Origin of the sequence: Sphingomonas trueperi (genome assembly GCF_040545665.1) — a bacterium.
Taxonomy (GTDB): Bacteria; Pseudomonadota; Alphaproteobacteria; order Sphingomonadales; family Sphingomonadaceae; genus Sphingomonas; species Sphingomonas trueperi_B.
The window spans coordinates 564398-620449 of sequence record NZ_JBEPMH010000001.1; the positions used below are offsets into that span (position 1 = coordinate 564398).

Below are 56052 nucleotides of genomic sequence, written 5' to 3' on the forward strand. Positions count from 1 at the left end.
TTGGCGACCCAGTCGCGCAGGCCCTCGTTCATCGCGTCCTTGAGCGTCGCCGCGCCGCTGGTGACCGGCACCACTTCGGCGCCGAGCAGCTTCATGCGGAACACGTTGGGCTGCTGCCGGGCAACATCGGTCGCGCCCATATAGATCACGCAGGGCAGGCCGAAGCGCGCGCAGACGGTGGCGGTCGCCACGCCGTGCTGGCCGGCGCCGGTCTCGGCGATGATCCGCGTCTTGCCCATGCGGCGGGCCAGCAGGATCTGGCCGATGCAATTGTTGATCTTGTGCGCGCCGGTATGGTTGAGTTCGTCGCGCTTGAACCAGATCTCGGCGCCCATGCCCTCGGGCGCGTTCTCGCGCAGCGCCTCGGTCAGCCGCTCGGCATAATAAAGCGGGCTGGGGCGGCCGACATAATGTTCGAGCAGGTCGTCGAACTCGGCCTGGAAGGCGGGATCGGCCTTGGCGGCGGTGTATTCGCGCTCCAGGTCGAGAACCAGCGGCATCAGCGTCTCGGCGACGAAGCGTCCGCCGAACTGGCCGAAATGCCCGCGGTCGTCGGGCTGGGCGCGGAAGGAGTTTGGTGCGGTCATGATCGGGCCACGGCTTTAAGGAAAGCGGCGATCTTGTCCACATCCTTGATGCCCGGCGCGGCCTCGATGCCCGAAGAGACATCCACCAGCCCCGCGCCGGTGACGCGGATCGCCTCGGCCACATTGCCCGCGTCCAGCCCGCCGGAGAGAATCCAGGGCAGGGGATGGGCGAAGCCGTCGAGCAGGGTCCAGTCGAAGCGCAGTCCGGTGCCGCCGGGGACCTTCGCGCCTTCGGCGGCCTTTGCGTCGTAGAGCAGCCGATCGGCGGCACCGCGGAAGCCGGCGGCGGGGACGAGATCGGCGCGGGTCTTCACCGCCAGCGCCGCCCAGGTCTCGAGGCGCGTGCGCGCCTTCACGGCGGCGGTGCGCTCCGGCGTGACCTTGTGGAGCTGGATCACATCCAGCCGGCCGGCGGCGATGGCGGCATCGAGCAGCGCGTCGTCGGGATCGACGAACACGCCGACGCGCCGGACCTGGTCCGGCACGCGCGCGGCGAGTCCCTGTGCCTTGTCGAAACTGAGATGGCGCGGGCTCGGCGGGAAGAAGACGAAGCCGATATGGCTCGCCCCACCGGACACGGCGGCGTCGAGCGTCTTGGGCGTGGACAGGCCACAGATTTTCGCGGTTGCGGGCATGGTCCGCCTGTAGGCGCTAGACCAGCGGCTTGGCCAGCACCGTCATGAACAGCGGCGGATCGAGCGGAATGGGAAAGTCGCGGCGCTCGCCGGTTTCGGCATAGCCGCGGCGCACATAATACTCGATCAGCTTGCGGCGTTCCTCGATCACCGTCATCTCCATCCGCGTGCAGACGAAGCCGTCGCGGGCATGGCCCTCGGCGGCGGCGATCAGCTGGCGACCGAGCCCTGCGGCTTGGCGTAGCGGATCGATGCAGAGCAGCCCGAGATAGGCGGTGCCACCGCCGCGGTTCGCGACGTTGACGCAGCCGATCGGGGCGTCGTCTTCCCAGGCGCTGAGCAACACCTGCGCCGGATCCTCGACGATGGCGGTGAGCGTACGGAGATCGGTGCGCGGCCCATCGATAAGGTCGGCCTCGTGCGTCCAGCCCTGGCGCGCGGTTTCGCCGCGATAGGCGCGCTCGATGACCGGGTGGATCGCCGGGAGGTCGGCAGGAGTGGCAGGGCGGATGGTGAGGGGCATGGCCGTTCCCGAGATTCGCCTCCTTTGTAGAAGGAGAGAACCTTCAGCGATCAGAGCGTCGCCGCGATCGCCCGCGCGGCCGCGTCCGGATCCTCGGCCTGGGTGATCGGCCGGCCGATCACCAGGATCGAGGCGCCGGCATCCACCGCGCTACGCGGCGTCACCACGCGCTTCTGGTCGCCGACATGCGCATCGGCGGGGCGCACGCCGGGAACGACGAAGAAGCCGTCCTTCCACGCCGCATGCGCCGCCTTCACCTCTTCGCCCGAGCAGACGATGCCGTCGACGCCCGCCGACTTTGCCAGTTCGGCCAGCCGCATCACCTGCTCGTGCGGATCGGGCTTGAGGCCGATTGCGGTCATGTCGTTGCCGTCGAGGCTGGTCAGCATCGTCACCGCGACGACCTTGGTTCCCTCGGGCGCGGCGGCCTTGGCGTCTTCCAGCATCGCCCGCCCGCCAGCGGCGTGGACGGTGAGGATCGCCGGATTGAGCGGCCGCAGCGCCTGGATTGCCTTGGCGACGGTGTTGGGGATGTCGTGGAACTTGAGGTCGAGGAAGATCGGCACGCCGATCTCGGCCATCTCGTGCACGCCGTGGCGACCGTTCGCCATGAAGAATTCGAGGCCCAGCTTGATCCCGCCGACATGGTGGCGGACCTTCGTGGCGAGCGCCTTGGCCTTCTCCAGCTCGGGCGTGTCGAGCGCGACATAGATGCGGCTGCTCATGCGCGCGGCTCCTCGATCGCTGGCGTCTCGACCACCGGATCGAAGCGCGGCGCAGGCGTGGCGGGGATCGAACGGAGGTCGGCGAGCGCGCGCTCCAGGCCGGCGAAGCGCTGCCGCATCCGCCAGCGCAGCGTCTGATAGGCGACCAGCATCGGCAGGAACCCGGCGAGGAACACGACGATCAGCAAGAGCGGCAGGCTGATATCGGCGACGAGACCGCCCCAGAGCTGGATGCTCACGCGCTGCTCGCCATTGTAGATCACGAACCCGGCGATCACGCCGCCGAGCAGGAGCCACAACAGCACCTTCAGAAACCGCATTCCGCTCCCTTCCTGGCAAATCCTGCGCGCCTTCTAGGCCCGAGCGGCCCCGCTTGCCAAGGCTCAGCCGATTTCGGCGCGCAGTTCGGCGATCAGCCCGGGGATGGCGGTGAGGGCAGGCGCCTCCTCGTCGAGGATGGCGTGGAAGGCGCGGCGCTTGAGCGCGGCGATATGCTCGGCGTCGGGGCGCGCTTCCTTGTCGAGCGTGGAGAGCACAATGTCGATCAGCCGGTCGGCGCCGTTGAGGCGGCCCCAGAGATAGTCGTTCTCGCGGTAGGCTCGACTGAAAAAGGCGCCGAAATTGTTGAACTGGTTGCCCTTGAGCATTGCCGCCACACCGCCGGTACGGATCGCCTTGGCATCCTCGGGGGAGATGCGGTCGACGCGGATGGGATCGAACTCGTCCATGCCTTCGCCCTGGAGGAGCGGCAGCGTCGCGATGTCGAAGAAGGGGAAGCCGAGATAGGCGAGCAGCATCGGTCGTCGCAGCTCCTTCGACAGTGCGCTGAACCCGGCGGAGAGGGCTTCGTCGGTCTGGCGGTCGAGTGCGCGGAGCTGCATCCGCTCGGCCAGCGTGTCGAGCACCGCGGCGGGTTCGCTCGCCAGCCGATCCTCGAGATCGGCGAAGGTGTCCGAGCGCTTGAGCTCGAGATAGGCCGCCAGCGCGCCATAGATCGCATCGCGCATCGGCCGCATCGCGCCGCGCGGGGCGGACTGTTCCAGCTCGGCGAGTCGCCGGGCGAGCAGGCGCAGGCGGCGGATGCGAAAGCCGAGGTCGTGGCCGCGCAGGAAATCGAGCGCTTCGGGCGACGCCCCGCCGGGCAACGACGCGCCGAACCGATCCGCGCCGCGCGTCCGCACCGCCTCGCGCAGCCGCCGTCCGAGCGAGCGGAGGCGCTGCCCATCCTGCTGGCCGGCGAGTGCCTGCAGCAGCCGCGCCGTCCGGTCGATCGCGCCGTCGACCTTGAGCAGCGCATAGGCGGTATGGCCGTACCCCGCCTTGGCAGCAGCGGCGACCTGCGCGCGCTTGCGCCACGCGGCGAGCCGCTTGGGCGTCGGGTAGTCGAGCCACAGCGTGTAGCCGAACAGCGACTCGACCTGCGCCTCCACCTCGGCCCGGATCTCGGAGACGATGGCGAGCATGCGCTCGATCCGGTCCGAGCGGGCGGCGATCATGTCGAGATTGTCGCGAATCGGCTGTTTGCGGGGCAGTTCGGACAGTGCCCCGATCAGCGTCGAGAAGAAGCCGGGGCGCTCCTGCCGGGGGCCGTAGAAGTCGAACCGCATGTCGGGCGTCGGGTCGAGGAAGACGAAGCGGCGGTCTACCTGGCGGCGGGCAGGGCGCTCGCGCAACGCGTCCATCGCCGGACCGAACGGCGCGTTGGCGAGCACCGATCCGTCGATCAGCACCGCTTTTTCGGCACGGCTTTCCGCCCATTGCTCGGGGAGCGCGCGCTGGAGGAAGGCGTCGCGGCCGGCCCAGGTCTCGCCGCGATCGGCAAGGACCTTGTCGAGCTCTTCCACCATCAGCGGCGGGAAGGCGCCGGGGAAGCTGGAGGTCGCGCGAGCAGCGAAGCCCAGGGCAGCGGGATGAGCGATGCCGGTGCCGCGGCCGTGGTCGGTGAAGCTGAAGACGAGCCGATGCTCGGTCTCGATCACTTCCGGGGGCGTGTTGAGACGCAGCGTCTCGGCATGGCCGCGAAAATCGGTGGCGGTGACGAACAGGTCGAGCGGCTGGCCCTCGGGGAGAAGCCGGCGTTCGGCCGGGCCCTTGGCCATCTTGTCGAAGGCATTCAGCAGCGTCTTGAGCAGTTGCTCGCCTCCGAAAGGCGGCTCGAACCAGCGCGAGCGGACGAAGCGTTCCAGCTTCTCGCGAACCTCCGCACGGGATCCTGCCTCAACCGTCTCCTCGACGCCGTGTTCTCGGCTGGATAGCATCCAGGCGATCGGCTTGGCCCAGATCTTGGCGAAGCGGTGCGACGGCCCCTGGCTGGGGGCGAGCAGCGCGTCGACATCGGCATGGTCAAGCCACATCGCGGTCAGCGGATCAAGCGACTGGCCGGTGGCGATCGCCTGCGCCAGGAACACCGCGTTGATCCCGCCGGCGCTGGCACCCGAAAGGATATCGACCAGCACGCGCAGGTTGAGCCCGCTGCGGTCGCGGATGTCCTCGATCAGCTCGCGATAGACGCTCTGGAGCGGCGTGCCCTCGCGCTCGGCACAGCTGGCGCGGGCGAGATGCCACACCTCCTTGGTGATGCCGTGCATGTACACCGCAAGGCTGATCCCGCCATAGCAGACCAGCGCCAGCCGCAGCTCCTTTTCCTGCGCCTCGTGCATCAGCGGTGCCGCACCTCCGCCCAGACGGGAAGGTGATCCGAGGCAGTGCGCGCTGCCAGGCTGTGGTGCACCCCGGCCTCGCCGAACTGAAGGTCGGGCGAGGCCATGATCCGGTCGAGTCGCGCCATCGGGCGGCGGGCGTGGAAGCTCTTGCCGGTCGCCGCGAAGGCGAAATGCTGGGCGAAATCGCGCAGGCAGCCGCGCTCGGCGCTCCATTCGTTGAGGTCGCCCATCATCACCGTCGGCATCGGCGGAAGATCGGCGAGCTGGGTAAGGATCGCGTGCGCCTGCCGCCGCCGCCACAGGCCGGACAGATCGAGGTGCATGCCCAGAACGCGGAGCGGCTGACCCTGAATGCGAAGATCCGCCATCACCGCGCCGCGCGGCTCCAGCGTCGGCAGATGGAGCGCCGCGCAGCCGAGGATCTCGGCCTCCTTGCGGACCAGCAGCGCATTGCCGTGCCAGCCCATCGATCGCGCGCGCATGCCGAAATGGACCGGCTTCCACGGGCTATGTTCGGCGAGCAGGCTCTGGGTGAGCACGGCCTCGCGCGCGCCAAAGCGGCGATCGGCCTCCTGCAAGGCGATCACGTCGGCGTCGACCTCGAGCAGTACCTCGAGCGTCCTCTCCGGTCGGCGTCGTCGGTCGGTGCCGATCGACTTCCGCATGTTATAGCTGGCGACCTTGATCATCCGCGCCCCTTATCGGCGCGGGCACTATGGCTGCACAAGTCTCAATAACCCGTTTCGCCCCGTTCGCGCTGGCCCGCCGCCGCTTCTGCCGCGGCGAGCAGACTGCGGCCGGTTGCCTCGGCCGCCTCGGGAGTCATCGCGACGGCGACGCCATTGGGGCCGTCGAGCAGCACCAGCCCGAGTTCGGCAGTGGCGATCCCGCCTTCTTCCTCCGGCGTGAGCGCCGAGTCCTTGGCCATGTGCGTGACTTCCCCATGTGCGGTATTGACGGGGATGAACGCGGGATCACGGCCAAATATCCGCGGATTTTCAGCCGCGAAGCCACTCGGCGAGCGTTTTGGCGTAGAGCTTGTGCTCCTCCGCCAGCACGCGAGCGGCGAGGCCGTCGGCGGTGTCCCCGGGAAGGATCGGTACCCGCGCCTGTCCCAGCACCTCGCCGCCATCGAGTTCCTCGGTAACGATATGGACCGAAGCGCCCGCCTCCGCGTCGCCGGCGTCGATCGCGCGGGCATGGGTGTCGAGCCCCTTGTACTTGGGCAGCAGCGAGGGGTGGATGTTGACGATACGGCCGCGCCAGCGCGCGACGAAATCGTCGGAGAGCAGCCGCATATAGCCGGCAAGCGCGATCGCCTCGACGCCGGCATCGCGCAGCGCGGCGTCGATCTTCGCTTCGTACTCGGCCTTGGGCATGCCCTTGGGGCTCTGCGCGAAGGTCGGCACGCCGCGCTCGGCGGCCCAGGCGAGCCCGGCCGCTTCCGGCTTGTCGCTGGCGACGAGGGCAACGGTGTAGGGGCAGTCCGGCGCCGCGGCGGCCTCGACCAGCGAGGCCATGTTCGATCCGCGGCCCGAGATCAGGATGCCAAGTCGCTTCTTCACTTCATTCCCCTCCCGCAGGCGGGAGGGGGGAATGCACGCAATCACCCATGGTGCGTGGCGCTCCACGGCGCGCGTGCGCTCCAGGTCTCGCCGCCGCCGACCACGGTGCAGCCGCGCTCGCCCGCTTCGATCGAGCCGATGGTGAACACCGTCTCGCCCGCTGCGGTCAGTGCTGCCGACACCGCCTCGGCCTGATCGGCGGCGACCGCCGCGACCATGCCGATGCCGCAGTTGAAGGTGCGCGCCATTTCCTCCGGTTCGATCTGGCCCTGCGCCTGCAGGAACGCCATCAGCCGCGGCAGCGGCCAGGCATCGGCGTCGATCCGGGCATGGGTGCCCTCGGGCAGCACGCGGGGGACATTCTCCAGCAGCCCGCCGCCGGTGATGTGGGCGAGGCCGTGGATATTGCCCTTGCGCAGCTCTGGCAGCAGGCTGGCGACGTAGATCCGAGTCGGCGCCATCAGCGCGTCGATCAGCAGCCGCTCCTGATCGAACAGCGCCGGGCGGTCGAGCTTCCAGCCCTTGTCCGCTGCGAGTCGCCGCACCAGCGAGAAGCCGTTCGAGTGCACGCCGTTCGAGGCGAGACCGAGCAGCACGTCGCCGGGCGCGATCTTCTTGCCGTCGAGCAGCCGGTCGCGCTCGACCGCGCCGACGCAGAAGCCGGCCAGGTCATAGTCGCCGTCCGCATACATGCCCGGCATCTCGGCGGTCTCGCCGCCGATCAGCGCGCAGCCGGCCTGTCGGCAGCCTTCGGCGATGGAGGCGATCACCCGCTCGGCGACGGCGTTGTCGAGCTTGCCGCTCGCATAATAATCGAGGAAAAACAGCGGCTCGGCACCCTGGACGATCAGATCGTTGGCGCACATCGCGACGAGGTCGATGCCGACGCCGTCGTGGTGGTTGTGCTCGATCGCCAGCTTCAGCTTGGTGCCGACGCCGTCGTTCGCCGCGACCAGCAGCGGATCGGTGAAGCCCGCCGCCTTCAGGTCGAAGATGCCGCCGAAGCCGCCCAGATCGGCGTCCGCGCCGGCGCGCCGGGTGGAACGGGCAAGCGGGCCGATGGCGCGCACCAGCGCATTGCCCGCCGCAATCGAAACGCCCGCCTGGGCATAGGTGTAAGGGCCATGGCCCGCCTTGGTCTCGCTCATGGGCGACGCCCTAGCCACAACGCGCTTGGATTTCCACGCCCGGTTCGCCAAAAGGGCGCCCGCATGCAGTTTCGCCGTCCCAAAACCGTCCTTGGCGCCCTTTCGGCGCTCGCGCTCGCCGGTGCGGGCATCATGGCGGCACGCGGGCAGGGCGGCGCGCCCGCCGTCCCCGTGGGTGCGGCCGGAAGCTTCGAGATCAGCGGCGTCAAGGTCGACGTGTCGGGCAAGACGGCCGAGATCGCGCGGCAGGGCGGCTGGCGGATCGCGCAGCGCAAGGGCTGGTCGATGCTGTCGCAGCAGCTCACCGGCAAGCCGGGCGCGCTCTCCGATTCGGCCTTGGACGCGATCGTCAACGGCATCGTCGTCGAGCGCGAGCAGATCGGGCCCAACCGCTATATCGCCAGCCTCGGTGTGCAGTTCGATCGCGCGAAGGCCGGCTCCATCCTCGGCGTGTCGATCGCCGTCACCCATTCGCCGCCGATGCTGCTGGTGCCGCTGCAATATTCGGGCGGCGTCGGCCAAGTGTTCGAGCGCGACACCGCCTGGGCGCGCGCCTGGAACCGGCTGCGCGCGGCGGGCAGCACGATCGACTATGTCCGCCTGCGCGGCACCGGCGCGGACAAGCTGCTGGTCAATACCGGCCAGACGCTGCGGCATGGCCGCAACTGGTGGCGGACGATCCTAGACCAATATGGTGCGGTCGACACGCTCGTTGCCGAGGTGCAGCTGCGCCGCGACTATCCGGGTGGGCCGATCGTCGGCATCTTCTCGGCCACGCACGGCCCGGACAAGGATCCGATTACCAGTTTCGCACTGCGGATCGACAATGGCGATGCGATCGACGCGCTGTTCGACACCGCCGTGTCGCGCATCGACAAGGCCTATCAGGCGGCGCTGGCAGACGGCCGGCTCCATACCGATGCGGTGCTGGCCGCGCGGCCGCCGGTCGCCCAGCCAGCCGCGCCGGCGCCCGAGGAGACCCCGCTGCCGACGCCGCTGCCGAGCGTCGAATCCAGCGCTTCCCCAACCGCCGCTACCACGTCGCTATCGGTGCAGGTCGACACCCCCAATGCAGCCGCGGTCAATGCGTCGGAAAGCGCGGTGCGCGGCGTGCCCGGCGTGCGCAGCGCCGCCACCACCAGCCTCGCGCTCGGCGGTATTTCGGTGATGCGCGTCTCGTTCGACGGATCGCAGGCCGCGCTGCGCGCCGCGCTCGAGTCGCGCGGCTGGAGCGTGCAGGAAGGGCCGGGCGTCCTCCGCATCCGTCGCGGCGCCGCGCCGCAAGCATCGCCGACCCCCAAGGCGCAATGAGCCAGCTCCGCCTGCCGCTGGGCCTGCCCGAGGCGAGCGAGATGGACTTCCTGGTCAGCGACTCGAACGCCCGCGCCGTCCAACAGCTCGAACATTGGGCGACCTGGCCGGTGATGGCCGCGCTGCTGGTGGGCCCGCGCAAGTCCGGCCGCAGCCTGCTCGCGCGGATCTTCGCGGCCAAGAACGGCGCGACGATCATCGACGATGCCGAGCGCGCCGACGAGGCCGACATCTTCCACGCCTGGAACGACGCCCAGGGCGCGCGCCGCCCGCTGCTGATCGTTGCCGATGCCGCGCCGCCGCTGTGGGACATCGCACTGCCCGATCTACGCTCGCGCCTTGCCGCTTCGCCGCTGCTCGAGATCGGTCCGCCCGACGATGCGCTGCTCCCGCTGCTGCTCGAACGCGCCTTCACCCGCCACCTGCTCCACGCCACGCCCGCCGTGATCGCCTGGATCGCCAAGCGGATCGAGCGCAGCCATGTCGCCATCCTGCGCGTTGCCGATGTGCTGGAAATGGAGACTGACGGCCGTTTGTCGATCCCGGTGGTGAAGTCTACACTCCAGGCTGCAAGCCTTTTGACGCATTCCGACGATAGCGAGAGCGAATGACCGAATCCGCCGCACCTGCGACCATCGCCCCCGCCGATCCCACCGAAGCGCGCTATTTCAACCGCGAGCTCTCCTGGCTGGCCTTCAACCGCCGCGTGATGGAGGAGGCGTGCAACCCCGCCCATCCGCTGCTCGAGCGGCTGCGCTTCCTCTCGATCTCGGGCAGCAATTTCGACGAATTCTTCATGGTCCGCGTGGCAGGCCTGATGGGCCAGCAGCTCCAGAATATCGATACGCGCTCGGCCGACGGGCTCACCCCGGCGCAGCAGCTGGAGGCGATCTCCGCCGAAGCCGCCACGCTCGCGGACGAGCAGCAGGCGGTGTGGGTGGATATCCGCGCGCAGCTCGCGGTCGCCAATATCTTCGTGCTCGAGGCCGATGCGATCGAAGGCGAGACCGAGCAATGGCTCGCCAACCATTTCCGCGAGCAGATCTTTCCGATCCTGACCCCGCAGGCGCTCGACCCCGCGCACCCGTTTCCGTTCATCCCCAACCAGGGATCGAGCGTGATCTTCAACCTGCTGCGCAAGTCCGATCGCGAGCCGATCCAGGAACTGGTGATGCTGCCGACGACGCTCAAGCGCTTCGTCCGCCTGCCGGGCGCACCGGCGCGCTATGTCGCGATCGAGACGCTGATCAAGCATTTCTGGGAGCTGCTCTTCCACGGCTACGAAATGCTGGGCGCCGCCACCTTCCGGGTGCTGCGCGACAGCGACATCGAGATCGAGGAAGAGGCCGAGGATCTCGTCCTCACCTTCCGCTCGGCGATCAAGCGCCGCCGCCGCGGCCGGGTGATCCGCCTGGAGATGGAGGAGGGCATCGCCCCCGATCTCGAAGCGGTGCTCAAGGAAGAGCTTGGCGGCAGCGACGCGCTGCTCACCGAGACCGGCGGGTTCCTGGGTGTCGGCGACCTGTCGATGCTGGTCGACGAGGATCGTCCGGACCTGAAGTTCACGCCCTTCTCGGCGCGCTTCCCGGAGCGGATCCGCGAATATGGCGGGGATTGCTTCGCGGCGATTCGCGCCAAGGACATCATCGTCCACCACCCGTACGAGACGTTCGACGTCGTCCTCAGCTTCCTCCAGCAGGCGGCGGCGGATCCGGACGTGGTGGCGATCAAGCAGACGCTCTACCGCGCCGGCAAGCAGCCCGCGGTGATCAACGCGCTGATTGCCGCGGCGGAGGCTGGCAAGTCGGTCACCGCGGTCGTCGAGCTCAAGGCGCGGTTCGACGAGGAGCAGAACCTGTATTGGGCGACCGCGCTGGAGCGCGCCGGCGTGCAGGTCGTCTACGGCTTCATCGACTGGAAGACCCACGCCAAGGTCTCGATGGTCGTGCGTCGCGAGGGCGATCGCTACCGCACCTACTGCCATTTCGGTACCGGCAACTACCACCCGATCACCGCGCGGATCTACACCGACCTCAGCTTCTTCACCGCAGACCCGCGGATGGGGCGCGATGCGGCGCAGATCTTCAACTACGTCACCGGCTATGTCGAGCCGCAGCATCTGGAGTTGCTCGGCATCTCGCCGCGCGACCTCCGCAAGCGCCTTACCGCGCTGATCGAGGAGGAGATCGAGCATGTCCGTGCCGGGCGGCCCGGCACGATCTGGGCGAAGATGAACTCGCTGGTCGACCCCGCGATCATCGAAAAGCTGTATCAGGCGAGCGCCGCCGGCGTGCAGATCGAGCTGATCGTGCGCGGCATCTGCTGCCTGCGCCCGGGCGTCGCTGGCATGAGCGAGAATATCCGCGTGAAGTCGATCGTCGGCCGCTTCCTGGAGCACAGCCGCATCTGGGCGTTCGGCAACGGCAAGGTGCTGCCCAATGACGATGCCAAGCTCTATATCTCCTCGGCCGACTGGATGCAGCGCAACTTCGATCGCCGCGTCGAGTTCATGTTGCCGCTGCTCAACAAGACCGTGCACGACCAGGTGCTCGACCAGGTGATGGTCGCCAACCTGCTGGACAACGAACAGAGCTGGCTGCTCGCGCCCGACGGCCATTACGACCGGATCGTCCCGGGCGAAGACGGGGAATTCAACCTGCACCGTTATTTCATGACCAACCCCTCGCTCTCGGGCCGCGGCGCCGCCGTGGAGGCGCGCAAGCCGGTGCCCAAATTGTCGCCGCGCAAGCGTCGCCTCGCGGCGAAGGGCGGCTGAGCGGGTGGCCACGGCCCTGTTCCGCACGCCGCGCGCCCAGTCGGAGGGCGCCCGGCCGCGTACGGCGATCATCGATATCGGCTCCAATTCGATCCGCCTGGTCGTCTATGAAGGCCCGGCGCGGCTGCCGGCGATCCTGTTCAACGAGAAGGTGATGGCCGGGCTCGGCAAGGGACTGGCCGAAACCGGCGCGATCCATGCCGGCGGCCTTGCCAGCGCGCGGGCGGCGCTCGGCCGATTCGCGCTGCTCGCCCGGGAGATGCAGGTGAGCGAGCTGCGCACCGTCGCTACCGCCGCGGTGCGCGATGCCTCCAATGGCGGCGAGCTGATGGCGATGGCGAGGGCGCTGAACCTGGAGGTCGAGCTGCTCTCGGGCGTCGAGGAGGCAACGGCCGCCGGGCTTGGCGTGCTCTCGGGCATTCCGGAAGCCGATGGTGTCGTCGGCGATCTCGGAGGGGGCAGCCTGGAGTTGGTCCGCGTCGTCGCGGGCACGGTGACGGACCGCGCCTCCTTCCCGCTCGGCGTGCTGCGCCTCGGCGCGATCCGCGGGCGCGGCAAGGGCGTGCTGGAGCGCGAAGTCATCCGCATGGTCGAGGCGGCGGGCTGGAAGGGGCGGGGCAAGGGCCTGCCCTTCTACATGGTCGGGGGATCCTGGCGCTCGCTCGCCAAGCTCGACATGCACCTCAGCAATTATCCGCTGCCGATCGTCCATCATTACCCGCTGGCGATCGACCGGGTGGAGGAACTCGGCCGGCGCGTCGAAGGCGCCACCAAGGCCGATCTCAAGACCGTGCCCGATTTGTCTAGCGCGCGCATTCCCTCGCTGGCCGATGCGGCGGCGCTGCTCGTCGCGGTGACCAAGCAGTTGGGCAGCAGCGGCACGATTGTCTCCGCGTACGGGCTGCGGGAAGGCTTGCTGTTCCAGCGCCTCTCGACCGAAGAGCGGCTCCAGGACCCGCTCATCGTCGCGGCGCGCGAGGAAGGGCAGCGCTCCGGGCGCTTCCCCGAGCATGGCGATCTGCTCGATGCCTGGCTCGCGCCGCTTTTCCGCGATGGTCCGGAATGGTCGCGACTGCGCCACGCCGCCTGCCTGCTCGCCGATGTAGGCTGGCGCGCGAACCCCGAGTTCCGCGCCGAACGGGGCATGGAGATCGGGTTGCACGGCAATTGGGTGGGCATCGATGCGGCCGGTCGCGCGATCGTGGCGCAGGCCTTGTACACCTCGCTGGGTGGTGCGATCGATAGCCCCGCGCCGCTAGAACGGCTGGCGTCGCCCGAAGCCTTGGCCGAGGCCAAGCGCTGGGGCCTCGCGATGCGGCTGGGCCAGCGGCTGAGCGGCGGGGTCGCGCGGCCGCTCAAGCGCTCGCGGCTGCGGCTGGAGGGTCCGTCGCTGGTGCTCAGCCTCGCCGATGGCGACGAGCCGCTCTACGGCGAGGCGGTGGAGAAGCGCCACCGCGCGCTGGCGCTCGCGATGGCGAAGGAGCCGGTGCTGGAGACGTGAACCTGCGCTCTACGCCGTCATCCCGGCGAACGCCGGGATCCATTGGCCTGGCGCTTGCGGCTCCATCTGGAACGTAGAGGCTTCTGGATCCCGACTTTCGTCGGGATGACGGCTGAGAAGGTGTGCCCCCTCAGGCCGCCAGCCAGTCCTTCAGCGCCGCCCGCGCCCGATCGGTATACATCCGCTTGCGATCGGCCTTCTTGGTGCGCCCCTCGATCGGCGGGAACAGCCCGAAATTGACGTTCATCGGCTGGTAGGTCTCGATCTCCGCCTCACCGGTGATGTGCGAAAGCAGCGCGCCCAGCGCCGTCTCGCGCGGCGGAGCAGGCAGCTCGATCCCGGCAATCTCCGCCGCAGCGAAGCGCCCGGCCAGCATCCCGATCGCGGCGCTCTCGACATAGCCTTCGCATCCGGTGATCTGCCCGGCGAAGCGTATATTGGGCGCGCTCTTCAGGCGCAGCGTGCCGTCGAGCAGTTCCGGCGAGCGCAGGAAGGTGTTGCGGTGCAGGCCGCCGAGGCGCGCGAACTCGGCATTCTCCAGCCCCGGGATGGTGCGGAACAGCCGCACCTGCTCGGCATATTTGAGCTTGGTCTGGAAGCCGACCATGTTCCACAAGGTGCCGCTGGCATTGTCCTGGCGCAGCTGCACCACCGCATAGGGCCAGCGCCCGGTGCGCGGATCGTCGAGGCCGACGCCCTTCATCGGCCCGTAGCGCAGCGTGTCGACCCCGCGTTCCGCCATCACCTCGATCGGCATGCAGCCTTCGAAATAGGGGACATTCTCCCACTCGCGGAACTCGGTCTTCTCGCCCGCCATCAGCCCGGCGTGGAATTCGAGATACTGTTCCTTCGACATCGGGCAGTTGATGTAATCCTTGCCCGATCCCTTGTTCCACCGGCTCTGGAACCAGGCGGTTTCCATGTCGATCGACTCGCGGTGGACGATGGGGGCGATCGCGTCGAAAAAGGCGAGGCTGTCCTTGCCCGTCGCGCGGCCGATGCTTTCCGCCAGCATGGGCGCGGTCAGCGGGCCCGTCGCAACGATGGTGCGGCCCTCGGCAGGCAGCGTGTCGACGCGTTCGCGGACGATGGTGATGTTCGGGTGCGCCTCCAGCGCCGCGGTCACGCCGTCGGCAAAGCCGTCGCGGTCCACCGCGAGCGCGGAGCCAGCGGGCACCTTGTGGATGTCGCCCTGGATGAGGATCAGCGAACCGAGGGCGCGCATCTCCTGGTGGAGCAGGCCGACCGCGTTGCTGTCGGCATCGTCCGAGCGGAAGCTGTTCGAGCAGACGAGTTCCGCAAGCCGATCGCTCTGGTGCGCCGGGGTCATTTCCCCGGAGCCGCGCATCTCCGACAGGCGGACCTTATACCCGGCCTGGGCCAGCTGCCATGCGGCTTCCGATCCGGCGAGGCCGCCGCCGATGATATGGATGTCGTGGCCGGGCATGGGCGTACTCTAGCTGTTGGAACGGGGAAGCAGGCGGACATAGTCCCCCCGGCTCATCGCGCAACCCCTCCGGCTTCCGCCCGCCGTGCGATCACCGCCAGCACGTTGCTCGACACGTCGCCGAGGAACAGCTCGCCCCACAGCCGGGCATACCAGTTGACCGGCGTACGCACCCGATAGCGCGTGGTGAGCGTCAGCCGCGTGCGTCCGTCGGACAGCGGCTCCAGCGCATAGCCGCCATCGGTGATCCGGTAATAGGCGCTGTCGGGCATCAGGTGACGGTCCTGCAGCTTCCAGCCTTCCATCTCGTCCTTGTCGAAGCGGAAGCGCCACCAGAGGCGCCTGGCCGGCTGCCAATCCGTGATCACTTCCTTGAACGACAGGCCCTGCTGCCAGCGGACATGGCGGATCGCGCCGGGTCCGGTGCCGACCAGCGTGGCGCTGACCGGGCGGGGCACGCGGATCACGTCCTGCGAAAGGTTCCACGTTCCTTCGCTTGGCGCGATCGTCCCCACGCCCTGGGCGAGCGGCCAGATCGTTGCGGGATCCGCCGCGATCACGATCGATCGGCGCACGACGGCCTCCGCGACGGGCAGGGGGACGTAAGGCTCGGCCTGCATCGCCAGCACCGGCACGAGCAGCAGTGCGCTGGACCGCAGCATCTGTCCTGCATCATCCTCGCGCGGCCCGAACCAGCGCCAGGCGAGAATGCCGCCAAGCGTACTGAGCCCGTACCAGATCGGTGCGAGCATCACGATGCAGAGGATACCCTCGTAGAGAAACACGACCGAGGTCGACACTACCGCTACCAGCAGCGCCACGGGAATCTTGCGCGTGTAGAAGGCGCGCGAGCGCTCGCGAAACGGGTCTGCGATCCCCAGGATGAACGCGGTCACGGCAGCCGGCAGGATCACGAGGAAGGAAAAGCTGATCAGCCCGCTGGGGTTGGCGGCGGTGAGCAGCAGATAGACGGCGAGGCAGAAGGCGAGGCCGGCCGCCAGCGCGCACGCGATCCGGATCGCCGCCTTGCGGCGACGGGGAGAAAGTTCGGTCATAGGAAACTCCTTTCGCCGCGGCGGCCGACTATCCGTCGCGCTTGCCCGGCAGGAACGTCGCAATTCGGCGGCCCAGCTTCATCAGCGTGACCAGGGTTGGCTTGGGCAGCTGGCGCATCTGGTCGTACCAGTCGCCCAGCGTGGTGATGAACTGGTGCATCCGCGTGATCCGCTCGCGGAGCTGCTCGGGCGCGTCCTTGTCCGTTGCGAGCCGGTCGGACAACTCGGCCAGCAGCGTCAGCGTGGGGTCGATCTCGCGCCGCTTGCGCTCGGCGGAGATGCGCAGCAGCAGCTCCCAGAGGTCGGTCTCGGCGACGAAATGGTCGCGGCGGTCGCCGTCGATATGGACGCGCCGGACGATGGCATAGGCCATCAGTTCCTTGAGCGCGGTGGAGATGTTCGAGCGCGCCAGGCCGAGCGCCTCGGCGATGTCCTCGGCGGGCAGCGGCGCGTCGGATAGGTACAGCAGCGCGTGGATCTGCGCGACCGAACGGTTCACCCCCCAATGCGTCCCCATTTCTCCCCAATGAAGGATGAAGGCCTTGGCATCGGGATGGTCGCTGATCACGTCACTTCCTCAATTTCTGTAATTTCAGAAATATCGGAATTCGCGATCGTGGTCAATGGCCGGATTGCGATTGCGGCGAAGTCCGGCCGCCGTGCATTCTGCTCCGCGAAGGAGCCCCGATGAAGATCTTCACCATTGGCTATGAAGCCACCACCATGGCCGAGTTCCTCGCCGCGCTTACCAGGGCGGGCGTGCAGCGGGTGATCGACGTGCGCGCGTTGCCGCTGTCGCGCCGGCCCGGCTTCTCCAAGTCGAGCCTTGCCGCAAGCCTGCGCGAGGTGGGCATCGACTATGTCCATCTCAAGCAGCTCGGCACCCCCAAGCGCGGGCGCGACGCAGCCAAGAAGGGCGACGTGGCGACCTTGCGCGAAGTCTATGACGTGCAGCTGGGGCTGCCCGAGGCGCAGGCGCAGGTCGCGCAGATGCATGCGCTGGCGGCGGAGAAGCCGAGCGCGTTGCTCTGCTACGAGCGCGATCCGTGCCATTGCCACCGGACACTGCTGCTGGAGGCGGAGGGCGAGGGGGCGGAGGTGGTCGACCTCTACGCCTGATCCCCAAAAAGGCCGGGGCAGTCCCGTAGGACTGCCCCGTTTAGTTCGGGGAGAGTCGACGCGAGGGGGAACGAAACGCGTCGACAGGGGAGCATTTGCCCGGCCCGTGTTGCAGCCGCGTGTCGCTTCTTTGCCGCGGAGCCGGAAAATTGTCGCGGGTAGGTAGCGGAACCTTCGTTAACCATGAAATCTTAAGATAATTTCCGCGGCGTTTACCGCCTCGCAACGCCTGCGCGTGCAAAGCGGAGCCCAACGCACGCCAGTGGAGCGCTTATGGGTATCGCGGCACGACTGTATCAGGACGGACGCTGGGCCGAGCGGCACAGCGTCGAGCTCGAAGCGACGCTGCGCGATTCGGACTGGGCGCCGGTCGACGTGACGATCGAGGATCTGTCCAACGGCGGCTTCCGCGTCGTCGCAGGCGCCGAGCTCAAGGTGGGCGACGCGATCGCGCTCGGCATCGCCGGGATCGGTACGCGCGAAGCGTCGGTCGTGTGGGGCACCGCGGGCATCTATGGCTGCGAGTTTGTCACCCCGCTGAGCGACGCGGACCTGCGCGCCGCCGTCTCCGGCCCCGCCGCGACCCCGATCGCCTTCCCTAAGACGCCGCTGCCGACGCCCCAGCCCACCCCGCCGGTGGTCGAGGGGTGGAATGCGCCGTCAGGGGAGGAAAAGTTCTCGGTCCGCACTCGGCTGGCGATCATCGTCGGCAGCGCGGTGCTTGCGTGGATGCTGGTGTTCGCGCTCGGCTATGGGCTGTGGGCGCTGGCGGGCGCGCTGCTCCGCTGAGCAACGCGCCGCCGGGCGTCAGGCCGCGGCCTTGCGGCGCTCGGCCATTTCGTCGTTGAGCATTTCGGCGAGCAGGAACGCCAGTTCCAGGCTCTGACCCGCGTTGAGCCGCGGGTCGCAATGCGTGTGGTAGCGGTCCGCCAGGCCCTGCTCGGTGATCGCGATCGCGCCGCCGGTACATTCCGTCACATTCTGCCCGGTCATCTCGGCATGGATGCCGCCGGCGAAGGTGCCCTCGGCGCGGTGGACGGCGAAGAAGCCGCGCACCTCGGCAAGGATCCGGTCGAAGGGCCGCGTCTTGTAGCCGTTCGCCGCCTTGACGACGTTGCCGTGCATCGGATCGCAGCTCCACACCACCGGATGGCCCTCGCGCTTCACCGCGCGGACCAGCTTGGGCAGGCCCGCCTCGATCTTGTCATGGCCATAGCGGGTGATCAGCGTCATCCGCCCCGGCACCCGGCCCGGGTTGAGCGTGTCGAGCAGCCGCAACAGCGCGTCGGGCTCGAGGCTCGGCCCGCACTTCATGCCGATCGGGTTGCCGATGCCGCGCAGAAACTCGACATGCGCCGAGCCCTCGAAGCGGGTGCGGTCGCCGATCCACAGGAAGTGCGCGGACGTATCGTACCAGTCGCCGGTCAGGCTGTCCTGCCGGGTCAGCGCCTGCTCATAGGGGAGCAGCAGCGCCTCGTGGCTGGTGTAGAAGTCGGTGCCCTTGAGCTGCGGGACGGTATCGGGGTTGATCCCGCACGCCTCCATGAAGTCGAGCGCCTCGCCGATCCGGTCCGCCACGTCGGCGAACTTTGCCGACCAGGGGCTCTTGCCCATGAAGTCGAGCGTCCACTTATGGACCTGATGCAAATTGGCATAGCCGCCATTTGCAAAGGCGCGCAGCAGGTTGAGCGTCGCCGCCGACTGGCTGTAGCCCTGCACCATCCGCTGCGGATCGGGGATCCGCGCCTCGGGGGTGAAGGCGATGTCGTTGACATTGTCGCCGCGGTAGCTGGGCAGCTCGACGCCGTCGATCACCTCGGTATCGGCCGAGCGCGGCTTGGCGAACTGGCCGGCCATGCGGCCGAGCTTAACCGTCGGCAGCTTGGAGGCGAAGGTGAGTACGACCGCCATCTGCAGGATCACCCGGAAGGTGTCGCGGATGTTGTTGGGGTGGAACTCGGCGAAGCTCTCGGCGCAGTCGCCGCCCTGTAGCAGGAACGCCTCGCCGCGCGCGACCTTGCCCAGCTCGGCGGTGAGCCCGCGCGCCTCGCCGGCGAAGACCAGCGGCGGATAGCTGCTCAGCTGCCGGGTGGCGGCGTCGAGCGCGCCCTTGTCCGGATATTGCGGCATCTGGCGCGCTTCGGCGCGCGTCCAGCTATCGGGGGTCCAGCTTGCCATTGCACTCTCCACGTCGCGGACGGCGACGTGCCAATCCGCATGATCGGCGATTCCCATCGCCGCAATCTGATTCATCACCTTGGTGTTGGCGCGTTTGCCGTCCGTCTCCCAGCCCTGCACGGTCGAGCCTGGCGTATCGAACCAGGCACCAAAGGCAGCGCGGGTGAGAGTGCGTTCCTCGCGAAACTGGCGGATCTTGGAACCGGCTAACGTCGTCATGCGGGCGCCTTACCCGTCTGGGGTAAATTAGTGCAAGTGTTTTCTTACCCCCGCGGGGTAAAGGTAGGCAGATCGATTGCACGCGGGCGCGGCCGGGTGTAGCCGCGCCGCGATGTACGCATTCGAAGCACAGGCGCTCGACCTTGCCGATCTGGCGGCCCGCGGCCGAGGACGCAGCTTGATCGCACGCGAGGGCGCGGACTTCGCGTCCAACGACTATCTCGGCCTTTCCGATTCGCCGGCGCTGCGCGACGCGGTGGCGGCGGCGCTGGCGCGCGGCGTGCCGATTGGCTCGGGCGGCTCGCGGCTGCTGCGCGGCAACCATGCCGAGCACGAGGCGCTGGAGGCCGAAGCCGCAGCGCTCTTCGGGCGCGAGTCGGCGCTGTATTTCTCCAGCGGCTATGCGGCCAACGCAGCGCTGCTCGCGACCTTGCCACAGCGCGGCGACCTCGTGCTGTTCGACGCACTCGTCCATGCCAGTGCGCATGAAGGGATGCGGCTGGGTCGAGCGGAAACCCGTCACGTTCGGCATAACGATGTTCCCGCCTACGCCGAGGCGATCGCCGGCTGGCGTCGCGAGGGCGGGGCAGGGCGGGTTTGGATCGCGGTCGAGAGCCTCTACAGCATGGACGGCGATGTCGCGCCGCTCGCCGATCTGTCCGCGCTGGCCGAGGCCGAGGGCGCGGTCCTGCTCGTCGACGAGGCGCATGCGACCGGCGTATACGGCCCGCAGGGGCAGGGGCTGGCCCACGGCCTTCCGACCACGAACCTGATTACGCTGCACACCTGCGGCAAGGCGCTGGGCTGCGAGGGCGCGCTGGTCACCGGGCCGGCGATCGTCCGCGACTTTCTCGTCAATCGCGGGCGCGCGTTCATCTTCTCCACTGCGCCGTCGCCGCTGATGGCGGCCGCGGTGCGGGCGGCGCTGCGTATCGTGGCGGAAGGGCACGATCTGCGGTCTGCGCTGGCAGAGCGGATCGCCGCCGCCCGAACCGCGCTCGCGCCGCTCGGCGTCCCTGCTGGCGCCACCCAGATCCTGCCGCTGATCCTCGGCGACGATGCGCGGACCATGGCGGTCGCGGGGGCGTTGCAGGAAAGCGGCTTCGACGTCCGCGGCATCCGGCCGCCAACCGTTTCGGCGGGCACCTCGCGCCTGCGCATCTCGATCACCAACAACGTGTCGCTCGGCCAGATCGCCGCGCTCGCGGAGCGGCTGGCGACGCTTCTTCCCGCAATCGAGCCCATCGCAGCATGACCCAGACCTTCATCGTCACCGGTACCGATACCGGCATCGGCAAGACCGTTTTCGCCGCAGCGCTGGCCGGCGCGCTCGGCGCCCGTTACTGGAAGCCCATTCAGGCAGGCCTGGACGACGGCAGCGACAGCGCGCGCACCACGACGCTGTCCGGCCTGCCGATCGAGTATATTCTTCCCGAGGCCTATCGTCTGGTGACGCCCTGCTCCCCGCACCTGGCTGCCGAGATTGACGGCGTCCGCATCAACCTGGATCGCCTCGCGCTGCCGGAGGTCGACGGGCCGCTGGTAGTGGAAGGGGCTGGCGGCGCCCTGGTGCCGGTGACCCGCGAGATCCTCTACGCCGATGTCTTCGCCCGCTGGGGCAAGCCGGTGGTGCTGGTCGCGCGCACCGCGCTGGGCACGATCAACCACAGCCTGCTCTCGCTCGAGGCACTCCGCGCGCGCGGCGTGCCGATCCACGGCATCGCGTTCGTCGGCGATCCGGTCGAGGACAGCGAGGCGACCATCGCGCAGATCGGCAAGGTCAAGCGCCTCGGCCGCCTGCCGATGCTGCCCGATCTGACGCCCGACGCGCTCGCCCAGGCGTTCGCCGACGCCTTCGACCTGGCGGACTTCGCCTGATGTCCTCGGTCTGGCACCCCTTCACCCAGCATGGCCTCGGCGAGCCGATCCCGATGGTCAGCCGCGCCCGCGACGCGGTGATCCACACCGCGGACGGCCGCAGCTTCATCGATGCGATCTCGTCCTGGTGGGTGACGACGCACGGCCATTGCAACCCGCGGATCATGGCGGCGATCGCCGAGCAGGCGGGCAAGCTCGACCAGATCATCTTCGCCGGCTGGACCCACGAACCGGCCGAAACGCTCGCCGCCGGGCTGCGGAAGATCCTGCCGGACGCGCTTGAACATATCTTCTTCAGCGACAGCGGCTCGACGGCGGTGGAAGTCGCGCTCAAGATGGCGCTCGGCTACTGGCACAATCGCGGCGAGGACCGCAGCCGCATCCTCGTGCTCGAACACAGCTATCACGGCGACACGATCGGCGGCATGTCGGTCGGTGCGCGCGGGGTGTTCAACCGGCCCTATCAGCCGCTGCTGTTCGACGTCGGCACCATTCCTTTTCCGAGCGCGGGGGCCGAGCAGGCAACGCTCGACGCGCTGGAAGCGGAATGCCGCGCCGGTGCCGCTGCCTTCATCGTCGAGCCGCTCGTGCTGGGGGCAGGGGGGATGCTCTTCTATACCCCCGCGCTACTCGCCGAGATGCGCGCCATCTGCACGCGCCACGACGTGCTGTTCATCGCCGACGAGGTGATGACCGGCTGGGGCCGCACCGGCACGCTGACGGCGTGCGAACAAGCGGGCGTGGTGCCCGACATCCTGTGCCTTTCGAAGGGCATCACCGGCGGCGCGATCCCGCTGGCGGTGACGTTGGCGACCGCGCCGATCTTCGCGGCGCATGTGTCCGAGGACCGGGCGCGGATGTTCTTCCACTCCTCCAGCTACACCGCCAACCCGATCGCCTGCGCCGCTGCCGTGGCCAACCTCGCGATCTGGCGCGAAGAGCCGGTGCGGGACCGCATCGCGCAGCTGGGCGCATGGCAGCAGGCGGCGCTGGATGGGCTGGCAGACATCCCGGGCCTGGTCGGTCACCGCCGCATCGGCACGATCGCCGCGCTGGAGATCGAGCAGCCGGAAAATGGTTATCTCTCGGCGATCGCGCCGCGACTGATGGCCTTTGCGCGCGACCGCGGCGTGTTGCTCCGTCCGCTCGGCAACACGGTGTACGTGATGCCGCCCTACAGCATCACGCGCGACCAGCTGGAACAGGTCTGGGGACTGGTGCCCGAATTCCTCGGCGCCTGATCAGCGGCGCGGATAGCGCTGCGCGAACTCGGTATCGCTCATCAGCAGATAACGGATCGCGTCGACGAACGCCCAGACGCCGGTGACCAGCGCGCCGACGATGGTGCAGGTGAGCAGCAGCATCACCACGCCCGACCCGGTTCTGCCGAGATAGAAACGGTGGATGCCGAGCGTACCCAGGAACAGCGCGAGTACCGCAGCGACGATCTTGCTGCGCGGCTCGCCCGTGGGGGCCGGCAGGTCGCCGCCCTCGAGCAGGCGGAAGATGCGGCGGGCGCGCTTGCCGTCGACGTCGAAATCGACCTTGGCGCCGACGACGGGGTGGCGGCTGTCGCTCCAGTCTTCCTGGGTGAAGACATAGCGGCTGCCGTCCTCGCCCGAAATCTGGCCTTCGCCGCTCGACCGATCCACGCCCAACACTTGCCCGCGCATTGCTTCCCCCGAAAAATCGTCGCGTTTTGTGGGGGAGGTACCGGCGGGAAGGCAAGAGGCGATTTGCGAACCAGCCATATCATCCCCCGCCAGGGGGAGGTGGCCTGCGCCAGCGGGTCGGACGGGGAGGATGCCAGAACCTCTCGGCCGTCGTGCTTCCTCCCCCTCCGTCGCCTGCGGCGCCACCTCCCCCTGCCGGGGGAGGAAACGGGGATGCCTACAGCGCCGGCTTCCAGTCCCAGCCGAGCGGGTCGCCGTCCATCACCTCGACCCCTGCCGCGACGAGATCGTCGCGGATGCGATCGGAGCGCTGGAAATCCTTCACCACCCGGGCTTCCTTGCGCTCGACCAGCAGGTCGGCGATCGCCTCGGGCGTGATCGTCGCCTCCTTGGGCTGTACGCGCAGTTCCTCGCGGGTCAGCTCGGAAAGCCGCAGGCCCAGAACCTTGTCGAACTCGGCGAGCGCGGCCAGCCGATCCGCCGGCGCGGTGCGCTTGTCGGCCAGCATCTCGTCGAGCACCGGCAGCGCCTTGGGCGTGTTGAGATCATCCGACACGGCTGCGTCGAGCTTCTCGAGCCACGCCGCCGGTGCGGTACCTTCGCCTTCGGCGCGGGTACGGAGCGCGGTCACCGTCATCACCAGCCGCTTGAGCCGGGTGAGCGCCGCGGCGAGATTCTCGGCCGAGAATTCCAGCTCGCTGCGATACTGCGCCTGCAGGCACAGCAGGCGATAGGCGAGGGGATGCACGCCCGCGTCGATCAGCGACTGGAGCGTGGTGAACCCGCCCTTGGACTTGGACATCTTCCCCTGTCGGTCGACCAGGAAATTGTTGTGCATCCAGAAATGCGCGCCGGTGTCGCCGCAGCCGCAATAGGCCTGGTTCTGCGCGATCTCGTTCGGGTGGTGGATCTCGCGATGGTCGATGCCGCCGGTGTGGATGTCGAACGGCGCGCCGAGATACTGGATGCTCATCACCGAGCACTCGAGGTGCCAGCCGGGCGCACCTTTCCCCCAGGGAGAATCCCATTCCATCTGGCGCTGCTCGCCCGGCGGCGACTTGCGCCAGATCGCGAAGTCCTGCGGATGGCGCTTGCCGTCGACCGGATCGATCCGGCTTTCCGCGGCATCGTCGGCTGCACCTGCGAGGCGGCCATAGTCGGGCACGGTCGTCACGTCGAAATAGAGGCCCGACTCGAGCTCGTAGCAATGCTCGGGTGCGATCTTTTCGGCGAAGGCGATCATCTGCTGGATGTGATCGGTCGCCACCGACCATTTGCTAGGTGCGGCGATGTTCAGGTCGGCGATGTTCTGCTTGAACGCCGCGGTATAGTGTGCGGCGATGTCCCAGATGCTCATCGCCTGGGCGCGCGCGGCCGCTTCCATCTTGTCGTCGCCGGCATCGGCGTCCGATGTCAGGTGGCCGACATCGGTGATGTTGATGATGTGGGTGAGGGGATATCCCTTCCAGCGCAGCACCCTGCTTAGCGTGTCGGTGAACACATAGGCGCGCAGGTTTCCGAGATGGGCGTAATTGTAGACCGTCGGCCCGCACGAATAGACGCGGACGCCCTTGGCGGGGTCGAGCGGCTGGAACGGCTCGATCGAACGGGAAAGCGAATTGTAAAGCGTCAGCGGAGCGTCATGCATGGGCAGCGCATAGCGAACAAAATGCCCGCGACAAACCCGGCTTAGTCCGCCAGCGCGGACGCCTCGGCGATCGCTGCGTTGACCATCGCGCTCCAAACGCGGGCGGGATCGTCGCCGGCAGCGCGGCCGGCCTCGATCATCGTCGCGGTCGGCTCGCGCAGCGTACGCAACACCGCCATCGCCCGGTCGGTCTCGCGCGGCCAGATCGTGTCGACGATCTCGCTCACCGGCCGACCGAGCTCGCCGGCACCCTCGGCATTGGGGCTCAGCATCTCGGCGGCGATGACGCGGGCGATTCGCTCGATCGGCGAGGTGTTGGCGACGCTCGTCATGGTTCAGGCCGCCAGCGGCGGATGGGCAGGGCGGGCGTGGAGCGCGCTGCTGCCGGCCGCGCCGTGATGGAGCGGCAGGGCCGTGCCACAGAACGCGCACTCGGCCGTCATCCGCCCGACCATCCAGTGCGACTGGCCGCAGCCGGGGCAGGGATTGGTCTCGTGCGGGCGGTAGGCCATGCGGTAGCCGGTCAGCGCGCGGCGGATGCCGAAATCGTACATGCGGAAGGTTCCCTCCAATAGGCCGAAAGAACGTTTCCCAGGTGTCATGGTTCCGCGCGCATGTGGGGCGCGGGCCGTCCCGATCCGGGCCAATAGATTAGCTGAACATTGCCTAACGAGCGCATTCAGGATGCAAACAGCGTGTTTGTGCGAATCAGGCTTCAGACGGCGGCCCCCGCTGCCGCCGCGAGGAGATGAAGACATGAAGAAGTTTCTGATCGGCGCCACCATGGCTGCCACGCTGATGACCGGTTCGATCGCCGCGACCCCGGCGGCCGCTCAGGACTGGGGCTATCGCGACGGCTACAACCATTATGACCGCGACTATCGCGACGGCTACCGGGATGCCCGGGACTATCGTGACTACCGCGACTATCGCGACGATCGTCCGCGCTACGCCTATCGCGGTCGCAACTATCGCCGCTGCAGCGACGGCACCGCGGGCACCATCCTCGGCGCGATCGCAGGTGGCCTGCTGGGCGGTGAGATCGGCCGCGGCAGCTCCTATCGCCGCAGCGGCACCGGCATGATCATCGGTGCAGGCGCTGGCGCGCTGGCCGGTCGCGCGGTCGATGGTGGCGATTGCCGCAACGGCCGTTGATCCCGGCAATCAAAGACGAAAGGGCGTCCGCTGCACGGGGCAGCGGGCGCCCTTTTCGTATCAGCGAAGTGGAGAAGGGCGCGCCTGGCGCCGGTGGAGGCCCGAGCCGGAATCGAACCGGCATATACGGATTTGCAGTCCGCTGCGTCACCATTCCGCCATCGGGCCATCCGGAGGTGAGGCGCGGCAAATGCCCTCGGGGTGGGGGTGATGTCAACAGAGTTTCAAAATAACGTCGCACTCGCTTGGCGAGCCCCGCACTCCGCGATAGAAGCCCTGGGACAGCAACAAGTGTATTGCACAACTAATACGGTTGTGCGACAAGCGGAGTGATGATGGCCCTTATGGTCGACCCTGCGCCCCTCGAAGCGCCCCGTTTCGAAGCGATGCGCCACGCCATGGTGGCGAGCCAGCTGCGTACCAACGCAGTGAACGATCCTCGCGTGGTGACGGCGATGTCACAAGTCCCGCGCGAAGTGTTTCTGCCGCCGGAGCAGCGCGCACTCGCCTATCGCGACACGCTGCTGCCGCTCGGCAATGGCCGCCGCCACGATTCGCCGCTGGCGACCGGCCGGCTGCTGACCGAGGCGGAACTGCAGTCGAGCGACCATGTCCTGCTGGTGGGTGCTGCCGGCGGCTATGCCGCGGCGCTGCTCTCGCCGCTGGTGGCGTCGGTCGTCGCGCTCGAGGAAGAGCCGGCGCTGGTCGCGATCGCGCGCGGCGGGCTCGCCGGTGCCGCCAATGTCGAGCTGGTCCAGGGCCCGCTCAACGCAGGCTGGGCCGCGCGTGGTCCCTATGACCTGATCGTGATCGACGGTGCCGTCGAGGAACTGCCGCAGGCGATCGTCGACCAGGTCAAGGTCGGCGGCCGCATCGTGACGGGCGTGATCGACCGCGGCGTGACGCGGCTGGCGCTCGGCCGCCGCACCGAGGGGGGCTTCGGTCTGGCGGACTTCCTGGACGTCGAAGTGGCGACGCTGCCGGGCTTTGAGAAACCGAGAAAATTTACCTTTTAACCTTAAAAGCGGGGCTCATGCGACTGAACATTTTGCTCATTGGTGTGAGCCTCGTTTCCCTCGGGGCGCCGGCGTTCGCCCAAACCGCGCCCAGCGGCCGTCAGGACGTGCCGGCTCCCGGCGCCAAGACCGCCGCGCCGACGACGACGCTGCAGGACGCGCTGGCCCAGGCCTATGCGACCAATCCGGACATCCAGACCCAGCGCGCCAACCAGCGCGCCAATGACGAGAATGTTGCGATCGCGCGCTCGCAGGGGCTGCCTGGCCTCAATGCCACGGGCAGCGCCAATGACAGCCTGTACAATACCAACGCGACCGCGCTGACGCCATCGCGCCAGGCGCAGCTGGGGCTCAACCTGTCGCAGCCGATTTACAGCGGCGGCAGCATCCGCAACTCGGTGCGCGCCGCCGAGGTGCGGGTGAATGCCGGCCGTGCCAATCTGCGCGGCGCCGAGGCGGACATTTTCACCCAAACGGTGACCGCCTATCTCAACGTCATCCGCGACGAATCGATCGTCCGCCTCAACCAGGAAAATGTCCACGTCCTGGAGGTGAACCTCCAGGCGACGCGCGACCGCTTCCAGGTGGGCGACCTGACCCGCACCGACGTTGCCCAGTCCGAGGCGCGCCTCGCGCTTGCCCAGTCGCAGCTGCGCAGCGCCGAAGCGCAGCTGATCGGCAGCCGCGAAACCTATATCCAGGTCGTCGGCACCCCGCCGGGCGTGCTCGCGCCGCCGCCGGCGCTGCCCAACCTGCCGCAGGACGTGCAGACCGCCGAGCAGGTGGCGCTCGCCAATAACCCGTTCCTCGAAGCCGCGCAGCTCGCCCGCGATGCCTCCCGCTACGATACCCGCGTCGCGAAGGCGGGGCGCTTGCCGCAGGTGAGCGTCGGCGCCGGCGGCACCTATCTCAATTATCTCGGCTCGGTCGGCGATATCGGCCGTCGCGCCGGGCTTACCCCGACGGCAACCACCGCCACGGTGGGCGTGCAGGTGTCCCTGCCGCTGTTCCAGGGCGGCCGCCCGGCGGCGCAGGTCCGTCAGGCGCAGGCGCGCGAAGGTGCCGCGATCGAGACCGTGACGCTCACCGAACGCGGCGTGATCGCCCAGGCCCGCTCGGCCTATGCCAGCTACCAGGCGGCGCTGCGCGTGATCGAATCGTCGCGCACCGCGGTGCAGGCCAACCAGCTCAGCCTCGAAGGCGTGCGCGCGGAAAACAGCGTCGGCACCCGCACCATTCTCGACATCCTGAACGCCGAGCAGGAACTGCTCAATTCGCAGGTCCAGTACGTCACCGCCGAGCGCGACGCCTATGTTGCCGGGTTCAGCCTGCTTGCGTCGATGGGCCGCGCCCAGGCCAAGGACCTCAATTTCGACAGCCGCCTGCTCTATGATCCGGCGGTCAATTACACCCGCGTGCGCAATCGCATCAACGACTGGCGCGACGACAAGGCGCCCCAGCCGGTGGCGACCAGCACCCGGTCCACGCCCGCGCAAAGTGCCGAGGTGATCGGCGCGCCGCTCGACCCGACGCTGCAGCGTTCGGTTGACAGCGACCGCCCCAATCCCTGATTGAGGGGGTTCGCACTCGAAGGCCAGGATGGACGCGATGGGGACTGCCAGCAGCGAGCCGTCGATGGAGGAAATCCTCGCATCGATCAAACGGATCATCGCCGATGACGAGCCCGGCGCGTTCGCCCGCGGCCGCCCGCTACGCGCGGTGCACGAGCCCGAGGTAGAGCCGGCGCAGGAGGAAGCGCTGGTCGAGCCACCGCACGAGGATGTGCTCGAGCTGCACGAGCCGATCGCCGAAGCGCCCGCGCCGATCGCCGCACCGGTGGACCCGATCCTCTCCGATCGCGTCGCCGAGGCAAGCCGCGAGAAGCTCGAGGCGCTGTCGCGGCTGATCGTCAGGCCGCAGGTGCCGGGATCGGACACGCTGGAGGGGCTGGTCCGCGAAATGCTCAAGCCGATGCTGCGCGACTGGCTCGACGAGAACCTGCCGCAGCTGGTCGAGCAGATCGTCGCGCGCGAGATCGCCCGGATCACCGGCACCCGCTGAGCCGCAAATCCGGCGATTGTATCGGGCGTTACCTTCCGGCTATCGTCGGCGGCATGAAGCAGTTCCTCGTCGCGAGCGTCGCGCTCGCCGCCATCGCCGCGCCCGTTTCGGCGCGAGACCTCACCATTCAGGACGTTGTCGGCCTCTCCCGCGTGGGGGCGCCCGCCGTGTCGCCCAACGGCCATTGGCTCGTCTGGCAGCAGCGCGAGACCGATCTCGCCGCGAACAAGGGCCGCTACGACCTTTGGCGGCTGGATCTCACCGCCAAGGGCGCCAAGCCCGAGAAGCTGGTCGCCGAGCCGCTGGTCAACGAAACCGCGCCGCAGATTTCCGCCGACGGCAAGACCGTGTGGTTCCAGTCCGACAAGGGCGGGGAGGATGCGGTGTGGTCGGTTTCGATCACCGGCGGCACGGCCACCCAGATGACCCATATCCAGGGCGGTTTCAGCGGCTTCAAGGTCTCGCCGGACGGCTCCAAGCTGCTCGTCTGGGCGGATCGCAAGCCCGGCGCGCCGACGGTGACGCCGGCGATGGAGAAGAAGGATCCGAACGCCGGCTCGGGCCGCGTCTACCAGCAGCTGTTCGTGCGCCATTGGGATACATGGTCGGACGGCACCCGCTCGCAGCTCTTCGTGCTGCCATTCGGTCCGCAGGGGGCGACCGGCGACGGCATCGCGATCGAAGGCGGGTTGGTCGGCGACACCCCCTCCAAGCCCTCGGGCGGCGGCGAGGAAGTCGCCTGGAGCGCCGACGGCAAGACGATCTATTTCGCGCTGCGCGAGGCGGGGCGCATCGAATCGCTCTCGACCAATCTCGACATCTTCGCGGCCCCCGCCGACGGTTCTGCGGCGCCGGTGAACCTCACCAAGGGCAATGGCGGTATGGACAATCTGCCGACGCCTTCGCCCGACGGGAAGTGGCTCGCCTGGTTCGCGATGGCGCGGCCGGGCTATGAGGCCGATCGCCAGGTGCTGATGCTCCGCAACCTCGCCACCGGCGACGTGCGCGCACTGACCGCAGGCTGGGACCGCTCGGTCGCCTCGATCGCCTGGGCTACCGATTCGAAGACGATCTACGTCACCGCGCAGGACGTGCAGGAAGAGCCGGTCTTCGCCGTCTCGCTGGCGGGCAAGGTCGAGCGGCTGACCGAGAAGGGCAGCGTCTCGGCCGTGGTGCCGACCAGGGGTGGGCTCGTCTATGCGATGAACAGCCTAACGGCGCCGGATGATTTCTACTGGCTCAAGGGCAAGAAGAGTACGCGGCTAACCGCGGTGAACGCGGAGAAGCTGGCCGGCATCTCCATGCCCGAAGTGACCCGCTACAGCTTCAACGGCGCCAATGGCGACACGGTCTGGGGCTATGTCGCCAAGCCGGCCAACCTTGCAGCGGGGGCGAAGGCGCCGATCGCCTTCGTCGTCCATGGCGGGCCGCAGGGCAGCATGGGCAATAGCTGGTCCTACCGCTGGAACCCGGCGGTGTTCGCCGGGGCGGGCTATGCGGTGGTCGCGGTCGATTTCCACGGCTCGACCGGCTATGGCCAGGCCTTCACCGATGCGATCCGCAACAATTGGGGCGGCGGTCCGCTCGAGGACCTGAAGAAAGGCCTGCGCGCCGCGACCGATCGCTTCGCCTTCCTCGACGGCGACAAGGCCTGCGCGCTCGGCGCCTCCTATGGCGGCTATATGATGAACTGGATCGAGGGCCAGTGGCCCGATCGCTTCAAGTGCATCGTCCAGCATGACGGCGTGTTCGACGCCCGCGCCATGGCGTACGAGACCGAGGAGCTGTGGTTCGACGAGTGGGAACATGGCGGCAAGGCCTATTTCGAGGACCCTGCCGCGTTCGAGCGCTGGAACCCGGTCAACTATGTCAGCGCGTGGAAGACCCCGCAGCTGGTGATCACCAGCGAGAAGGACTTCCGCATCCCCTATACCCAGGGGCTGGCCGCCTTCACCGCGCTCCAGCGGCGCGAGATCCCCTCCAAGCTGCTCGTCTTCCCGGATGAGAACCACTGGGTGCTCAAGCCGAAGAACTCGCTGCAATGGTATGGTGAGGTGCTCGGCTGGATGGACCAGTGGACGGGCAAGGCGGGGAAGTAACGGCTGGGGGAGGGGCTCTGGCCCCTCCCAACCACTCGTCATTCCGGCGAAAGCCGGAATCCATTGAGGCCTCCGTTTCGGCTCCTGCCGAACTCGAGTGGCGTCTGGATCCCGGCTTCCGCCGGGATGACCATTGGAGAGGTTACCCCACCACCCGCACCGGATCGCTCACCCGGATCAGCCCTGGCCGCGCCGGTGCCGAATAGAGCCCGTAGCAAGCCGAAAAGCGATGGGCGACGGTGCGCAGGATCGTCGGGTCCTTGGCGCCGGTGTCCGGATCGATCGTGATCAGCACGCAGCGCTGGATCGGATCGGCGCATTGCACGATCGCGCCGTCCTCGCTCGGGTCGCCAAAGGCGAGGCGAAGGCCCTGCCACTGCTCGGGCAGAAGCTCGCTCTCGATCGTCACGTTGATGCGAAAGCGGCGCGGATCGATCCGGCCGCCATGCGCGGTCTCCAGCGCGCGGTGCCCGGCGCTGGTCTGGAGCGAGATCGGCATGGAGTCGTACACGCCGCGCGCCACCTGGATCAGCGACACCGGCTCGCGCGCGGCCTCGGCAAGGTGAGCGTGCAGCCCGGCGTCGTGGAGCGAGCGCATGCCGCCGTCGGGTGCCTCGACCTCGACCGCGCTCGTCTTGGGGGCGGCCGGATCGGCGAAGCGGGCGCGGTGGAGCACCATGCCGGGCACCTCGCGCGCGGTAAGCCACGGAAAGCGCGTGCCGTTTGCTGCACGAATAAAGGCGTATTGGCGATCGCCCTCGATGCCCTGCCAGTCAACTTCCGCGGTCGACAGGGCCTCGCCGGCCATGGACTTCACCGGAAAGCGGGCTAGGGCGGAGACGTGGCCGACGATCATGGTCATCCCGCACCGCTAGCCAGCCCCGCGCGTCGCCGCAAATGTTCCTGTGCGTTCCGCTCTTGTTCCAAGAGAACAAATGCGATACATGGATGCCAACAGTGTTGAACGCGGCGTGCAAACCCTCTAGCGACGGGGCTTCCCAATGGCAGCATCTCTCAAGGTGATCGACGGCAATATGGCCAATCCCACGGACAAGCAGAAGGCGCTCGACGCCGCCCTCGCGCAGATCGACCGCGCCTTCGGCAAGGGCTCGGCCATGCGGCTGGGCTCGAAGGAGACGATGCAGGTCGAGGCGATCTCCACCGGCTCGCTGGGGCTCGACATCGCGCTCGGCGTCGGCGGGCTGCCGCGCGGCCGCGTGATCGAAGTCTATGGTCCGGAAAGCTCGGGCAAGACGACGCTGGCGCTGCACGTGATCGCCGAGGCGCAGAAGAATGGCGGCGTCGCCGCCTTCGTCGACGCCGAGCACGCGCTCGACCCGGTCTATGCCAAGAAGCTGGGCGTCAATATCGACGAGCTGATCGTCTCGCAGCCCGATACCGGCGAGCAGGCGCTGGAGATCGTCGACACGCTGGTCCGTTCGAACGCGATCGACGTGCTGGTGGTCGATTCGGTCGCAGCCCTGGTGCCGCGCGCCGAAATCGAAGGCGAGATGGGCGACAGCCATGTCGGCCTCCAGGCCCGCCTGATGTCGCAGAGCCTGCGCAAGCTCACCGGCTCGATCAGCCGCTCGCGCTGCATGGTGATCTTCATCAACCAGCTGCGCATGAAGATCGGCGTGATGTACGGCAATCCGGAGACGACGACGGGCGGCAACGCGCTGAAGTTCTATGCTTCGGTCCGCCTCGACATCCGCCGCACCGGCCAGATCAAGGACCGCGACGAAATCATCGGCAACGCGACGCGCGTCAAGGTGGTGAAGAACAAGGTGGCGCCGCCGTTCAAGCAGGTCGAATTCGACATCATGTACGGTGAGGGCATCTCCAAGATCGGCGAGATCCTCGATCTCGGCGTGAAGGCGGGGCTGGTCGAGAAATCGGGCGCCTGGTTCAGCTACGACAGCATCCGCATCGGCCAGGGGCGCGAGAATTCGAAGAATTTCCTGCGCGAGAACCCGGAGGTCTGCAATCGGCTGGAAGCCGCGATCCGCGGCCGCACCGAGCAGGTTGCCGAGGGCCTGATGGCTGGTCCGGAGCCCGACGACGATATCTGATCGGGAACCCTCTGACGCGTTGGCGGAACCTGCCGGGACGTGCGATGCCGCGTCGTTCTCGGCAGACCTCTCCGACCGCGTCGCTGCTGCCCGGGCCATGCTGCGATCGGCATGGCCCGAGGCAGTGGAGCGGGAGGCTCCATGCGGGACGGGGCACACACGCCTCTACGCAGCCTCCGGTGGCGGCGCGGCGGTGCTGCGGCTGATCGTCGATCCGCCCAACCTGCTGCTGCACTTCGCGGAAGGCGCCGCACTTCCCGATCCGGCCGGACTGCTGCGAGGCGAGGGCCGACGTGGCCGCTATATATGCCTGGGCGCGGTCTCTCCCGATGACCAACCCGCGCTGCACGCGCTGATCGCTGCCGCGACGGCCAGCGCCCCGGCTGCGACTAAATCGTTATAGATCACAAAGCTGGCGCAACTGCCTGACCCACGGCTCGTTGGAGCTTCGCACGCTTGCGAGGATTTCCCATGACCGATCAGAACAGCCGCAACGCCCCCGCCGGGGGCGAAACCCATCAGGTGACCGACGCCGAGCACCCGGTGCTCACCACCAACCACGGCACGCCGATCAGCGACAACCAGAACCAGCTGAAGGCGGGCGCGCGCGGCCCCGTGCTGATCGAGGATGAAGTCTTCCGCGAGAAGATGAACCATTTCGATCACGAGCGCATTCCCGAGCGCATCGTCCACGCCCGCGGCTCGGCGGCGCATGGCTATTTCGAGGTGACCGACAGCCTAGCGGACATCACCGTCGCCGACCTGTTCCAGAAGAAGGGTCAGCGCACCGAGGTGTTCGTCCGCTTCTCCACCGTCGCCGGCGGCGCCGGCTCGGTCGACACGCCGCGCGACGTGCGCGGCTTCGCGGTCAAGTTCTACACCCGCGAGGGCAATTGGGATCTGGTCGGCAACAACATTCCCGTGTTCTTCATCCAGGACGCGATCAAGTTCCCCGACCTGATCCACGCCGCCAAGATGGAGGCCGATCGCGGCTATCCTCAGGCGGCGACGGCGCACGACACCTTCTGGGATTTCATCAGCCTGATGCCCGAATCGACCCATATGATCATGTGGGCGATGTCCGACCGCACGCTGCCGCGCAGCTTCGCGACGATGGAAGGCTTCGGCATCCACACCTTCCGCTTCATCAATGCGGAAGGAAAGAGCACCTTCGTCAAGTTTCACTGGAAGCCCAAGGCGGGGCTCGCCTCGACGATCTGGGACGAGACGGTGAAGATCGCCGGCGCCGATCCCGATTTCCAGCGCCGCGACCTGTTCGAGCGCATCCAGCGCGGCGATTATCCGACCTGGGAACTCGGCGTGCAGCTGTTCGACGAGGACTTCGCCAATGCGCAGCCCTATGACGTGCTCGATGCGACCAAGCTGATCCCCGAGGAAGTGCTGCCGGTGCGGATCGTCGGCCGGATGGTGCTGGATCGCTATCCCGACAATTTCTTCGCCGAAACCGAACAGGCCGCGTTCGTGCCGAGCCATGTCGTCCCCGGCATCGGCTTCAGCAACGATCCGCTGCTCCAGGGCCGGTTGTTCAGCTATACCGATACGCAGCTGTCGCGGCTGGGCTCGGTCAATTTCCACCAGCTGCCGATCAACGCCGCCAAGGGCCGCGCCGAAGCAGCGGGCTGTCCGTTCCTGAATCAGCAGCGCGACGGCCATATGCAGATGGCGGTGCCCAAGGGCCGGGCCAATTACGAGCCCAACAGCCTCGCCAAGGCGGGCGAGGAAGGCGGCGCGCGCGAGGATCCCGAGAAGGGCTACAAGACCTTCCCGGCGGAAGAGCAGGGCCAGAAGCTGCGCATCCGTCCCGAGAGCTTCGCCGATCACTATAGCCAGGCGCGACTGTTCTTCCGCTCGATGGATCCGGCCGAGCAGGCGCATATCGCCTCGGCGCTGGTGTTCGAGCTGTCCAAGGTCAGCCTCGAGCATATCCGCGTGCAGGTGATGGCCAATCTGCGCAACGTCGACGAGACGCTGGCCCAGCGCGTCGCGGACGGGCTGGCGATGGATCTGCCCGAGGCGGCACCGACCGCCGCGCCGGTGCTCGACATGGACCCGTCGCCTGCGCTCCGCATCATCCGGGGGCCCCGCGAACTCCACACGCTGGAAGGCAAGACCGTTGGCATCCTGATCGCCGACGGCACCGATGCGGGCGAGCTCGCGACGCTCAAGGATGCGATCAAGGCCGCCGGCGGCAATGCGATGACGATCGCCCCCAAGGTCGGCGCGGTGCCATTGTCCGATGGATCCAAGATCGCCGCCGATGCGCAGCTCTTCGGCCAGCCCTCGGTGACGGTCGACGCCTGCGCGGTGATCCTGTCGGAGGAGGCCGCCGCCAAGCTCGTCAAGGAGGGCGCGGCGGTCCAGTGGGTGATGGATGCGTTCGGCCATCTCAAGGCGATCGGCGCCAATGCCGCCGCCCAGCCGCTGCTCGACAAGGCGGCCGTCGAACCCGACGAAGGCGTCACCGATCTGGCCGGCTTCGTCGAAGCGGCCAAGCAGCGCTACTGGGATCGCGAACCCAAGGTGCGCACGCTCGCCTGACCGGCATCCCTGCAGCTTGCGCGGCGCTTCGCCGTCGCGCAAGCTGCAGGCCTGTGCAGACAGCGACGGCGAACGCCGCGCCAACCGGAGGGGCCGACTTGACGATCATCGTCCATCATCTCGAAAATTCCCGCTCGCAGCGGGTGCTGTGGCTGCTGGAGGAACTCGGGCTTCCCTATGAAGTGAAGCGCTACGAGCGCAACAAGGCGACGATGCTCGCCCCGCCCGAGCTGAAGAAGGTGCACCCGCTCGGCAAGTCGCCGGTGATCGAGGATGGCGGCACGGTGGTCGCCGAAACCGGCGCGATCCTGCAATATCTGGTCGACAAGGCGGACGGCAAGCTCGGCGCACCCGCCAACCGCGAGGATGCGCTGCGCTACCGCCACTTCCTCCATTATGCCGAAGGCTCGCTGATGCCGCCGCTGCTGGTCATGCTGGTGCTCGCCCGCGTGCCGTTCTTCGGCAAGCTCGGTCTCAAGAAGTTCCGGCCGATGGCCGAGGTGCATTTCGACTATGTCGAAGGCGAACTGGCCCAGCGCCCGTGGTTCGCCGGCGATACCTTCACCGCGGCGGACGTGATGATGAGCTTTCCCATGGAAGCCGCAGTCAAGCGCGCCGGCATCCTTGAAGGCCGCCCGCACATCGCGGCGTTCCTCAAGAAGATCCATGCCCGCCCGGCCTATCAGCGTGCGCTGAAGGCTGGCGGGCCCTATGCCTATGCGTGAAATTTCCGGGAGCGCTCAGCGCCCGGCATAATCCTCGAACTTGTCCGCATCGTGCGGCCCCCCGGCAGGGAGCGGCCGCACTGCCGGCTCGGCTTCGTCAGGCTCGTCCAGCTTGCCTTCCCAGCGCGCGACCACCGCAGCCGCCACGGCATTGCCGACGACGTTGGTCGCGGTGCGGCCCATGTCGAGGAAATGGTCTACCGCGAGGATCAGCAACACGCCCGCCTCGGGAATGTTGAAATGCGCGAGCGTGCCGGTGATCACCACCAGGCTGGCGCGCGGCACGCCGGCAATGCCCTTGCTGGTGACCATCAGGATCAGCAGCATCTGGATCATCGTCGCCCAGTCGAGATGGATGCCATAGGCCTGCGCGATGAAGATCGACGCGAAGGTCATGTACATCATCGAGCCGTCGAGGTTGAACGAATAGCCGAGCGGCAGCACGAAGCTGGCGATGCGCGGCGGCACGCCGAAGCGATCGAGTGCATCGAGCGTGCGCGGATAGGCGGCCTCGGACGAGGCGGTCGAGAAGCCGAGCAGGATAGGATCGCGCAGATAGCGGAACAGCAGGCCGGTGCGCGGCCCGATTACCAGGAAGCAGGCGCCGAGCAGCACCGCCCAGAGCGCGGCGAGGCCGATATAGAAGCTGCCCATGAAGAAGGCGAGGTCGCCGACCACACCCAGCCCCTTGGTCGCCAGCGTCCGCGCCACGGCGCAGAACACCGCGACCGGCGCGAACAGCATCACATAGCCGGTTACGGTCAGCATCACCGAAACCAAAGCTTCCAACCCGCGCAGCAGCGGCTTGGCCTTGTCGCCCACCGCCGCCATGCCGACGCCAAAGAACAGCGAGAAGATCACCAACTGGAGGATGTCGTTGCTCGCCATCGCCTCGATCGCGCTGGTCGGCACGATGTGGGTGAAGAACTTGGCCGCATCGAAGGCGGTGCGATCGACGCCGCTCGATGCGTTGGCCGGCGGCAGCGGCAGATGCAGCCCGGTGCCCGGGTGAAGGAGGTTCACCAGGATCAGGCCGAGGGTGAGCGACACCAGGCTGGCGCAGACGAACCAGAAGAACGCCTTCAGCCCCACGCGCCCGATCGCGCCGCCGCCCCCCATATGCGCGATGCCGACGACCAGCGTGGAGACCACCAGCGGCGCGATGATCATCTTGATGAGATGGAGGAACATCTGGGTGGGGATGTCGAGGCCATAGGCGATCGATTCGAGCGTCGCCTTGCCCGCGTCCGTACCCCCATAGCCGAGGTTCAGCCCCCAGCCGATCAGCCCGCCCAGCAGCAGCGCCGCCAGGATGAACCAGGTTAGTCGTTTACCCACACATGCTCCCTGTAGAATCGTCGCGGGAGGGAAGGGGATTGTTGCGCCCGGGTCAAGCCCGGGGGCGCGCTGTCGGTCTCACCGCGGCACCGTGCGCCGGGGCGGATCGCGGGTCGCACCAGGCGGGGGCGGGCCCCACCGGCGGCCGCGGCGCTGCCGGCGGGAGCATGGGCCCCAGCAGCAGCAACAGCGGCACGATGGCGACGATCCGTCTGATATCCATTCCTCGATCCCGGCGCGAAATCCTTGCCGACCGGGCCCGCTTCGTCCTACGCGAACGACAATACAAGAGCGAGGGCGTGACATGACGGCTTGGGCAACGACGCGGCGGAACCTGATCGGGGGCATGGCGGCGCTGCCGGTGCTCGGGCTGCCGGGGATCGTCCGCGCGGCCGAGCCCGACCTCGCCCAGCTGCAGGACATGACCGGAAATGCCCGCCCGATCGGCCCGGAGGAGCGGCGCGCGCGGCTCGCCAAGGCACAGGCGCTCATGAAGGCGAACGGCATCGGCGCGGTGCTGATCGAGCCCGGCGCGAGCCTGGTCTATTTCACCGGCATCCGCTGGGGCCGCAGCGAGCGGCTCACTGCCGCGATACTGCCGGCCGAGGGCGAGCCCTGCATCGTCACGCCCTTCTTCGAGGAACCGCGCACCCGCGAGACGCTGGCGATCCCGGCCGAGGTGCGGGTGTGGCAGGAGGACGAGGATCCGCTCAAGATCGTCGCCGGCTTCCTCAAGGACCGCAAGCTGGCCGCGCTGCCGGTCGGGATCGAGGAGACGGTACGCTTCTTCGCGGTCGATGGGCTGCAGAAGAACGGGTTGCGCGTGACTTCGGCCAATCCGGTCGTGCGCGGCTGCCGGATGATCAAGAGCCCCGCCGAACTGGCGCTGATGCAGCTCGCAACCGATATCACCATTGCCGCCTATCGCTTTGTTTATGCCAGGGTAGACAAGGGCATGCGCCAGCGCGACGTCTCCGCACTGATGGACGCGGCGACGCGCAAGCTGGGCGGCGATCCCGAGTTCAGCATGGTGCTGGTCGGGGAAGGGGCCGCCTATCCGCACGGCACCAAGACGCCCTCGCCGGTCAGCGACGGCGCGATCGTGCTGATGGACTGCGGCTGCAACGTGATGGGCTACCAGTCCGACGTTTCGCGCACCTTTGTCCACGGAACGCCAAGCGCCGAGCAGCGCAAGGTGTGGGACGCGGTGGCCAAAGGCCAGCAGGTGGCCTTCGCCGCGGCGAAGCTCGGCGCGCCCGCGGGCAGTGTCGACGATGCCGTGCGCGGCTATTATGCGTCGCTGGGCTATGGGCCGGACTATAAATTGCCGGGCCTGTCGCACCGCACCGGCCATGGCATCGGCCTCGACGGGCACGAGCCGGTCAACCTCGTCCGCGGCGAGAAGACGCCGCTCGCGCCCGGCATGTGCTTCTCCAACGAGCCCGGCATCTACATTCCCGGCAGCTTCGGCGTGCGGCTGGAGGATTGCTTCCACATGACCGAGGCTGGGCCGAAATGGTTCTCCACCCCGCCGGTCTCGATCGACCAGCCGATGGGCTGAACCGCTCGGCACGCGGACCTGTTCAATGCGAATGCGGAACGATCAGCATGATCGACGTGTTTCGCTTGAGCGAAAGCCGCTCCGCCCCTAAGTCGGCCTCATGACGTCGACCAATGATATCCGCCGCTCGTTTCTCGACTATTTCGAGGGCCAGGGCCACGCCCGCGTCCCCAGCGCGCCGCTGGTGCCGCACAACGATCCCACGCTGATGTTCGTGAATGCGGGCATGGTGCCGTTCAAGAACGTGTTCACCGGCCTGGAATCGCGTCCCTACAGCACCGCGACCAGCAGCCAGAAGTGCGTGCGCGCGGGCGGCAAGCATAACGATCTCGACAATGTCGGCTATACTGCCCGGCATCACACCTTCTTCGAGATGCTCGGCAATTTCTCGTTCGGCGACTATTTCAAGGAACAGGCGATCACCCATGCCTGGACGCTCCTGACCAAGGAATGGGGCATCCCCGCCGAGAAGCTGACCGTCACGGTGTACCACACCGACGATCAGGCCTTCGACCTGTGGAAGAAGATCGCGGGCCTCCCCGATCACAGGATCATTCGCATCCCGACCAAGGACAATTTCTGGGCGATGGGCTCGGACGGTCCCTGCGGCCCCTGCTCGGAGATCTTCTACGACCACGGCGATCATATCTATGGCGGCCCTCCGGGTTCGCCCGAGGAGGATGGCGATCGCTTCGTCGAGATCTGGAACCTCGTCTTCATGCAGTTTGTGCAGGAAAATGACGAGATCATCGGCGACCTGCCGCGGCCGAGCATCGATACCGGCATGGGGCTGGAGCGCATCGCCGCCGTGCTGCAGGGCGTCCACAACAATTACGACATCGACACCTTCAAGGCGCTGATCGACCAGTCGGCCGCCCTGACCGGCGCGCCCGCTAGCGGCGACCAGGTCGCCAGCCACCGCGTGATCGCCGATCACCTGCGCTCCTCGGGCTTCCTCGTCGCGGACGGCGTGCTGCCGGCGAACGAGGGCCGTGGCTATGTGCTCCGCCGCATCATGCGCCGCGCGATGCGCCACGCGCACCTGCTCGGTGCGAAGGATCCGCTGATGTACCGGCTGGTGCCGTCGCTGGTCGCCGAGATGGGCGCCGCCTATCCCGAGCTGGTCCGCGCGCAGCCGCTGATCGAGGCGACCTTGCTCCAGGAGGAAACCCGCTTCCGCCAGACGCTCGCCAACGGCCTGCGCCTGCTCGATGAGGCGACGGTCGGCCTCAAGGCCGGCGACACGCTGCCGGGTGCGACCGCGTTCAAGCTCTACGACACCTTCGGCTTCCCCTATGACCTGACCGAGGACGCTCTGCGCGCCAACGAGATCGGCGTCGATCGCGCCGGCTTCGACGCGGCGATGGCCGAGCAGAAGCGCGCCGCCCGCGCCGCCTGGAAGGGCTCGGGCGAGAAGGCGTCGGAAGAGCTGTGGTACGACCTCGCCGACGAACTCGGCGGTACCGAATTCACCGGCTATGTCAGCACCGAGGGCGAAGGCCAGGTGGTGGCGCTGGTCAAGGATGGCGCGCGGGTGGAGAAGGCGGTCGCCGGTGACACGGTGACGATCCTGACCAACCAGACGCCCTTTTACGGCGAGAGCGGCGGCCAGATGGGCGACGTGGGCGTGATCTCCAGCGATAAGCTGCGCGCTTTGGTGGACGACACATCCAAGCCGCTCGGCCGGCTGCATGCCCACCATGCCAAGATCGAGAGCGGCGAAGTCGCGGTCGGCGATGCCGTGCATCTCTCGGTCGATGTCGAGCATCGCGACCAGGTCCGCGCCAACCACTCGGCGACCCACCTGCTGCACGCGGCGCTGCGCAAGCGGCTCGGCACCCATGTCAGCCAGAAGGGCAGCCTGGTGGCGCCCGAGCGGCTGCGCTTCGACTTCTCGCACCCCTCGGCGCTGACGCCCGAGCAGATCGCACTGGTCGAGGCCGATGTGAACGCGCAGATCCGCCACAACGGCACGGTCGAGACTCGCCTGATGACCCCGGACGATGCGATCGCCGCCGGCGCGATGGCGCTGTTCGGCGAGAAGTACGGCGACGAGGTCCGCGTGCTGTCTATGGGGCTGGGCGAGGATGCGTCCTACTCGGTCGAGCTGTGCGGCGGCACCCATGTCAACGCGACGGGCGACATCGCGATTTTCAAGATTGTCTCCGAAAGCGCCGTCTCTTCGGGCGTGCGCCGTATCGAGGCGCTGACCGGCGAGGGCGCTCGGCTCTGGCTCAACGCCCGCGACGAGCGCCTGCGCGAAGCCGCCGCTGCGCTGAAGACCGCGCCCGACGACGTGCCCGCGCGTGTCGCGGCGCTGGTCGAGGAGCGCCGCAAGCTCGAGCGCGAGTTGGCCGAGGCCAAGAAGGCGCTGGCGCTCGGCGGCGGTGCCGGGGCGGCACCGGCGGGTCCGGAGCAGGTGAACGGCATCAACTTCGTCGGCCAGGTGCTCGACGGGCTCGAGGCCAAGGCGCTGCGCGGAGCGGTGGACGAAGCCAAGGCACGGATCGGCAGCGGCGTGGTCGCGCTGGTCGCGGTGAACGAGGGCCGTGCGTCGGTCGCGGTCGGCGTCAGCGACGGGATCGGCGTCAGCGCGGTGGACCTGGTGAAGGTCGCGGTCGCGGTGCTCGGCGGTCAGGGCGGCGGCGGCCGTCCGGACATGGCGCAGGGCGGCGGTCCGGACGGGGCCAAGGGCGCCGACGCGCTCGCGGCGGTGAAGGCGGCGCTGGCGGAAGCCCAGGTCACCGCCTGATCCTCAGGGTCAGCGCCCGGGGGCGTAGCCGTCCTCGGGCAGCACCCAGATCGCCGTCTGGCTCATCTCCGGGCGCAGCAGGCCGTCGATGGTGACGTTCACGGTCAGCTCGCCTGCGCCGGCATCACGATAGCAACGCTCATGGCCGGCGAGCGGCTGCAACGCCTCGAGAAGCTTGGCACGCGTATTCGCCTCCAGCGCGGGGCTGAGCGCCGTGCCGTTGCTGGTCAGCTTGCCGGCATTGAAATCCGCGGGGCGGATGCGGCTGCACACCATGCCGTCGCGCACCTGGCCGAAAGTGGAATATTCGAGCACGATCACCGGATCGCGGTTGACCACGCCGGTCACGAGCGCGTCGAACGCGCCGTCGCCGCGCAGCGTGTAGCGGACGATCGTGCCGCAGGTGCGCGCGCTGCGATCGGGATCGATGCAGCGGATGCGCCCGGCCTTGGCCGGGACGAGCGGATCGGAAACGGCTTCGCCCTGCACGGGGGCGAGCATGGCGAGGGCGAGGGAAAGCAGCATCAGGGTTCAGGCCTCGGTTGGTTCGGTGTTCGCACCAAGGCGCGACCGGGTGAGGCGCGGTTCGCGCTGCAGCCCGGCGGCTTCCTTGATCGAGCGGCGCATCTCGTCGCGCTTTTCGTGGATCGATGCAATCACCGGTCCCACGCCGAGGCCGAGATCGACCAGCAGCGCCTCCGAAAGTTGTAGCGAGCTTTCCATCGCCTCCGGCACCGCATCGGTTGCCCCTGCGCGATAGAGCTCGGCCGCATGGGCCGCATCGCGGGCGCGGGCGATGATCGGCAAGTGCGGCACCCAGCCGCGCACCCGCTTGGTCAGCCGCACGGTGAGCACGGGGTCGTCCATCGTCAGCACCAGCGCCTTGGCGCGCCCGAGCTGGAGCTGATCGACCAGCTCGTTGCGGGTGACGTCACCGAACAGCACGTGGAAGCCGGCGCGTCGGCCGCGCACGACGCTGTCGATATCGGCATCGACGGCGACATAAGGCTTGTCGTGCCGGCGCAGCATCTCGGCGACGGTGCGGCCGACGCGGCCGAAGCCGATCACGACGGTGCCGCCCTCGACCGGGGCGAGGTCTTCCTCGGCGATCTGCGCGCCGTTCTTGCCCTCGATCTTGCGCGCGACGCCACGGCCGGCCTTGGCGAGCAGCGGCGTGGCGGTGAGCCCGATCGCGGTGACAGCGCTCCAGAAGGCCGCAGTGCCCGGCGCGATCAGTCCGGCGGCGCCGGCGACGCCGAGCACAATCAGCGTCGTCTCGGACGGGCTCGCCATCAGCACGCCGGTTTCTGCCGCAGTGCCCATGCGGGCGCCCGACCAGCGCAGCAGCAGCGTCGTCACCGCAACCTTCACCACCATCACCAGCAGGCTGGCACCGAGCAGCGCCGCCCAGTTGGCGGCTACGAAGCCGAGGTCGAGCTGCATGCCGACGGTGAGCAGGAACACGCCGAGCGCGAGGCCCTTGAACGGCGCGGTGATCGCTTCGACTTCGCCGTGATATTCGGTCTCGGCGATCAGCAGGCCCGCGATCAGCGCGCCGACGATCGGCGAGAGGCCCGCGGCAGTGGTAGCGAGGCTCGCGACGATCACCACGAGCAGGCTGGCGGCGAGGAAGAGCTCGGGGCTCTTGGTCCGCGCCGCCTGGGCGAACATCCGCGGCAGCACGATGCGCCCGCCGACGAACAGCGCCGCGACGGTCGCCGCGCCGATGCCGAGCGTCGTCAGCAATTTGGTAACGCCGGCGCCATCCGGATTGGGCGCCATCGCGCCGAGGCCGAAGATGATCGGCACCAGCGCCAGATCCTCGAACAGCAGCATCGCAAAGGCGGCGCGGCCGACCGGGCTGGTGGTGCCTGCAATCGGGATCACGAGGGCGGTGGAGGAAAGCGCGAGCGCGAGACCCAACCCGATCGCCCCGCCGGTGCTCAGTCCGGTGAGGTATAGCAGGGCGGCGAGGATCAATCCCGATCCGAACAGCTCGGCCGCGCCGGTGCCGAACACCAGCGATCGCATCGCCCAGAGCCGCTTGAAAGAAAGCTCCAGCCCGATCGAGAACAGCAGCAGGATGATGCCGAACTCGGCGAACGGCTCGATCGAATGCGCGTCCGAGATGGTCAGGTAATAGAGCCAAGGCGCCTGACCGACCAGGCTGCCGAGCCCGAACGGGCCGACCAGCAGGCCGGCGAGGATGAACCCGATGACGGGGCTGATACGGAAGCGCGCAAAGGCGGGAATGACGAGACCCGCGGCGCCAAGGATCACCAGCGTATCGCTGAAACCGTGATTGGACAGGCTCAGCATGCGATGTCCCGTAGGCGAGGTTCGGGACGGGGAAGGGAGGAACAGAAAGGCCGATGGCCGGTGGCGGGTTTTGCTCGCTCGGTCATGCTCCCTAGAGACGATGCGAGGCCCGGCATTGCAAGTAGAAAAGCCCGCCAGAGGCGGGCTTTTCCGTAGCTTTACGTAGAGGGAAGCGGCTTACTGCCAGCTGCCCATCGCGGTTTCGAGGTTGACGCGGATCGCCTCGAAGAACTGCTCGGTGGTCATCCACGCCTGATCCGGGCCGATCAGCAGCGCGAGATCCTTCGTCATCTTGCCGCTCTCGACGGTCTCGATGCAGACGCGCTCCAGCGTCTCGGCGAAGCGGGTCACCTCGGGGGTGCCGTCGAACTTGCCGCGATACTTGAGGCCGCCGGTCCAGGCGAAGATCGACGCGATCGGGTTGGTCGAGGTCGCCTTGCCCTGCTGGTGCTGGCGATAGTGGCGGGTGACGGTGCCGTGCGCCGCTTCCGCCTCGATCGTCTTGCCGTCCGGGGTCATCAGCACCGAGGTCATCAGGCCCAGCGAGCCGAAGCCCTGCGCGACCTGGTCCGACTGGACGTCGCCGTCATAGTTCTTGCAGGCCCAGACGAATTCGCCGTGCCACTTGAGCGCCGAGGCGACCATGTCGTCGATAAGGCGGTGCTCGTAGACGATGCCGGCGCTCTGGAACTGGTCCTTGAACTCGGTCTCGAACACCTCGGCGAAGATGTCCTTGAAGCGGCCGTCATAGGCCTTGAGGATGGTGTTCTTGGTCGACAGGTACAGCGGCCAGTTGCGGCCGAGCGCATAGTTCATCGAGGCTCGCGCGAAATCGCGGATCGACTCGTCGAGATTGTACATGCCCATGGCGACGCCGGCCTGCGGGAAGTCGAACACCTCGTGCTCGATCGTCTCGCCATTCTCGCCTTCCCACTTTATGGTCAGCTTGCCCTTGCCGGGCACCTTGAAGTCGGTCGCCTTGTACTGGTCGCCGAAGGCGTGACGGCCGACGACGATCGGCTTTGTCCAGCCCGGAATCAGGCGCGGCACGTTCGAGATCACGATCGGCTCGCGGAAGATCACGCCGCCCAGGATGTTGCGGATCGTGCCGTTCGGCGACTTCCACATCTTCTTGAGGCTGAATTCCTCGACGCGCTGCTCGTCCGGGGTGATCGTGGCGCACTTCACGCCGACGCCGTACTGCTTGATCGCATTGGCCGAATCGATGGTGATCTGGTCGTTGGTCTCGTCGCGCTTCTGCACCGAGAGATCATAGTACTTCAGATCGATGTCGAGGTACGGAAGGATCAGGCGCTCGCGGATCCATTCCCAGATGATCCGCGTCATTTCGTCGCCGTCGATCTCCACGACGGGCGTTGCTACCTTGATCTTCGCCATAAGCTCGCTTTCCTGAGACAGGTTGGTTCCCGGCAGCGTCTAGGGGCAAGGGCAGGGGGGATCAAGCGCCTCGAACAGCACCCGATCCCCCTACCGTGGTACCGGCGGGGTTGCTCAGCCCCCGCTGGTCGCGATCACATTGTCGTCGGAGTTGCGATCGATGCGGACGTTGTACGGGTCCGCGCCTGCAAACGCCGGCTTCGCCTTGGTATCCAGCGTGATGGTCTGCACGCCGGTGCGGATCGGCAGGCGCTGGAGCACCAGCACGTCCTTGGCGGCGAAGCTGCCGCGGCCGGGCATCGCCAGGAACGCGCCGAACTCGGCCCGCTCCGCCATCGGCGCCTCGGTCTCCTTGCCCTTGCCATCGGCATAGAGCTTGTGCGCCTCGATCGTCAGCGTGGTGCGCCAGCGGCCGTCGGGCAGCTTCTTCACCACCGCCGAGCGGGTCTTGATGTCGTAGAGGGTGATGCGCTCGAACAGATCGGTGATCAGCGCATTCTCGGCCGGGGTGGCGCCGACGCGGAACTCGGCGATCAGGTCGAGGCTGCGCGGGTAGGGCGGGCCCTGGAAGCGCCACTTGGCGTCGTAGCGCTTGAGCGCCGCGTTCACCCGCGCCTCGCCCAGCTCGTCCTTGAGCCGGTACATGGCGAGGCTGCCCTTACGGTAGTGGATATAGGGTTGGTTCTCGACCCGGGCGAGCGGCAGTTCCTCGATCACCTCGCCGCCGCGGCTGCGCAGGTACCGGTCGAGCTCATACTTGAGGAAGCGGCGGATCTGGTCGCGGCCATAGAGATGCTCCATCACCATCAGCGACGAATATTGCGCGAGGGTCTCGACCCCCATCGTCGCGCCCTGGTTGTCGGACGTGACGACCTGATGCGCCCACCATTGGTGCCCCAGCTCGTGCGCCGCGACATAGGTGACGTAATCGATCTTCTCGGGGTCCGAGAGGTCGGCGATGAAGCCGATGCCTTCCGAATAGGGCATGGTGCCGGCGAACGCCTGGGCGAACTGGGCGTAATCGGGGAACTCGATGATCCGCGCCTGGCGGAACTGATAGGGCCCGAACGCCGGCTGGTAATAGTCGAGCCCGTGGCGGAAGGCCGCGAGCATCCGGTCGACATTGGCGCCGTGCTGGGCGTCGTAATAGACCGCCAGGTCGATGCCGTTGTGCTGGAGATGCTTCTCCCGGTAGCGGGCCGATTGCACCGAATAGAAGTTGAGGATCGGCACCGAGGTGACGAACCGCGCGGTGCGGCGGCCGCCCTGGGTGCTGTCGGCGACCTTGTCGCCGGGCGCGATCGGCGTCTGGTCGGCATCGGTCGAGACGGTGATGTCGGTCTTGATCCAGTCGGTATGGAAGGCGCTGAAGCGGGTGCCGGCCAGATCCTCCAGCTTGGGCGGGCGGAGTTCGGAGGGCAGGCCGTATTTGCGGCGCTTGGCGCGATCCTGCAGCATGCCGGACCGCTCGATGCCCAGCACCGGCACGAATTCGCCGTTGTTGACGAAGGTGCCGTTGGTGACGACGCGGGTGTCGTTGCCGCCATTGGCAAAGCCGCGCTGGCGCCGCTCGCTGCGGAAGTCGAGCGTCGTCGTCGCGCCCGGGGCGAGCGGGGTGGCGAGGCGGTAGATGCGGTACTGGAAGCGCGGGAAGTCCTTGGCGACGGTGGCGCCGGGGATCGTCACCGAGACCAGCCTGGTAATCCGGTCGCCCATGCGGACATGGATGGCATCGAGCGGCTTGCCGGTGCGGTTGACCAGCGTCATCCGGCCTGTGGCGCTCAGGCCCGGCTGTTGCGGGCGGATGTCCACCGCGACGCGGACCGACTCTACCGAGGGTTGCGGCACGCGCTCGAACGGCAGCAGCGTCTTCTCATAGTCGGCGAGTTCGCGCTCGTCGCTGATCGGCGTCCGGTAGACGTTCCAGACATGGGTGTTGATGTACACCCAAACCCCCGTCGCCACGAACACCGCCAGTGCCGCACCGCCGACCAGGCCGGCGCCACTCGCCAGTTTGCGCGGCAGGCGGCGGAGGCGCGGGAGCAGCCGCGTCTCGGTCCCCCGTCGCCACAGGCCATGGGCGAGCACCAGCAGCAGCACCGCGAAGGCCGACCAGTAGAGCCGCAGCCACCAGGCGCCGATCCAGAACGTCCCCTGGCCGTTCATGTCGGACAGCGGCACGCGCGGGCCCTGGGCATAATTGTACAGCACGTCGCCGAAGCCGAGATTGCCCAGGGTCACCCGGCCGATGATGTAGACCACCATCAGCCCCCAGCCGACGAACTTGTGCGGGCTCAGCGCCTGGAGGAACACCGCCAGCACCGCGAGCAGGGCGTAGTCGACCGTCTCGGGCAGCACGTACCAGAGCAGATATTTGCCCAGCTCGAAATGGCTGTAGCCATGCACCAGCTGCATGATCATGCCGCCGATCACGCTGACGACCAGCGTCGAGAACAGCACCAGCGTCACGGCGAGCGCCTTTGGCAGCACGAAGGCCCAGTCGGGGATCGCGCTCGCGTCGACGATCTCGTGCATCTTGCGGTCACGCTCGCGCCAGACGAGTTCGCCGGCATAATAGATGGCGATGATCAGCGGGATGAGCCCGAAGGCGCCCTTGAGCAGATCGATCACCACTCGCGTCGCCGGCATCACCGGCGTGCCGACCACCTCGCCGAGATCGGTGAGCGACGCCATCGCGTTGAACAGACCGAGCGCGAGCAGCACGAAATAGGCCGGGCTCTTGAACACCTGCGCCATTTCCAGGCGCGTGCGCACGACAAGCTGGGTCCAGGCGGTGGCGCGATCGTAGCGCGGCATCGGCAGGGGACCGGCGGAGCGGGGAACTTCTGCCGTCTCGGGCACGGCGGCCGCGGCCTTGGCGGCCTTTCGCGCCTGCTTCGACGGACGGGTCGAGAAGCCGAACCGGGCATAGGCAAGCGCCAGCGCGGCAGCCGCGACGCCGAGCACGATCAGCCGGTTCCACAGGACCAGACCTGTCAGCGGGATTGTGAGCGTGTTGCGATCGGCCGCGGTCCAGTATTTGGTCAGGTAGCTGGTCGCGCCGAGACCGAACGGTTCGCCATAGGCGCCGGCCAGTTCATAGGCCGGGTTACGATCAAGCACGAGGGTCGCGACGAAGAACAGGATCAGGAAGGCGACGACGCCGACATAGGTGGCCATCATCGAGCGGGTGATCGTCGCCAGCGCGAAGAACATTGCCGAGGTCAGCAGGATGTTGGGCAGCGCCAGCACCACATAGGCGGAGAGATAATAGCCCAGCCGGTTGGGCCCGAGCGTCTCCGGGTCCACCCAGGGCATGTGGCTGCCGATCCACACCGCCACCGGCACCGCGAGAAAGCCGAGCGCTGCGGCCAGGAACGCGCCGGCGAAGCGGCCGAACAGATAGGCGCTTTTGGTGACGCGGGTGGCGCGGACGATCGGGCCGAAGCCGGTCTCGTCGTCGCGCACCACCACATTGGCGACAAAGGCGGTCGCCACGAACATGTAGAACAGCGTCAGGATCTGCATCATCTGCGCGATCGCGAAGGGCGCGTTCTTGTGGACGTTGCCGCCCGAGCCGATCTGGATCTGGTCCACCGTGGTCGCGCCGAAGGCGAGCAGGAAGAAGATGACGATCGCGACCCAGAAGACCGGGTTGCGGCGCTGGTAGCGCCACTCGAAGCCGAGGATGCCGGCGAACATGGCCACCTCCCTCAGGCTGCGCGACGCGAGGCGTCGAGCGTCGAGAAATACACGTCTTCGAGGCCGCCCTGGACCGGCGTGAAGCCGTCGCCCGGCGCGCCGTCGGCGACGACATGGATGATGGTGCGGCCGGCGAACAGCCGGGTGGAGATCACCCGGTAGCGCTCGCGATGCGCCTCCAGCTCGTCGCGCGCGATCGTCTTCTGCCACACCCGGCCGCGCGTCTCCTCGATCAGCGCGAGCGGCGCGCCTTCGAGCAGCACCCGGCCGCCGGCCAGCACCGCCATGCGCGGGCACAGGTCCGCCACGTCCTCGACGATATGGGTGGAGAGGATCACCACGACATTGTCGCCGATCTCGGCGAGCAGGTTGAGGAAGCGGTTGCGCTCCTCGGGGTCGAGCCCGGCGGTCGGCTCGTCGACGATGATCAGCTGGGGGTTCCCGATCAGCGCCTGGGCGATGCCGAAGCGCTGGCGCATGCCGCCCGAGAAGCCGGCCAGCGCCTTCTTGCGCACCGCCCAGAGATTGACCTGGTGGAGCAGCGCCTCGACCGTCTCCTTGCGCTCGCCGCGCCCTGCGATGCCCTTCAGCACCGCCATATGGTCGAGCATGTCATAGGCCGAAACGCGCGGATAGACGCCGAAATCCTGGGGGAGGTAGCCGAGCGTCCGGCGGAGCAGCTCGGGCGTGGCGATCACGTTGAGGTCGCCGAAGCGGATGGTGCCGGAGGTCGGGGTCTGCAGCGTCGCGATGGTGCGCATCAGCGTCGACTTGCCGGCGCCGTTGGGGCCGAGCAGCCCGAACATGCCGGGCGGGATCGCCAGCGTCACGCCGTCCAGCGCCCTGGTGCCGTTGCCGTAGACATGCGTGAGATTGTCGATCTGCAGCATTCGATACTCCCCCCGTCGAGATAATGTACGCGAAGCTAGCAGCTGTGTTGCTAATGTAAAGCAGTCCCGTGCTGGCGCTGCGGAGCCTTCGCCGCACCGCCTCGTTGAGAGCGACGCGCCGGCCGGGACACGCCCGCTGCCGGCGGCTGGAACCTGGTGCGAAGGACGATCGATGGCAGACATCGCTGGCTGGCTGGCCCTTGCCGCCACGTGCATCGCGGCCTTGATGACCGCATCCAATCTCGGCGCACGGGTCACCGGTTGGGGCTTCGTCGTGTTTACCATTGGCGCAGGCGCCTGGATCGTCGTCGGCATCGCCACGCACCAGACGCAATTGCTGTGGAGCAACATCTTCCTAGGACTGGTGGACCTGTTCGGCATCTGGCGCTGGCTGGGCCGCCGCGCCCGTTTCAGCGACGCAGCCGATGTCGAGCAGGAACGCAGCCGGGAGAGCCCGGGCGAAGATCTGTTCGCAGCCTCGGGCCTCGATGGGATGCCGGTGAAGGGCCGCGATGGCCAGGTTCTCGCTTATGCGGTGGACGCCATGCTGGCGTGCGCGGGGGGCGGAATATCGCACCTCGTCATTCGGGAGGGTGGTGTGGGCGGCGTCGGCGAGACCCTGCGGCGGCTATCCTGGGCCGAGGTGCGCGTGAAGGGCAGCACGTTGCTGACGCCGCTCGATCGGGCCGCACTGGCGCGGCTGCCGGTGGTCGAACCCGCCTGACGCAACCCGCGCACGGCGACACGTCAGGATAATGATTGGTGGCGGAGAGGGTGGGATTCGAACCCACGGTGAGCTTGCACCCACGGCGGTTTTCAAGACCGCTGCCTTAAACCACTCGGCCACCTCTCCGCGTGACGGCAGCGCCTAGTCCTAGTTCGTCTCGGGATCAATCCACCCCTGCGCAACACGGCCTTCACAGCGCTGTCACATCCGAGTCGCGGGCGTCCAAGCGCGAAAGATCGTAAACGCGCGCCACTTCGCTGTTCCGGACCGGGACGCGGTCCCCGTTCGGGACCAACGCTTTGTTGAAGCCGCCGCCGCGATGGCTAGTTCGGAAGGGGCTTACAGCAATCGTTTCGACTCCAGCGAAAACAGAGGGTTCATGATCAACAAGCTTCTTCCGGCACTCGGCGCCATCGCCGCCGTCGTCTCCTTCTCGGGCGCCGCGCAGGCTGCCCCGGTGATCACCACCACCAACTACACGGGCGCGAACATGAACATCGCCCCGAGCGCCGACGGCACCTACTCGGCCGACTTCGGCAAGTCGGGCATCAAGGCCGGCAACTTCGAGCACATCTACACCTTCACCCTGCCGGCCTATCTGACGGGCAGCGCCTCGATCAACACCAGCGCGGTGAAGCTCAAGGCTGCGAACGACCTCGACCTGTTCTCGGTCACCTTCAACGGTATCGCGCTGACCGGCACCTATGGCGGCCTGAACGAGGCGGTGTTCGCCAACGACGTGCCGATCATCGCCGGCAAGGAAAACACCATCGTGATCAAGGGCCTGTCGCGCGGCAACGGCTCGTACGGCGCCCAGGCGACCTTCGCCCCGGTTCCCGAGCCCGCCAGCTGGGCGATGATGATCGGCGGCTTCGCGTTCGTCGGCGGCGCACTGCGTCGTCGCAACACCACGCGCGTCGCGTTCGCCTGAACCACGCCTGCCGCACCCCTCCAGGGTGCGCTGGATCGAAGGACACCGGTCGCGCCCTGCGCGGCCGGTGTTTTTCCTTTGGTCGCCACCGGATGCGGTTTTCGTCGTATCGGACGGGCGCACGGGCTTTCTGTGGGCGCGCGGCTGTGCAACAGCCGGGCCATGTCGCGTATTCGCTCGTACCTCGCCGGGATTGCCGGCCTCGCCATTGCCCTTGCCGTGCCGACAACCCCTGCGCTGGCGCAGGACGAGGCGGGCTTCCAAAGCTATCTCCAGACCCTCGCCGCCCAGGCCGCCGCCGCCGGGGTGAGCCGCCGCGCGATCGATGCGGTGATCCCGACGCTCACCTACAATGCCCGCGTCGTCGAACTGGACCGCCAGCAGCCGGAGAGCAGCCCGAACGCGCCGGTGCCCGCCTTCGCACCCTACCGCGCCCGCCATGTCGATGCCGATCGCATCACCCGCGGCCGCGCCGCCTATCTGCGCGCCCGCAGCCGGCTCTCGGCGATCGAGCGCGAGACCGGGGTGCCCGAATCGATCATGGTCGCGATCTGGGGGCACGAGACCAATTATGGTCGCGTGATGGGCGGGTTCGACCTGCCGCGCGCGCTGGCCAGCCTCGCCTATGAAGGCCGCCGCCGCGCGCTGTTCGCCGACGAGTTCATCGCCACGCTCAAGATGATCGATCGCGGTGTGCCGCGCGAGAAGCTGGTCGGCAGCTGGGCAGGGGCGTTCGGCGGTCCGCAGTTCCTCCCCAGCGTCTATCTGCGCCTCGCCCGCGACGGCGACGGCGACGGGGTGGCGGACATCTGGAACAGCGACGCGGATACGCTTGCCTCGATCGGCAATTATTTCGTCAATGCCGGGTGGCGGGCGGGGGTGCCCTGGGGCTTTGCCGTCTCGGTGCCGGCCTCGCTCGATAGCCGCCTGATCACCAACCGGACCACCAGCCCGCGCTGCCCGCGCGTCCATGGCCGCCAGAGCCAGTGGAAGACGATGGCCGAATGGCGCGCGCTGGGCGTGGTGCCGCAGGGGCGTGCCTGGCCGGGAGACGACGTGCTGGCGACGCTGCTCGAGCCCGACGGGCAGGGCGCCACCGCCTATCTGCTCACCGGCAATTACCGGGTGATCCTCGACTATAATTGCTCGAATTTTTACGCTTTGTCGGTAGGCCTGCTTGCCGATGCAGTGGAACGCTAGACCGATCACGCTTGCCCTCGCGCTGCTTGCCGCTGCGAACGCGCATGCCCAGGGCGCCAACCCGACCGAATCTGCGCGCGGGCCACACGGCACGTCGCAGCTCCAGCCGGGCGACGGACGCTATGATGCGGTGGGGTATGCCGCGGTCCAGCCGTTCGGCGCCGCCGCCCTGGCGGTGAGCCCGAACCTGCCGGCCGAAAGCTATGCCGAGGTGACGGCGCTCGACAGCGGTCGCACGATCCTCGTCCGCATCACCGAGACTTCCGAGGTTCCCGGAGCGATCGCCGCGCTCTCCGAAGGCGCCGCCCGCCAGCTCGGCGTTCCGGCCAGTGGGCCGGTGGCGGTGCGCATCCGCGCGGTGCGCCCCTCTGCCGAGGACCAGGCCGCCCTGCGTAGCGCCGGTGCCGCGCAGCCCCGCATCGATTCGCCGCCCGCACTGCTGCGCGCCCTGCGGCTGCAACTCCCGCCGCAGACCGATGCGAGCGAGCCCCTTCCGCCGCCACCGCCCGCGCAGCTGGACCCGATCGTCGACGTCATCCCGCACCCCGTCGCGGGCGTCGCGGCACCGGCGACACCCCGGTCCGTCGCCAAGCCCGCTGCGCCGAAGCCCGTGCAGGGCCGCTATCTGGTGCAGGTGGCCGCACTTTCTTCGCCCGAACGCGCGCAGGCGCTTGCCCAAAAGCTACGGGGCTTCGTAAAGGCAGGGGGCGGGCTCTATCGTGTCCAGCTCGGCCCCTTCGCGACGGAGGCGGCGGCGGAGCGGGCGCGGGCAGAGGCCGTTCGGGCCGGGTTCGGAGATGCGCGCCGCACCACGGTCCGATAGGGGTAACCTTTACGCGTTCTGGACCGATCATCATGAAGAAGCTCGCCGCCGCCTCGTTCCTGGCGCTCGCCATCGCCGCTCCGCTGCAGGCGGCCGGCCCGGATTTCCCGACGCCCGCGCCGATCGCCTATATGGAGGACATGTCCTCGGGCGCGGTGCTGTTCGCCAAGGACGCCGATCGCCGCATGCCGCCGGCTTCGATGGCGAAGATGATGACGGTCTATGTCGCGTTCGACCTGATCAAGAAGGGCGAGCTCAAGCTCGACCAGAAGATCGAGGTGCGGCCCGAGACCTGGAAGAAGTGGCACTCGCAGGGCTCGACCATGTTCCTCGGCGTGGGCGAGCAGCCGACCGTGGCGGACCTGCTGAAGGGCATCGTCACGCTCTCGGGCAATGACGCCTGCGTCGTGTTGGCGGAGGGCATCGCCGGCACCGAGGAAGGCTTCGTCAACCTGATGAACGATCGGGCGAAGAAGATCGGCCTCACCAACAGCCATTTCGGCACCTCGAACGGCTGGCCGGACGAGGGGCGTACCTATGTGACCGCGCGTGACCTGGCGCATCTCGCGGCTGCTACGATCCGCGACTTCCCCGATCTCTACAAGTCCTTCTACTCGCTGCCGAGCTTCACCTGGGGCAAGACCCTGGGCGCCGGTGCTGCGATCGAGCAGGGTAACCGCGATCCGCTGCTCGGCAAGGTCCCGGGTGCCGACGGGCTCAAGACCGGCCACACCGAGGAAGCCGGCTATGGCTTCACCGGCTCGGCCGAGCAGAACGGCCGCCGCCTCGTGATGGTGCTCGCCGGCGTCAACAGCTACAGCGCCCGCGCCGACGAATCCGTGCGCTTCATGCGTTGGGGCTTCGCCGCCTGGAGCACCAAGCCGGTGGTGAAGAAGGACCGCACCGTCGGCACGGTCGACGTGCAGGGCGGCACCGCCAACAAGGTGGCCGTCGTGGCGCCGCGCGATCTCAACATTACGCTTCCTTCGGGTTTGAGCCCCAAGCTCGCCGGCAAGATCGTCTATCAGGGCCCGGTCAAGGCCGGCTTCAAGAAGGGCGACCATATCGCCGACCTGATCATCGAGGGCGAAGGCATGCCTCAGCAGATGCTGCCGCTGGTCGCCGCCGAGGATGTCGGCCAGGCAGGCTTTTTCGGCCGCGCCTGGGCGGGGCTGATGTCGCTGCTCCACCTGGCCTGATCGCCTTGGCCGACGCCCTGATCGGCAACAGCCAAGCCCGCGACGCGCTCGCCGCCGCCATGGCGAGCGGCGCGTTGCACCATGCCTGGCTGATCGCCGGGCCCGAGGGCGTGGGGAAGGGGGGCTTTGCCCGCATCGCCGCCGCGCGCATGCTGGCCGAGGCCGCCGAGCCCGACCGGCTGATGCCGGGCTGGGACGTGCCGGAAAGCACCCGCACCACCAGCCTGATCGCCGCGGGCAGCCATCCGGACCTCAAGATCCTCGCTCGGCTGCCCAAGGACGCGGACAAGCCAGACGAGGCGCTCGCCCGCTCGATCACCATCGCGCAGGTGCGCAGCCTCCAGCCGCTGTTCGCGACCAAGCCGTCGCTGAGCCCGCGGCGGGTGGTGATCATCGACGCGATCGACGATCTCGAGCGCGGCGGTGCCAATGCGCTGCTCAAGAACCTCGAGGAGCCGCCGGCGGGGACGATCTTCCTGCTGGTGAGCCATGCGCCGGGACGCCTGCTGCCGACGATCCGCTCGCGCTGCCGGCTGCTGCGCTTCGAGCCGCTGAGCGATGCCGAGACGACGACGGTGCTGCGCCGCCAGGTCCCCGAAGCGACCGAGATGGAAATCGCCGCACTGGTCGAGGCCGCCGAGGGTTCGCCGGGGCGTGCGCTGCGCTTCGCCGGGCTCGATTTGTCGGCGCTGGAGGCGGACATGGCACAGCTCGCCGAGCGCGGCGACCCCGACAATGCCGTGCGCACCCGGCTCGGCCGCCAGCTCGGCGCCAAAGCCGCGCAGCCGCGCTACGAGGCATTCCTGGAGCGCTCCCCCAGCTTCATCGCCGCACGGGCCAAGCGGCTGGAGGGGGAGGCGCTGCGCACCGCGCT

The 56052-nt window shown here is 68.0% G+C and carries 51 protein-coding genes and 2 tRNA genes (2 of these 53 only partly in view); 26 read left to right on the forward strand and 27 right to left on the reverse strand.

All coding sequences use genetic code 11. The annotated features are described in order from the left end of the window. From trpB to purM, 10 genes are all read right to left on the reverse strand, one after another. Nucleotides 1–587, reverse strand: the 5' portion of a protein-coding gene (trpB, locus tag ABIC65_RS02565) for a tryptophan synthase subunit beta (RefSeq protein WP_354306606.1). The gene continues 643 nt to the left of window position 1, outside the view; the window shows 587 of its 1230 coding nt (coding positions 1–587); its start codon is at nucleotides 585–587; its stop codon lies beyond the left edge, outside the window. Further along, on the reverse strand, nucleotides 584–1222 hold the full coding sequence (locus tag ABIC65_RS02570; RefSeq protein WP_354306607.1) for a phosphoribosylanthranilate isomerase: 639 nt from the start codon (nucleotides 1220–1222) through the stop codon (nucleotides 584–586). The genes trpB and ABIC65_RS02570 overlap by 4 nt, the downstream gene beginning before the upstream one ends. Nucleotides 1223–1238: 16 nt before the next feature. Further along, nucleotides 1239–1745: a GNAT family N-acetyltransferase gene (locus ABIC65_RS02575; RefSeq protein ID WP_354306608.1), complete on the reverse strand. Its 507-nt coding sequence runs from the start codon at nucleotides 1743–1745 to the stop codon at nucleotides 1239–1241. Nucleotides 1746–1795: 50 nt separating this feature from the next. Continuing rightward, the gene (pyrF, locus tag ABIC65_RS02580) at nucleotides 1796–2470 is read right to left on the reverse strand and encodes an orotidine-5'-phosphate decarboxylase (RefSeq protein ID WP_354306609.1); all 675 of its coding nucleotides are present in this window, start codon (nucleotides 2468–2470) and stop codon (nucleotides 1796–1798) included. Next, entirely contained in the window at nucleotides 2467–2790 is a 324-nt protein-coding gene (locus tag ABIC65_RS02585) for a LapA family protein (RefSeq protein WP_354306610.1), read from the reverse strand. Before ABIC65_RS02585 ends, pyrF begins: the two co-directional genes overlap by 4 nt. Before the next feature lie 63 nt (nucleotides 2791–2853). Beyond that, nucleotides 2854–5130: a patatin-like protein gene (locus tag ABIC65_RS02590; protein WP_354306611.1), complete on the reverse strand. Its 2277-nt coding sequence runs from the start codon at nucleotides 5128–5130 to the stop codon at nucleotides 2854–2856. Further along, nucleotides 5130–5822 (reverse strand): endonuclease/exonuclease/phosphatase family protein, encoded by a 693-nt coding sequence (locus ABIC65_RS02595; protein WP_354306612.1) that lies wholly within the window; start codon nucleotides 5820–5822, stop codon nucleotides 5130–5132. Before ABIC65_RS02595 ends, ABIC65_RS02590 begins: the two co-directional genes overlap by 1 nt. 41 nt (nucleotides 5823–5863) lie before the next feature. Next, nucleotides 5864–6061 carry a hypothetical protein gene (locus ABIC65_RS02600; protein WP_125973576.1) on the reverse strand — a complete coding sequence of 66 codons (198 nt, stop codon included), beginning with the start codon at nucleotides 6059–6061 and terminating at the stop codon, nucleotides 5864–5866. A gap of 70 nt (nucleotides 6062–6131) precedes the next feature. Next, nucleotides 6132–6698 carry a phosphoribosylglycinamide formyltransferase gene (gene purN, locus ABIC65_RS02605; RefSeq protein ID WP_354306613.1) on the reverse strand — a complete coding sequence of 189 codons (567 nt, stop codon included), beginning with the start codon at nucleotides 6696–6698 and terminating at the stop codon, nucleotides 6132–6134. Nucleotides 6699–6739: 41 nt separating this feature from the next. Continuing rightward, on the reverse strand, nucleotides 6740–7846 hold the full coding sequence (purM, locus tag ABIC65_RS02610) for a phosphoribosylformylglycinamidine cyclo-ligase (RefSeq protein WP_354306614.1): 1107 nt from the start codon (nucleotides 7844–7846) through the stop codon (nucleotides 6740–6742). A 63-nt stretch (nucleotides 7847–7909) separates the two neighbouring features. Between purM and ABIC65_RS02615 the strand changes: the two genes are divergently transcribed. From ABIC65_RS02615 to ABIC65_RS02630, 4 genes are read left to right on the forward strand one after another with little or no spacing between them, the layout of a single operon-like run. Then, the gene (locus ABIC65_RS02615) at nucleotides 7910–9157 is read left to right on the forward strand and encodes a heavy-metal-associated domain-containing protein (protein ID WP_354306615.1); all 1248 of its coding nucleotides are present in this window, start codon (nucleotides 7910–7912) and stop codon (nucleotides 9155–9157) included. After that, nucleotides 9154–9768, forward strand: a complete 615-nt coding sequence (locus tag ABIC65_RS02620) for a chromosomal replication initiator DnaA (protein ID WP_354306616.1) — start codon at nucleotides 9154–9156, stop codon at nucleotides 9766–9768. Before ABIC65_RS02615 ends, ABIC65_RS02620 begins: the two co-directional genes overlap by 4 nt. Then, complete coding sequence (locus ABIC65_RS02625; protein WP_354306617.1) at nucleotides 9765–11933, forward strand: RNA degradosome polyphosphate kinase; 2169 nt, start codon at nucleotides 9765–9767, stop codon at nucleotides 11931–11933. Before ABIC65_RS02620 ends, ABIC65_RS02625 begins: the two co-directional genes overlap by 4 nt. Nucleotides 11934–11937: 4 nt before the next feature. Then, nucleotides 11938–13434, forward strand: a complete 1497-nt coding sequence (locus tag ABIC65_RS02630; protein ID WP_354306618.1) for a Ppx/GppA phosphatase family protein — start codon at nucleotides 11938–11940, stop codon at nucleotides 13432–13434. Between the two features lie 130 nt (nucleotides 13435–13564). Here ABIC65_RS02630 and trmFO read toward each other — a convergent pair whose 3' ends face one another. Genes trmFO through ABIC65_RS02645 form a run of 3 tightly spaced genes read right to left on the reverse strand, consistent with a single transcriptional unit; the run spans nucleotide 13565 to nucleotide 16504 of the window. Continuing rightward, complete coding sequence (gene trmFO / locus ABIC65_RS02635; protein ID WP_354306619.1) at nucleotides 13565–14881, reverse strand: methylenetetrahydrofolate--tRNA-(uracil(54)-C(5))-methyltransferase (FADH(2)-oxidizing) TrmFO; 1317 nt, start codon at nucleotides 14879–14881, stop codon at nucleotides 13565–13567. Between the two features lie 53 nt (nucleotides 14882–14934). After that, a complete protein-coding gene (locus ABIC65_RS02640; RefSeq protein WP_354306620.1) occupies nucleotides 14935–15936 on the reverse strand; it encodes an SRPBCC family protein in 1002 nt (333 codons plus the stop codon). A gap of 28 nt (nucleotides 15937–15964) precedes the next feature. Continuing rightward, nucleotides 15965–16504: a GbsR/MarR family transcriptional regulator gene (locus ABIC65_RS02645; protein ID WP_354306621.1), complete on the reverse strand. Its 540-nt coding sequence runs from the start codon at nucleotides 16502–16504 to the stop codon at nucleotides 15965–15967. A 119-nt stretch (nucleotides 16505–16623) separates the two neighbouring features. Between ABIC65_RS02645 and ABIC65_RS02650 the strand changes: the two genes are divergently transcribed. After that, complete coding sequence (locus ABIC65_RS02650; protein WP_354306622.1) at nucleotides 16624–17055, forward strand: DUF488 domain-containing protein; 432 nt, start codon at nucleotides 16624–16626, stop codon at nucleotides 17053–17055. A gap of 273 nt (nucleotides 17056–17328) precedes the next feature. Further along, nucleotides 17329–17844: a PilZ domain-containing protein gene (locus ABIC65_RS02655; RefSeq protein ID WP_354306623.1), complete on the forward strand. Its 516-nt coding sequence runs from the start codon at nucleotides 17329–17331 to the stop codon at nucleotides 17842–17844. Nucleotides 17845–17862: 18 nt separating this feature from the next. Here the strand turns inward: ABIC65_RS02655 and ABIC65_RS02660 are convergent, their stop codons facing one another. Continuing rightward, nucleotides 17863–19233, reverse strand: a complete 1371-nt coding sequence (locus tag ABIC65_RS02660; protein ID WP_354307763.1) for a class II 3-deoxy-7-phosphoheptulonate synthase — start codon at nucleotides 19231–19233, stop codon at nucleotides 17863–17865. Nucleotides 19234–19564: 331 nt separating this feature from the next. On the opposite strand from ABIC65_RS02660, the gene ABIC65_RS02665 reads away from it, so the two are divergent. From ABIC65_RS02665 to ABIC65_RS02675, 3 genes are read left to right on the forward strand one after another with little or no spacing between them, the layout of a single operon-like run. Then, nucleotides 19565–20707: an 8-amino-7-oxononanoate synthase gene (locus tag ABIC65_RS02665; protein WP_354306624.1), complete on the forward strand. Its 1143-nt coding sequence runs from the start codon at nucleotides 19565–19567 to the stop codon at nucleotides 20705–20707. After that, entirely contained in the window at nucleotides 20704–21330 is a 627-nt protein-coding gene (gene bioD / locus ABIC65_RS02670) for a dethiobiotin synthase (protein ID WP_354306625.1), read from the forward strand. The genes ABIC65_RS02665 and bioD overlap by 4 nt, the downstream gene beginning before the upstream one ends. Next, nucleotides 21330–22571 carry an adenosylmethionine--8-amino-7-oxononanoate transaminase gene (locus tag ABIC65_RS02675; RefSeq protein ID WP_354306626.1) on the forward strand — a complete coding sequence of 414 codons (1242 nt, stop codon included), beginning with the start codon at nucleotides 21330–21332 and terminating at the stop codon, nucleotides 22569–22571. Before bioD ends, ABIC65_RS02675 begins: the two co-directional genes overlap by 1 nt. Here ABIC65_RS02675 and ABIC65_RS02680 read toward each other — a convergent pair whose 3' ends face one another. The 4 genes from ABIC65_RS02680 to ABIC65_RS02695 form a co-directional block, all read right to left on the reverse strand. Continuing rightward, nucleotides 22572–23003: a TM2 domain-containing protein gene (locus ABIC65_RS02680; protein WP_354306627.1), complete on the reverse strand. Its 432-nt coding sequence runs from the start codon at nucleotides 23001–23003 to the stop codon at nucleotides 22572–22574. A gap of 217 nt (nucleotides 23004–23220) precedes the next feature. Next, the gene (gene cysS / locus ABIC65_RS02685; RefSeq protein WP_354306628.1) at nucleotides 23221–24651 is read right to left on the reverse strand and encodes a cysteine--tRNA ligase; all 1431 of its coding nucleotides are present in this window, start codon (nucleotides 24649–24651) and stop codon (nucleotides 23221–23223) included. Between the two features lie 41 nt (nucleotides 24652–24692). After that, on the reverse strand, nucleotides 24693–24983 hold the full coding sequence (locus ABIC65_RS02690) for a hypothetical protein (protein ID WP_354306629.1): 291 nt from the start codon (nucleotides 24981–24983) through the stop codon (nucleotides 24693–24695). A 3-nt stretch (nucleotides 24984–24986) separates the two neighbouring features. Next, a complete protein-coding gene (locus ABIC65_RS02695; RefSeq protein WP_354306630.1) occupies nucleotides 24987–25223 on the reverse strand; it encodes a hypothetical protein in 237 nt (78 codons plus the stop codon). 184 nt (nucleotides 25224–25407) lie between these two features. Here ABIC65_RS02695 and ABIC65_RS02700 point away from each other — a divergent pair, with 184 nt between their 5' ends. Further along, on the forward strand, nucleotides 25408–25806 hold the full coding sequence (locus ABIC65_RS02700) for a glycine zipper 2TM domain-containing protein (RefSeq protein WP_354306631.1): 399 nt from the start codon (nucleotides 25408–25410) through the stop codon (nucleotides 25804–25806). 94 nt (nucleotides 25807–25900) lie between these two features. Here the strand turns inward: ABIC65_RS02700 and ABIC65_RS02705 are convergent. Continuing rightward, nucleotides 25901–25974, reverse strand: a tRNA-Cys gene (locus ABIC65_RS02705). Between the two features lie 164 nt (nucleotides 25975–26138). Between ABIC65_RS02705 and ABIC65_RS02710 the strand changes: the two genes are divergently transcribed. From ABIC65_RS02710 to ABIC65_RS02725, 4 genes are read left to right on the forward strand one after another with little or no spacing between them, the layout of a single operon-like run. Continuing rightward, on the forward strand, nucleotides 26139–26822 hold the full coding sequence (locus ABIC65_RS02710) for a protein-L-isoaspartate O-methyltransferase family protein (protein WP_354306632.1): 684 nt from the start codon (nucleotides 26139–26141) through the stop codon (nucleotides 26820–26822). A gap of 17 nt (nucleotides 26823–26839) precedes the next feature. Next, complete coding sequence (locus ABIC65_RS02715; protein ID WP_354306633.1) at nucleotides 26840–28393, forward strand: TolC family outer membrane protein; 1554 nt, start codon at nucleotides 26840–26842, stop codon at nucleotides 28391–28393. A gap of 37 nt (nucleotides 28394–28430) precedes the next feature. Then, entirely contained in the window at nucleotides 28431–28883 is a 453-nt protein-coding gene (locus ABIC65_RS02720) for a DUF2497 domain-containing protein (protein ID WP_354306634.1), read from the forward strand. Between the two features lie 53 nt (nucleotides 28884–28936). Beyond that, nucleotides 28937–30982 carry a S9 family peptidase gene (locus ABIC65_RS02725; RefSeq protein WP_354306635.1) on the forward strand — a complete coding sequence of 682 codons (2046 nt, stop codon included), beginning with the start codon at nucleotides 28937–28939 and terminating at the stop codon, nucleotides 30980–30982. Between the two features lie 142 nt (nucleotides 30983–31124). Here the strand turns inward: ABIC65_RS02725 and ABIC65_RS02730 are convergent, their stop codons facing one another. Beyond that, nucleotides 31125–31844: an MOSC domain-containing protein gene (locus ABIC65_RS02730; RefSeq protein ID WP_354306636.1), complete on the reverse strand. Its 720-nt coding sequence runs from the start codon at nucleotides 31842–31844 to the stop codon at nucleotides 31125–31127. A 139-nt stretch (nucleotides 31845–31983) separates the two neighbouring features. Here ABIC65_RS02730 and recA point away from each other — a divergent pair, with 139 nt between their 5' ends. The 4 genes from recA (at nucleotide 31984) to ABIC65_RS02750 (ending at nucleotide 36338) form a co-directional block, all read left to right on the forward strand. Beyond that, on the forward strand, nucleotides 31984–33054 hold the full coding sequence (gene recA / locus ABIC65_RS02735; protein WP_093295065.1) for a recombinase RecA: 1071 nt from the start codon (nucleotides 31984–31986) through the stop codon (nucleotides 33052–33054). 193 nt (nucleotides 33055–33247) lie between these two features. Then, nucleotides 33248–33457, forward strand: coding sequence for a hypothetical protein (locus ABIC65_RS02740; protein WP_354306637.1), 210 nt, complete (start codon nucleotides 33248–33250; stop codon nucleotides 33455–33457). 68 nt (nucleotides 33458–33525) lie between these two features. Next, nucleotides 33526–35613, forward strand: a complete 2088-nt coding sequence (locus ABIC65_RS02745) for a catalase (RefSeq protein ID WP_354306638.1) — start codon at nucleotides 33526–33528, stop codon at nucleotides 35611–35613. A gap of 98 nt (nucleotides 35614–35711) precedes the next feature. After that, nucleotides 35712–36338 (forward strand): glutathione S-transferase family protein, encoded by a 627-nt coding sequence (locus ABIC65_RS02750; protein WP_354306639.1) that lies wholly within the window; start codon nucleotides 35712–35714, stop codon nucleotides 36336–36338. A 15-nt stretch (nucleotides 36339–36353) separates the two neighbouring features. Here ABIC65_RS02750 and ABIC65_RS02755 read toward each other — a convergent pair whose 3' ends face one another. Then, nucleotides 36354–37676 carry a dicarboxylate/amino acid:cation symporter gene (locus ABIC65_RS02755; RefSeq protein WP_354306640.1) on the reverse strand — a complete coding sequence of 441 codons (1323 nt, stop codon included), beginning with the start codon at nucleotides 37674–37676 and terminating at the stop codon, nucleotides 36354–36356. 304 nt (nucleotides 37677–37980) lie between these two features. Between ABIC65_RS02755 and ABIC65_RS02760 the strand changes: the two genes are divergently transcribed. Both ABIC65_RS02760 and alaS read left to right on the forward strand, forming a co-directional pair. Then, on the forward strand, nucleotides 37981–39237 hold the full coding sequence (locus ABIC65_RS02760) for a M24 family metallopeptidase (RefSeq protein WP_436286693.1): 1257 nt from the start codon (nucleotides 37981–37983) through the stop codon (nucleotides 39235–39237). Between the two features lie 100 nt (nucleotides 39238–39337). Further along, nucleotides 39338–41989 carry an alanine--tRNA ligase gene (gene alaS / locus ABIC65_RS02765; RefSeq protein ID WP_354306641.1) on the forward strand — a complete coding sequence of 884 codons (2652 nt, stop codon included), beginning with the start codon at nucleotides 39338–39340 and terminating at the stop codon, nucleotides 41987–41989. A gap of 9 nt (nucleotides 41990–41998) precedes the next feature. Here alaS and ABIC65_RS02770 read toward each other — a convergent pair whose 3' ends face one another. The 5 genes from ABIC65_RS02770 to ABIC65_RS02790 all read right to left on the reverse strand — a co-directional run bounded on the left by ABIC65_RS02770 (nucleotide 41999) and on the right by ABIC65_RS02790 (nucleotide 50298). Then, entirely contained in the window at nucleotides 41999–42514 is a 516-nt protein-coding gene (locus ABIC65_RS02770; protein WP_354306642.1) for a hypothetical protein, read from the reverse strand. 6 nt (nucleotides 42515–42520) lie between these two features. Next, a complete protein-coding gene (locus tag ABIC65_RS02775) occupies nucleotides 42521–44308 on the reverse strand; it encodes a cation:proton antiporter domain-containing protein (protein WP_354306643.1) in 1788 nt (595 codons plus the stop codon). Nucleotides 44309–44485: 177 nt separating this feature from the next. Beyond that, the gene (locus tag ABIC65_RS02780) at nucleotides 44486–45706 is read right to left on the reverse strand and encodes an NADP-dependent isocitrate dehydrogenase (RefSeq protein ID WP_354306644.1); all 1221 of its coding nucleotides are present in this window, start codon (nucleotides 45704–45706) and stop codon (nucleotides 44486–44488) included. 114 nt (nucleotides 45707–45820) lie between these two features. Continuing rightward, nucleotides 45821–49408: an ABC transporter permease/M1 family aminopeptidase gene (locus ABIC65_RS02785; protein WP_354306645.1), complete on the reverse strand. Its 3588-nt coding sequence runs from the start codon at nucleotides 49406–49408 to the stop codon at nucleotides 45821–45823. A gap of 11 nt (nucleotides 49409–49419) precedes the next feature. Continuing rightward, nucleotides 49420–50298, reverse strand: a complete 879-nt coding sequence (locus tag ABIC65_RS02790) for an ABC transporter ATP-binding protein (protein WP_354306646.1) — start codon at nucleotides 50296–50298, stop codon at nucleotides 49420–49422. A gap of 172 nt (nucleotides 50299–50470) precedes the next feature. Here ABIC65_RS02790 and ABIC65_RS02795 point away from each other — a divergent pair, with 172 nt between their 5' ends. Then, nucleotides 50471–51022: a PRC-barrel domain containing protein gene (locus ABIC65_RS02795; protein WP_354306647.1), complete on the forward strand. Its 552-nt coding sequence runs from the start codon at nucleotides 50471–50473 to the stop codon at nucleotides 51020–51022. A gap of 39 nt (nucleotides 51023–51061) precedes the next feature. Here the strand turns inward: ABIC65_RS02795 and ABIC65_RS02800 are convergent. Next, nucleotides 51062–51151: transfer RNA gene (locus tag ABIC65_RS02800), tRNA-Ser, on the reverse strand. A 253-nt stretch (nucleotides 51152–51404) separates the two neighbouring features. On the opposite strand from ABIC65_RS02800, the gene ABIC65_RS02805 reads away from it, so the two are divergent. From ABIC65_RS02805 to ABIC65_RS02825, 5 genes are all read left to right on the forward strand, one after another. Further along, nucleotides 51405–51956, forward strand: coding sequence for an FxDxF family PEP-CTERM protein (locus tag ABIC65_RS02805; RefSeq protein ID WP_354306648.1), 552 nt, complete (start codon nucleotides 51405–51407; stop codon nucleotides 51954–51956). Between the two features lie 162 nt (nucleotides 51957–52118). Then, the gene (locus ABIC65_RS02810) at nucleotides 52119–53156 is read left to right on the forward strand and encodes a lytic murein transglycosylase (protein WP_354306649.1); all 1038 of its coding nucleotides are present in this window, start codon (nucleotides 52119–52121) and stop codon (nucleotides 53154–53156) included. Further along, nucleotides 53140–53979, forward strand: coding sequence for an SPOR domain-containing protein (locus ABIC65_RS02815; RefSeq protein WP_354306650.1), 840 nt, complete (start codon nucleotides 53140–53142; stop codon nucleotides 53977–53979). The genes ABIC65_RS02810 and ABIC65_RS02815 overlap by 17 nt, the downstream gene beginning before the upstream one ends. A gap of 32 nt (nucleotides 53980–54011) precedes the next feature. Next, nucleotides 54012–55178, forward strand: a complete 1167-nt coding sequence (locus ABIC65_RS02820; RefSeq protein WP_354306651.1) for a D-alanyl-D-alanine carboxypeptidase family protein — start codon at nucleotides 54012–54014, stop codon at nucleotides 55176–55178. Between the two features lie 5 nt (nucleotides 55179–55183). Further along, on the forward strand, nucleotides 55184–56052 hold the 5' portion of the coding sequence (locus ABIC65_RS02825; protein ID WP_354306652.1) for a DNA polymerase III subunit delta'. The gene runs 115 nt beyond the window's last position; only the first 869 of its 984 coding nucleotides appear in the window; its start codon is at nucleotides 55184–55186; the stop codon falls past the right edge of the window.

Excerpts from the sequence above, each read along its gene's own strand:
- ABIC65_RS02600 (WP_125973576.1), bottom strand. The coding sequence starts at position 6,061 with ATGGCCAAGGACTCGGCGCTCACGCCGGAGGAAGAAGGCGGGATCGCC.
- purM (WP_354306614.1), bottom strand. The coding sequence starts at position 7,846 with ATGAGCGAGACCAAGGCGGGCCATGGCCCTTACACCTATGCCCAGGCG.
- ABIC65_RS02770 (WP_354306642.1), bottom strand. The coding sequence starts at position 42,514 with ATGCTGCTTTCCCTCGCCCTCGCCATGCTCGCCCCCGTGCAGGGCGAA.
- alaS (WP_354306641.1), top strand. The coding sequence starts at position 39,338 with ATGACGTCGACCAATGATATCCGCCGCTCGTTTCTCGACTATTTCGAG.
- ABIC65_RS02730 (WP_354306636.1), bottom strand. The coding sequence starts at position 31,844 with ATGACCATGATCGTCGGCCACGTCTCCGCCCTAGCCCGCTTTCCGGTG.
- ABIC65_RS02595 (WP_354306612.1), bottom strand. The coding sequence starts at position 5,822 with ATGATCAAGGTCGCCAGCTATAACATGCGGAAGTCGATCGGCACCGAC.
- ABIC65_RS02795 (WP_354306647.1), top strand. The coding sequence starts at position 50,471 with ATGGCAGACATCGCTGGCTGGCTGGCCCTTGCCGCCACGTGCATCGCG.
- ABIC65_RS02615 (WP_354306615.1), top strand. The coding sequence starts at position 7,910 with ATGCAGTTTCGCCGTCCCAAAACCGTCCTTGGCGCCCTTTCGGCGCTC.
- bioD (WP_354306625.1), top strand. The coding sequence starts at position 20,704 with ATGACCCAGACCTTCATCGTCACCGGTACCGATACCGGCATCGGCAAG.
- ABIC65_RS02715 (WP_354306633.1), top strand. The coding sequence starts at position 26,840 with ATGCGACTGAACATTTTGCTCATTGGTGTGAGCCTCGTTTCCCTCGGG.
- ABIC65_RS02590 (WP_354306611.1), bottom strand. The coding sequence starts at position 5,130 with ATGCACGAGGCGCAGGAAAAGGAGCTGCGGCTGGCGCTGGTCTGCTAT.
- ABIC65_RS02745 (WP_354306638.1), top strand. The coding sequence starts at position 33,526 with ATGACCGATCAGAACAGCCGCAACGCCCCCGCCGGGGGCGAAACCCAT.
- ABIC65_RS02585 (WP_354306610.1), bottom strand. The coding sequence starts at position 2,790 with ATGCGGTTTCTGAAGGTGCTGTTGTGGCTCCTGCTCGGCGGCGTGATC.
- ABIC65_RS02810 (WP_354306649.1), top strand. The coding sequence starts at position 52,119 with ATGTCGCGTATTCGCTCGTACCTCGCCGGGATTGCCGGCCTCGCCATT.
- ABIC65_RS02790 (WP_354306646.1), bottom strand. The coding sequence starts at position 50,298 with ATGCTGCAGATCGACAATCTCACGCATGTCTACGGCAACGGCACCAGG.
- ABIC65_RS02720 (WP_354306634.1), top strand. The coding sequence starts at position 28,431 with ATGGGGACTGCCAGCAGCGAGCCGTCGATGGAGGAAATCCTCGCATCG.
- recA (WP_093295065.1), top strand. The coding sequence starts at position 31,984 with ATGGCAGCATCTCTCAAGGTGATCGACGGCAATATGGCCAATCCCACG.
- ABIC65_RS02700 (WP_354306631.1), top strand. The coding sequence starts at position 25,408 with ATGAAGAAGTTTCTGATCGGCGCCACCATGGCTGCCACGCTGATGACC.
- ABIC65_RS02625 (WP_354306617.1), top strand. The coding sequence starts at position 9,765 with ATGACCGAATCCGCCGCACCTGCGACCATCGCCCCCGCCGATCCCACC.
- ABIC65_RS02690 (WP_354306629.1), bottom strand. The coding sequence starts at position 24,983 with ATGACGAGCGTCGCCAACACCTCGCCGATCGAGCGAATCGCCCGCGTC.
- ABIC65_RS02640 (WP_354306620.1), bottom strand. The coding sequence starts at position 15,936 with ATGACCGAACTTTCTCCCCGTCGCCGCAAGGCGGCGATCCGGATCGCG.
- ABIC65_RS02805 (WP_354306648.1), top strand. The coding sequence starts at position 51,405 with ATGATCAACAAGCTTCTTCCGGCACTCGGCGCCATCGCCGCCGTCGTC.
- ABIC65_RS02820 (WP_354306651.1), top strand. The coding sequence starts at position 54,012 with ATGAAGAAGCTCGCCGCCGCCTCGTTCCTGGCGCTCGCCATCGCCGCT.
- ABIC65_RS02785 (WP_354306645.1), bottom strand. The coding sequence starts at position 49,408 with ATGTTCGCCGGCATCCTCGGCTTCGAGTGGCGCTACCAGCGCCGCAAC.
- ABIC65_RS02675 (WP_354306626.1), top strand. The coding sequence starts at position 21,330 with ATGTCCTCGGTCTGGCACCCCTTCACCCAGCATGGCCTCGGCGAGCCG.
- ABIC65_RS02665 (WP_354306624.1), top strand. The coding sequence starts at position 19,565 with ATGTACGCATTCGAAGCACAGGCGCTCGACCTTGCCGATCTGGCGGCC.
- trmFO (WP_354306619.1), bottom strand. The coding sequence starts at position 14,881 with ATGCCCGGCCACGACATCCATATCATCGGCGGCGGCCTCGCCGGATCG.
- ABIC65_RS02570 (WP_354306607.1), bottom strand. The coding sequence starts at position 1,222 with ATGCCCGCAACCGCGAAAATCTGTGGCCTGTCCACGCCCAAGACGCTC.
- ABIC65_RS02780 (WP_354306644.1), bottom strand. The coding sequence starts at position 45,706 with ATGGCGAAGATCAAGGTAGCAACGCCCGTCGTGGAGATCGACGGCGAC.
- ABIC65_RS02620 (WP_354306616.1), top strand. The coding sequence starts at position 9,154 with ATGAGCCAGCTCCGCCTGCCGCTGGGCCTGCCCGAGGCGAGCGAGATG.
- ABIC65_RS02775 (WP_354306643.1), bottom strand. The coding sequence starts at position 44,308 with ATGCTGAGCCTGTCCAATCACGGTTTCAGCGATACGCTGGTGATCCTT.
- cysS (WP_354306628.1), bottom strand. The coding sequence starts at position 24,651 with ATGCATGACGCTCCGCTGACGCTTTACAATTCGCTTTCCCGTTCGATC.
- ABIC65_RS02725 (WP_354306635.1), top strand. The coding sequence starts at position 28,937 with ATGAAGCAGTTCCTCGTCGCGAGCGTCGCGCTCGCCGCCATCGCCGCG.
- ABIC65_RS02650 (WP_354306622.1), top strand. The coding sequence starts at position 16,624 with ATGAAGATCTTCACCATTGGCTATGAAGCCACCACCATGGCCGAGTTC.
- ABIC65_RS02760 (WP_436286693.1), top strand. The coding sequence starts at position 37,981 with ATGACGGCTTGGGCAACGACGCGGCGGAACCTGATCGGGGGCATGGCG.
- pyrF (WP_354306609.1), bottom strand. The coding sequence starts at position 2,470 with ATGAGCAGCCGCATCTATGTCGCGCTCGACACGCCCGAGCTGGAGAAG.
- ABIC65_RS02660 (WP_354307763.1), bottom strand. The coding sequence starts at position 19,233 with ATGGCAAGCTGGACCCCCGATAGCTGGACGCGCGCCGAAGCGCGCCAG.
- ABIC65_RS02575 (WP_354306608.1), bottom strand. The coding sequence starts at position 1,745 with ATGCCCCTCACCATCCGCCCTGCCACTCCTGCCGACCTCCCGGCGATC.
- ABIC65_RS02680 (WP_354306627.1), bottom strand. The coding sequence starts at position 23,003 with ATGCGCGGGCAAGTGTTGGGCGTGGATCGGTCGAGCGGCGAAGGCCAG.
- ABIC65_RS02710 (WP_354306632.1), top strand. The coding sequence starts at position 26,139 with ATGATGGCCCTTATGGTCGACCCTGCGCCCCTCGAAGCGCCCCGTTTC.
- ABIC65_RS02655 (WP_354306623.1), top strand. The coding sequence starts at position 17,329 with ATGGGTATCGCGGCACGACTGTATCAGGACGGACGCTGGGCCGAGCGG.
- ABIC65_RS02815 (WP_354306650.1), top strand. The coding sequence starts at position 53,140 with ATGCAGTGGAACGCTAGACCGATCACGCTTGCCCTCGCGCTGCTTGCC.